Annotated in this window: 38 protein-coding genes and 1 pseudogene (1 of these 39 running past the window's edge); 19 read left to right on the top strand and 20 right to left on the bottom strand. The window is 72.2% G+C overall.

The genetic code is table 11. From position 1 onward, the window contains the following. The first annotated feature begins 171 nt into the window (after positions 1–171). On the top strand, positions 172–1197 hold the full coding sequence (locus IE136_RS15130) for an ATP-binding cassette domain-containing protein (RefSeq protein ID WP_189600577.1): 1026 nt from the start codon (positions 172–174) through the stop codon (positions 1195–1197). After that, a complete protein-coding gene (locus IE136_RS15125; protein WP_158989784.1) occupies positions 1194–2039 on the top strand; it encodes an ABC transporter permease in 846 nt (281 codons plus the stop codon). Before IE136_RS15130 ends, IE136_RS15125 begins: the two co-directional genes overlap by 4 nt. 1 nt (position 2040) lies before the next feature. Here the strand turns inward: IE136_RS15125 and IE136_RS15120 are convergent, their stop codons facing one another. The 4 genes from IE136_RS15120 to IE136_RS15105 form a co-directional block, all read right to left on the bottom strand. Then, positions 2041–4359 carry a serine/threonine-protein kinase gene (locus IE136_RS15120; protein WP_189600576.1) on the bottom strand — a complete coding sequence of 773 codons (2319 nt, stop codon included), beginning with the start codon at positions 4357–4359 and terminating at the stop codon, positions 2041–2043. Between the two features lie 34 nt (positions 4360–4393). Continuing rightward, on the bottom strand, positions 4394–6790 hold the full coding sequence (locus IE136_RS15115; RefSeq protein WP_229818849.1) for a serine/threonine-protein kinase: 2397 nt from the start codon (positions 6788–6790) through the stop codon (positions 4394–4396). A gap of 94 nt (positions 6791–6884) precedes the next feature. Continuing rightward, positions 6885–7382, bottom strand: a complete 498-nt coding sequence (gene greA / locus IE136_RS15110; protein WP_158989788.1) for a transcription elongation factor GreA — start codon at positions 7380–7382, stop codon at positions 6885–6887. A 193-nt stretch (positions 7383–7575) separates the two neighbouring features. Then, positions 7576–7977, bottom strand: coding sequence for a DUF4307 domain-containing protein (locus IE136_RS15105; protein WP_158989790.1), 402 nt, complete (start codon positions 7975–7977; stop codon positions 7576–7578). Positions 7978–8077: 100 nt separating this feature from the next. Between IE136_RS15105 and mca the strand changes: the two genes are divergently transcribed. After that, positions 8078–8959 carry a mycothiol conjugate amidase Mca gene (gene mca / locus IE136_RS15100; RefSeq protein WP_158989792.1) on the top strand — a complete coding sequence of 294 codons (882 nt, stop codon included), beginning with the start codon at positions 8078–8080 and terminating at the stop codon, positions 8957–8959. Next, positions 8952–9188, top strand: coding sequence for a hypothetical protein (locus IE136_RS15095; RefSeq protein WP_189600575.1), 237 nt, complete (start codon positions 8952–8954; stop codon positions 9186–9188). The genes mca and IE136_RS15095 overlap by 8 nt, the downstream gene beginning before the upstream one ends. A 94-nt stretch (positions 9189–9282) precedes the next feature. Here IE136_RS15095 and IE136_RS15090 read toward each other — a convergent pair whose 3' ends face one another. After that, positions 9283–12552: a tetratricopeptide repeat protein gene (locus tag IE136_RS15090; RefSeq protein WP_189600574.1), complete on the bottom strand. Its 3270-nt coding sequence runs from the start codon at positions 12550–12552 to the stop codon at positions 9283–9285. A gap of 276 nt (positions 12553–12828) precedes the next feature. Here IE136_RS15090 and IE136_RS15085 point away from each other — a divergent pair, with 276 nt between their 5' ends. Next, on the top strand, positions 12829–13212 hold the full coding sequence (locus IE136_RS15085) for a rodlin (protein WP_158989798.1): 384 nt from the start codon (positions 12829–12831) through the stop codon (positions 13210–13212). Between the two features lie 83 nt (positions 13213–13295). After that, positions 13296–15329 carry a thioredoxin domain-containing protein gene (locus tag IE136_RS15080; protein WP_189600573.1) on the top strand — a complete coding sequence of 678 codons (2034 nt, stop codon included), beginning with the start codon at positions 13296–13298 and terminating at the stop codon, positions 15327–15329. 22 nt (positions 15330–15351) lie between these two features. Here IE136_RS15080 and IE136_RS15075 read toward each other — a convergent pair whose 3' ends face one another. Then, a complete protein-coding gene (locus IE136_RS15075; RefSeq protein WP_158989802.1) occupies positions 15352–16380 on the bottom strand; it encodes an LCP family protein in 1029 nt (342 codons plus the stop codon). A gap of 186 nt (positions 16381–16566) precedes the next feature. Between IE136_RS15075 and IE136_RS15070 the strand changes: the two genes are divergently transcribed. The 3 genes and pseudogenes from IE136_RS15070 to IE136_RS35600 form a co-directional block, all read left to right on the top strand. Continuing rightward, positions 16567–16740, top strand: a complete 174-nt coding sequence (locus tag IE136_RS15070; RefSeq protein ID WP_229818848.1) for a hypothetical protein — start codon at positions 16567–16569, stop codon at positions 16738–16740. Between the two features lie 66 nt (positions 16741–16806). Then, on the top strand, positions 16807–17007 hold the full coding sequence (locus IE136_RS15065; protein WP_158989804.1) for a chaplin: 201 nt from the start codon (positions 16807–16809) through the stop codon (positions 17005–17007). A gap of 255 nt (positions 17008–17262) precedes the next feature. Next, positions 17263–18492 (top strand): annotated as a pseudogene (locus IE136_RS35600) (glycoside hydrolase family 26 protein); the annotation flags it as partial. A gap of 557 nt (positions 18493–19049) precedes the next feature. On the opposite strand, the gene IE136_RS15055 reads toward IE136_RS35600, so the two are convergent. From IE136_RS15055 to IE136_RS15020, 8 genes are all read right to left on the bottom strand, one after another. After that, positions 19050–20198 (bottom strand): GNAT family N-acetyltransferase, encoded by a 1149-nt coding sequence (locus IE136_RS15055; RefSeq protein ID WP_158989806.1) that lies wholly within the window; start codon positions 20196–20198, stop codon positions 19050–19052. Further along, positions 20195–20887, bottom strand: coding sequence for a YveK family protein (locus IE136_RS15050; RefSeq protein WP_189600571.1), 693 nt, complete (start codon positions 20885–20887; stop codon positions 20195–20197). The genes IE136_RS15055 and IE136_RS15050 overlap by 4 nt, the downstream gene beginning before the upstream one ends. An 8-nt stretch (positions 20888–20895) precedes the next feature. After that, positions 20896–22032, bottom strand: coding sequence for a glycosyltransferase (locus IE136_RS15045; protein ID WP_189600570.1), 1137 nt, complete (start codon positions 22030–22032; stop codon positions 20896–20898). Then, positions 22029–22829 carry a polysaccharide deacetylase family protein gene (locus IE136_RS15040; RefSeq protein WP_158989809.1) on the bottom strand — a complete coding sequence of 267 codons (801 nt, stop codon included), beginning with the start codon at positions 22827–22829 and terminating at the stop codon, positions 22029–22031. Before IE136_RS15040 ends, IE136_RS15045 begins: the two co-directional genes overlap by 4 nt. Next, positions 22738–24582: a lipid II flippase MurJ gene (locus IE136_RS15035; protein ID WP_373309073.1), complete on the bottom strand. Its 1845-nt coding sequence runs from the start codon at positions 24580–24582 to the stop codon at positions 22738–22740. Before IE136_RS15035 ends, IE136_RS15040 begins: the two co-directional genes overlap by 92 nt. 529 nt (positions 24583–25111) lie before the next feature. Continuing rightward, positions 25112–26428 carry an O-antigen ligase family protein gene (locus IE136_RS15030; RefSeq protein ID WP_158989811.1) on the bottom strand — a complete coding sequence of 439 codons (1317 nt, stop codon included), beginning with the start codon at positions 26426–26428 and terminating at the stop codon, positions 25112–25114. Position 26429: 1 nt separating this feature from the next. Continuing rightward, positions 26430–27887: a sugar transferase gene (locus IE136_RS15025; protein WP_158989813.1), complete on the bottom strand. Its 1458-nt coding sequence runs from the start codon at positions 27885–27887 to the stop codon at positions 26430–26432. Then, positions 27884–29029, bottom strand: coding sequence for a glycosyltransferase (locus IE136_RS15020; protein ID WP_189600569.1), 1146 nt, complete (start codon positions 29027–29029; stop codon positions 27884–27886). Before IE136_RS15020 ends, IE136_RS15025 begins: the two co-directional genes overlap by 4 nt. A 488-nt stretch (positions 29030–29517) precedes the next feature. Here IE136_RS15020 and IE136_RS36710 point away from each other — a divergent pair, with 488 nt between their 5' ends. The 6 genes from IE136_RS36710 (at position 29518) to IE136_RS14990 (ending at position 33184) form a co-directional block, all read left to right on the top strand. Further along, entirely contained in the window at positions 29518–29781 is a 264-nt protein-coding gene (locus IE136_RS36710) for a hypothetical protein (protein ID WP_158989817.1), read from the top strand. Between the two features lie 77 nt (positions 29782–29858). Next, positions 29859–30128, top strand: a complete 270-nt coding sequence (locus tag IE136_RS15010) for a hypothetical protein (protein WP_189600568.1) — start codon at positions 29859–29861, stop codon at positions 30126–30128. Positions 30129–30431: 303 nt separating this feature from the next. After that, complete coding sequence (locus IE136_RS15005; RefSeq protein ID WP_158989819.1) at positions 30432–30695, top strand: hypothetical protein; 264 nt, start codon at positions 30432–30434, stop codon at positions 30693–30695. Between the two features lie 427 nt (positions 30696–31122). Further along, complete coding sequence (locus tag IE136_RS15000; RefSeq protein WP_189600567.1) at positions 31123–31944, top strand: hypothetical protein; 822 nt, start codon at positions 31123–31125, stop codon at positions 31942–31944. A 190-nt stretch (positions 31945–32134) separates the two neighbouring features. Further along, positions 32135–32623 carry a hypothetical protein gene (locus IE136_RS14995; RefSeq protein ID WP_229818847.1) on the top strand — a complete coding sequence of 163 codons (489 nt, stop codon included), beginning with the start codon at positions 32135–32137 and terminating at the stop codon, positions 32621–32623. Positions 32624–32914: 291 nt separating this feature from the next. Further along, positions 32915–33184 (top strand): chaplin, encoded by a 270-nt coding sequence (locus IE136_RS14990; protein ID WP_158989825.1) that lies wholly within the window; start codon positions 32915–32917, stop codon positions 33182–33184. Between the two features lie 64 nt (positions 33185–33248). Here the strand turns inward: IE136_RS14990 and IE136_RS14985 are convergent, their stop codons facing one another. Both IE136_RS14985 and IE136_RS14980 read right to left on the bottom strand, forming a co-directional pair. Continuing rightward, positions 33249–34115 (bottom strand): tyrosinase family protein, encoded by an 867-nt coding sequence (locus IE136_RS14985; protein WP_189600566.1) that lies wholly within the window; start codon positions 34113–34115, stop codon positions 33249–33251. Next, entirely contained in the window at positions 34099–34515 is a 417-nt protein-coding gene (locus IE136_RS14980; RefSeq protein ID WP_158989829.1) for a tyrosinase family oxidase copper chaperone, read from the bottom strand. The genes IE136_RS14985 and IE136_RS14980 overlap by 17 nt, the downstream gene beginning before the upstream one ends. 150 nt (positions 34516–34665) lie before the next feature. On the opposite strand from IE136_RS14980, the gene IE136_RS14975 reads away from it, so the two are divergent. The 3 genes from IE136_RS14975 to IE136_RS14965 are packed head-to-tail and all read left to right on the top strand — an operon-like array spanning position 34666 to position 36863. Then, on the top strand, positions 34666–35169 hold the full coding sequence (locus IE136_RS14975; RefSeq protein WP_189600565.1) for a DUF5949 family protein: 504 nt from the start codon (positions 34666–34668) through the stop codon (positions 35167–35169). 22 nt (positions 35170–35191) lie between these two features. After that, a complete protein-coding gene (locus IE136_RS14970) occupies positions 35192–35839 on the top strand; it encodes a vitamin K epoxide reductase family protein (RefSeq protein WP_158989831.1) in 648 nt (215 codons plus the stop codon). A gap of 1 nt (position 35840) precedes the next feature. Further along, positions 35841–36863, top strand: a complete 1023-nt coding sequence (locus IE136_RS14965) for a glycoside hydrolase family 26 protein (protein ID WP_158989833.1) — start codon at positions 35841–35843, stop codon at positions 36861–36863. On the opposite strand, the gene IE136_RS14960 is transcribed toward IE136_RS14965, so the two are convergent. After that, positions 36829–37029, bottom strand: a complete 201-nt coding sequence (locus IE136_RS14960; protein WP_158989835.1) for a hypothetical protein — start codon at positions 37027–37029, stop codon at positions 36829–36831. The genes IE136_RS14965 and IE136_RS14960 overlap by 35 nt on opposite strands. After that, positions 37026–37697, bottom strand: coding sequence for a PAQR family membrane homeostasis protein TrhA (trhA, locus tag IE136_RS14955; RefSeq protein ID WP_158989837.1), 672 nt, complete (start codon positions 37695–37697; stop codon positions 37026–37028). Before trhA ends, IE136_RS14960 begins: the two co-directional genes overlap by 4 nt. 206 nt (positions 37698–37903) lie before the next feature. Between trhA and IE136_RS14950 the strand changes: the two genes are divergently transcribed. Next, a complete protein-coding gene (locus IE136_RS14950; RefSeq protein ID WP_189600564.1) occupies positions 37904–39727 on the top strand; it encodes a phosphoenolpyruvate carboxykinase (GTP) in 1824 nt (607 codons plus the stop codon). Between the two features lie 314 nt (positions 39728–40041). Here IE136_RS14950 and IE136_RS14945 read toward each other — a convergent pair whose 3' ends face one another. Both IE136_RS14945 and IE136_RS14940 read right to left on the bottom strand, forming a co-directional pair. Next, complete coding sequence (locus tag IE136_RS14945; protein WP_158989841.1) at positions 40042–40434, bottom strand: SCO4983 family protein; 393 nt, start codon at positions 40432–40434, stop codon at positions 40042–40044. Between the two features lie 82 nt (positions 40435–40516). Then, positions 40517–40754, bottom strand: the end of a protein-coding gene (locus IE136_RS14940) for a pyridoxal phosphate-dependent aminotransferase (protein ID WP_158989843.1). The gene runs 974 nt beyond the window's last position; 238 of the gene's 1212 nt are visible here — the last part of the coding sequence; its start codon lies beyond the right edge, outside the window; the stop codon is at positions 40517–40519.

Genomic DNA, 40754 nt, shown 5'->3' with positions numbered 1-40754 from the left:
GGCGAGCGCCGGGGACCGACGGTCCCCGGCGCTCGCCGTTTCCGTTCGCGCGTCTTCCGTATCGCGATGTATCGCGTTATGGTGTGTCTTCGGTCACAAAATCAGTGGGCGGGGTGCGTCCTTCGAACCTAAACTCGGGCGGAAACGCCCGAACCTGCTGGGAGAACCCACATGCCAGGCGCCATCTACGCCGAAGGTCTGGTGAAGACCTTCGGCCACGTACGAGCTCTGGACGGCGTGGACCTCGACGTACCCGAGGGCACGGTCCTGGGCCTGCTCGGCCCGAACGGCGCGGGGAAGACGACCGCCGTGCGCGTGCTGACGACGCTGCTCCAGCCGGACAGCGGAAAGGCTTTCGTCGCCGGAATCGACGTGCTCAAGCACCCCGACGAGGTCCGGCGGTCGATCGGTCTCTCCGGGCAGTTCGCGGCCGTCGACGAGTACCTGACCGGCCGCGAGAACCTCCAGATGGTCGGCCGGCTCTACCAGATGAACGCCAAGCGGGCGAAGGCCAGGGCGGGCGAGCTGCTCGATCGGTTCAACCTCGCCGACGCGGCCGACCGGCCCGCCAAGACGTACTCCGGGGGCATGCGCCGCCGCCTCGACCTGGCGGCCGCGCTGGTCGTCTCCCCGCCGGTGATGTTCATGGACGAGCCCACGACCGGCCTCGACCCGCGCAACCGGCAGGCGCTCTGGGAGGTCATACAGGAACTCGTCGCGGGTGGCACGACCCTGCTCCTGACCACGCAGTACCTGGAGGAGGCCGACCACCTGGCCCACGACATCTGCGTCGTCGACCACGGCAAGGTGATCGCCCGGGGCACGTCCGACCAGCTCAAGGCCCAGACGGGCGGCGAGCGTGTCGAAGTCGTCGTCCACGAACCGGAGATGATCCCTCCGGCCCGCGACGTCCTCGCCCGCTACGGCCTGGCGGGCATCGGCCACGGCGAGGTCTCCGTCGAGGACCACACCCGCAAGCTGACCGTGCCGGTCGCCGGCGGCGCCAAGCTCCTCGCCGAGGTCATCCGCGATCTCGACACCGTCGGCGTCGAGATAGACGACATCGGCCTGCGCCGCCCCACCCTCGACGACGTCTTCATCTCGCTGACCGGCCACGCGGCCGAGCTGGCGGACGAGGAGAACGGCGGGCCGGGCGCGGACGCCCGCAGGAAGAGCCGGAAGGAGGCGGCCAAGTGACCGCAGCTACCGACGCCGTCGCGCCCCCGAAGGCGCGCGGCGGTATCGCCCAGTCCGTCAGCGACTCCCTCGTGGTCGCCAAGCGGAACCTGATCAGAATGACCCGGATTCCGGAGATGGTCATCTTCGGACTCATCCAGCCGATCATGTTCGTGGTGTTGTTCAGCTACGTCTTCGGCGGCTCGATGAACATCGGCGGCTCGACCTCCCCGGGCGTCTACCGCGAGTTCCTGATGGCGGGCATCTTCGCCCAGACCGTCACCTTCGCCACGGCCGGCGCGGGCGCGGGCATCGCCGACGACATGCACAAGGGGCTCATCGACCGCTTCCGCTCCCTGCCGATGGCCCGCGGCGCGGTCCTCACCGGCCGCACCCTGGCGGACCTCGTCCAGACCGCCCTCACGGTCGTCGTCCTCGCGATCGTCGCCCTCCTGGTCGGCTGGCGCATCCACGAGGGCGTCCCCAAGGCGCTCGGCGCCTTCGCCCTGCTCCTCCTCCTCGGCTACGCCTTCTCCTGGATCGGCGCGCTCATCGGCCTCTCGGTCCGCACCCCGGAGGCGGCGACCTCCGGCGGCCTGATCTGGCTCTTCCCGGTCACGTTCATCTCGAACGCCTTCGTGGACTCCAGCCAGATGACCCCCTGGCTGCGCCACATCGCCGAGTGGAACCCCTTCAGCGCGACGGTCCAGGCCTGCCGCGTACTGTTCGGCAACCCGGGCGTCTCCCCGTCCGACGCGTGGCCGATGCAGCATCCGGTGTGGGCCTCGATCATCTGGTCGGTGCTGATCATCGCGGTGTTCAGGACGCTGGCGGTACGGAAGTACCGCTCGGCGACGGCGTGAATCAGGGCAGGTAGCCGGAGGCCACCAGGCCGTCGGGGAGGGTGAGGAAGACCGCCCCTCCGGCGGCCAGGGCTTCGGTGGAGGCCTGGGGCATGAAACCGTCCGGAAGAACGGCGGTGAACCTACCGCTGTCCGACCCGTCGGCAGCCGGCCCGGCGACCGGGAAGGACGAGACCTCCTCCTTCGCCACCGTCAGGACGCGGTCGCCCGCGAAATAGACCCGGTCCGGCCGCTGCCCGCGCAGGGACGTGCTCCACCGCTTTCTCCCGGTCTCCAGGTCGAACGTCGTCAGGGTCGAGTCGCCGCCGACCACGGCGACGACCCCGTCCGCGTTCACCGCCGGCCCGGCGGACACCGCCTCGCCGAGCGTCCGCTTCTCCTTCAGGTCCCGGGCGTCGAGCACGGCCACACCGCCCTCCGACGTGCCGGAGCACAGCACGCTCTCCTTGTGGACCACCATGCTTCCGCAGTCGGTCGTCCCGCGCGCCGTCTCCTTGCCCGTCTGGGCGTCGAGCGCCACCGGCGTGTTGCCGAGGGGCACGAAGACCCGGCCCCCGGCCGCGACCGGCTGCTCGGGCAGCGCGTCGAGCGGCGACCTCCACAGCTCCTTGCCGGCGAGCCCCTCGCCCGCGCCGCCCAGCCTCACCGCCGTGGCGAGACCGGTCCGCTCGTCCTGGACGTTGATGAAGGTCGAGTAGAGGACCCCGTCGACCAGATCGGTCCCCTTGACCGCCCACTCGGCCCCAGGCTTCGCCGGCCCGCCCCGCTTCTCGCCGTCCTTCAGCCCGTACGCGAGGACACCGTCCGGCCCCGTGACGTAGACCGCGTCACCGACGACCGCCGGGTACTGCGGGGAGGAGCGCAGCCCCTCGCCCCGGCCCGGTACCGACCACAGCTTCCTCCCGTCCGCCGCGCTCAGTCCCACGACCGCGCCACCGGAGCCCGTGCACACCAGGACCTCGGGGGAGAGCGCGCAGGAGTCCGCACCCTCCTCGATCTCCGTCGACCACGGGGACCAGCCGGCCGGGCGGGACCGGCGGTCCGTGCCCACCGTGCCGAAGTCGTTCGCGTGCCCCTCGCCTCCGTACGGCAGGACGGCCTGGCTGAGCGTGGTGGGCGTGGTTCCGGTGCTCGGCGACACGCCACCGGTCCCGCCGGACGACGCGGCCCCGCCCGCCGAACCCCCTTGCCCGCCCTCCTCCCGGTCGAGCAGGACCGCGCCCACCGTCGCCAGTACGGCCACGGCCACCGCCCCCGCCACGGCCCGCCCCCACGACCGCCGCCTCGGCTCGGGCGCGGTCGACCCCACCGTCCCGGGCGGCCCCACGGGGCGGTAGCCCGCCGCCGTGGGGGAGTACGGCACCTGCGGCGCGACCGTCGGCAGATCGGCGACCCCCGCCCCGGACGCCGCCGCCTCGCCGATCGCCCGCGCGGAGTCCCCGTACTCGGCGAGCAGCGAGAGCACCCCTCCCGGCCAGGGAAACGCCGTCGGCACCTCCGCGCCGAGGAGCTCCACCAGCTCCGCCGCCGACGGCCGCTCGGCCGGATCGAGCCGCAGGCAACGCTCCACCACCGGCCGCAACTCCTCCGGCACACCGGACAGTTCGGCCTCGGCGCGGCTGATCCGGTAGATGACGGCCGCCATCTCCTCGTCGTGGAACGGACCGCGCCCGCTCGCCGCGAACGCCAGCACCGCACCCAGACAGAACACGTCCGAGGCCGGCACCACCGCCCGGCTCCCGACCAGATGCTCCGGCGACATGAACCCGGGCGAGCCCACGACGAGGCCCGTCGAGGTCAGCGCCGTCGCCTCGAAGGCCTGCGCGATGCCGAAGTCGATGAGCTTGGGCCCGGCGGCCCCCAGCAGCACGTTCGCCGGCTTCAGGTCCCGGTGCAGCACCTGCGCCGCGTGCACGGAGCCCAGCGCCCGCGCGAGCGCCGTGCCGAGGGCCCGTACCGCCGCGACGGGCAGCGCCCCGGACCGTACGACGGCCTCCGCGAGCGAGGGCCCCGGCACGTACTCGGTCGCCAGCCACGGCGCCGGAGCGTCCGCGTCCGCGTCGACGAGTACGGCGGCGTAGGGGCTGCTGACCGACCGCGCCGCCGTGATCTCCCGCCGGAACCGGGTGCGGAAGTCCCCGTCGACCTCCAGGTCCTCCCGGACGGTCTTCACGGCGACCATGCGGTGCGGATCGGCCGTCGGCTCGTCCGCCCGGCAGGCGAGATGGACCTCTCCCATGCCTCCGGCGCCGAGCCGGGCGAGCAGCCGGTAGGGGCCGACGAGCCGATTGGGCCGCCCGGCGGGCAGTGCTTCCAGCACGGATCGCGTCCTTTCGAGATGCGAGGTGAGGGCGCTACTTGGGCAGCTCGACGGAGGCGACGGCCCCCTGGTCGTAGACGACGTACGCGATCCCGCCGATCGGCAGGACCTCGGGAGCTCTGATCATGTCCGCGAACGGCTGCCCGTTCATCGGGTCGGCCACCCCCTTCTCGGCCCGGGGTCCCGGCGCGCCCGGCACCGGTGTGACCTTCGGTCCTGCGGGCTTGCCGTCCGCGCCGAGGCGGACGGTCCAGAGCGAGGTGTAGTCGGCGTGGACCACCTGGTCCCCGACGAGCAGCGGTGCGGACCAGGCGTGCGCGAGCCCGTCGGGTGCGGCCTTCACCGGGAACGACCCCAGCTCCTCGCCGCTCCTCGAGTCGAGGATCTTCAGGCCGCCGTCGAAGCCGACGACCGCGTTCGCGCCGACGACATCGGGGCGGAGCTTCTCGACGGGAGCGGGCAGGCCGCCCTTGGAGGCGAGCGTGCCCGACTCCAGGACGTGCAGCCGCTGCTCCGCGTCGCCGGTGTGCGGGGTGCTGACGCAGTACGCGGAGGCGCCGAACACCTTCAGTGTCTCGCAGGCCCGGGCCTCTCTGCCGACCTCTCCCCGGACGTCGCCGGTCCTCCCGTCGTACGCGACGAGACCGGCGTCACTGAGGGCGTACACCGTGCCCTTCGCGTAGGCCACGGGCTCGAACTCCTTCATCTCCGAGCGCGCGATGTCGTCGTTGGTGAGCGCCTTGGTCCACAGCCGCCTGCCGTCCGTGAGGGAGAACGCGGTCATCCCGACCTGCTCCAGGCTGAGCTCCGGCGTCGACTTCGTCGCCGCGAAGACGATCCCGTCGGCGACGATCGGACGGCTGGCCGTGCCCTGCGAACCCATGGCCTCCTTCTCCCAGCGCACCGCGCCGGTCCGCGCGTCCCGCACCTGGAGCCTGTCACCGGAGGCGAGGACGGCCACCTCGTCGTGCACGACGGGACGAGCCGTGTCCCCGGCGACGAACACGGCGCCCGTCGGCCCGACGTAGCTGTCGTCGTCCCGCTCGTCCTCCACCAGGTCCGCGCTCCACAGCTCCCGCCCGCTCGCCGTGTCCAGCGCCTCGTACCGCCCGTCCACCGTCCGGCACACCACCACCGCCTCCCCGGCCGAGCAGCCGAACGCCGGCGCGCTCAGCTTCGCCCGCCACGGCTTCCAGCCGGCAGGCCGCTGCGCAGCGTTCTGCGGTATGACCCCGGAGGCGTCGGCGAGCCCCCGGTCGTCGACGCCGGGCACCCGCGGCCCGCCCGGCGGCGCCGCCTGGCCGGGTGGGGTCCGCTTCGTCCCGTCCTCCGGCCACAGCGGGTACGTCCCCAGGCCGCCGGCCACCACCGCGAGCCCCACGGCCGCCGCGAGCAACCCTCGGTGACGCTTCCGCGGCGGCGCAGAAGGCGGCACCGGCGGCATCGTCGGCAGCTGGTCGAGACCGGGAGCCACGACCGGTGCCGCCGGGATGCCCCGCAGCGGGCCACCGGAGGCCACCAGCTGGGCCAGCTCCCTTCCGTACTCCCCGATGTGCTCCCGCACACCCTCCGGCCACGCGGGCGCCGCCCGCCCACCGTCGTCGCCGCCACCGAGCAGCTCCACGAGGCCGGCCGGTGACGGCCGCTGCGCCGGGTCGCGGCTCAGGCACGCCCCGATCACGGCCCGCAGCTCCTCGGGGACGCGGTCCAGGTCCGCCTCGGCCTGCGAGACGCGATAGAGGACGGCCGCCACGGGCCCGTCCCCGAACGGGTCCTCGCCGGTCGCCGCGTAGCAGAGCAGCGAACCGAGGCAGAAGACGTCCGAGGCGCCGGTCACATGGCGCGCCCCCGCCACGTGCTCGGGCGACATGAAGGAGGGGGTGCCGACCATCAGTCCGGTCGCGGTCATCGTCGTGGCGCCGTTGTCGCGCGCGATGCCGAAGTCGATCAGGCGCGGTCCGTCGACGGACAGCATGACGTTGCCCGGTTTCAGGTCGCGGTGCAGGACCCCGGCGCCGTGCAGGTCGGCGAGGGCGCGGGCGATCCCGGCGCCCACCTCCCGTACCGTCGCCACCGGCAGCGGGCCGCCCCGCCGGACGGCCTGGGAGAGGCTGGGCCCTGGGACGTACGCCGTCGCGAGCCAGGGCACCTCGGCGTCGGCGTCCCCGCCGACCGGGGCCGCCGCGTACGCGCTCCGCACCCTCGACGCGACCCTGATCTCGCGCCGGAAGCGGTCCCGGAAGACGCTGTCCCCGGCCACGTCCCGGCGCACGGTCTTCACGGCCACGAACGAGCCGTCGCCGGGCAGCCGTCCCAGGAACACCTCGCCCATGCCCCCGGCGCCGAGCCGCGCCCACACCTCGTACGGGCCGATCTGCCGTGGCGCGCCCTCGCGCAGCGGTCCCAGCACCTGCCATCCCCCCTGTGACACGACGTGACAGAACGTCAGGGCGGCATCATCGCATGTGCTTGAAAGGCGAAGGGCCGGACCCCGAGGGGTCCGGCCCTGGTCACGAAAGCAGACGTCAGCCGGTGTACGGCGTGGCGCTGAGGATCTTCACCGTGGCCTTCTTGCCGTTCGGCAGTTCGTACTCGGCGTCCTCGCCGGCTTTCTTGCCGTTGACGCCCACGCCGAGCGGGGACTGCGGCGAGTACGTCTCGATGTCGCTGCTCGCGTACTCGCGCGAGGCGAGCAGGAAGGTCATCGTGTCGTCCTCGTCGCCGTCGAAGGCGATCGTGACGACCATGCCGGGCGCGACGACGCCCTCGTCGGCCGGAGCCTCGCCCACCTTGGCGTGCTCGAGCAGCTGGGTCAGCTGGCGCACCCGGAGCTCCTGCTTGCCCTGCTCCTCCTTGGCCGCGTGGTACCCGCCGTTCTCGCGCAGGTCGCCCTCCTCGCGCGCCGCGGCGATCTTCGCGGCGATCTCGGTTCGCGCGGGACCAGACAGGTACTCCAGCTCGGCCTTGAGCTGGTTGTACGCCTCCTGGGTGAGCCAGGTGACGTTGTCGCTGGTCTGGGTCACAGGTGCTCCTCGTAGGTACTGGGAATACAAAGCATCGCCCTACTCAGAAGGATTGTCCTCCCTGGGTGGGCGAAACCACGAGCCTAACAATTAGTGGCGAAAAGGGGGAGGACATAAACCACCGGGATGGCGTCGCTCCTGGTCAGAGGGCGAATCAGGGCTCGACGCGCCAACCGCTCACCCCTACCCACGGCTACTGCGCCGTACACCCCACGAGCTCGGCGCTGGTCGCCTTCGCGGTGGTACGGATCGCGTACACGCGGTCGACGCGGCCGGCGGCGGCCTCGAGGCGGACGTCCTTGCGGCCGACCTCGGCACCGTCCTCGGAGCGCGAGCGCAGGGTGCAGACGCCCGTGACGCCGGTGTCCTTGCGGACCTCCAGGTGCACCTGCACCTCGCTGTCGCTCACCACGTCGAACTTGATCATTTCGGCGCTGATCTTGTTGTCGACGACGTAGTACCAGCCGAACCAGCCCATCAGGCCGAGGAACAGCACACCGAGCGCGGCGCCGACGATCTTGAGCTTGCGGTCGGCGCGCTCGTCCGCGGAGCGGCCGTAGCGCCCGTCGGGCAGCTGCTCTCGCACGGCGCTCATGATCGTTCCTCTCAAGCCTCGGGGGGACCCGGAATTTTCCGCCCCCCGGTTCCGTCACTATAGAGACCTCCCTCCGCGACGAATCACCGAGGACCGAGTCTTGACTGAGCAGCTGCGACTGATGGCCGTTCACGCCCACCCCGACGACGAGTCGAGCAAGGGCGCGGCCACCATGGCCAAGTACGTGTCCGAGGGGGTGGATGTCCTTGTGGTCACGTGCACGGGCGGCGAGCGCGGCTCCATCCTCAACCCGAAGCTCCAGGGCGACGCCTACATCGAGGCGAACATCCACGAGGTGCGCCGCAAGGAGATGGACGAGGCCCGCGAGATCCTCGGCGTGAAGCAGGAGTGGCTCGGCTTCGTCGACTCCGGCCTGCCGGAGGGTGACCCGCTGCCGCCGCTGCCCGAGGGCTGCTTCGCCCTGGAGGACATCGACAAGGCGGCCGGCGCCCTGGTCCGCAAGATCCGTTCCTTCCGTCCGCAGGTCATCACGACCTACGACGAGAACGGCGGTTACCCGCACCCCGACCACATCATGACCCACAAGATCACGATGGTGGCCTTCGACGGCGCGGCGGACACCGTGAAGTACCCCGAGGCGGAGTTCGGCCCCGCCTTCCAGCCGCAGAAGCTCTACTACAACCAGGGCTTCAACCGTCCCAGGACGGTCGCCCTGCACCAGGCGCTGCTCGACCGGGGCCTTGAGTCGCCGTACGGCGAGTGGCTGGAGCGCTGGAAGGAGTTCCAGCGCGCCGAGCGCACGCTGACGACGTACGTGCCGTGCGCGGAGTTCTTCGAGACCCGCGACAAGGCCCTCATCGCGCACCGCACCCAGATCGATCCGGACGGTGGCTGGTTCCGCGTGCCGATGGAGATCCAGAAGGAGGTCTGGCCGACGGAGGAGTACGAGCTCAGCAAGTCGCTGGTCGATACCTCCCTCCCCGAGAGCGACCTCTTCGCGGGCATCCGCGACAATGCCTGACATGAGCGCACACCTGGCACTGACCCAGCTTGTCCCCTTGGCCGCCGAGCTGGACAAGAACAAGGTGACCCCCGGCGTCCTCGGTTTCGTCGTCTTCGCCGTGATGGCCGTGGCCGTCTGGATGCTGATGAAGTCGATGAACCGCCACATGGGCAAGGTCGCCTTCGAGGAAGCCCCGGACGCGGCGACGGCGACCGGGAAGCCGGCCGAGACGGCAACGCGGGAGTAGCTCGGACAGCCACCGGCGCGGGTCCCGCCCCGGGAGGGGCGGGACCCGCGCCCCGGCGTTCCCGTACGTCCGGGAGCCCTCGGCCCGGCAGCCCTCAGCCCGGCAGCCTCCCCGGACCCGGGTCACGGTCCCGGGCCGCGACCTGCGCCGGGACCGGTACCCCCATCACCTCCCGGGCGTGCCGGTTCGGCACCATGCCCAGGTCCCAGGCCTGCCAGCCCGCCTCCAGCTGGACCCCTCGCTCCAGGACCAGCGCGTACGCCTCCGCGCAGTCCTCCAGCTTTCCGTCCCTGGCCGCGTGGCGGTCCTCGACCAGCTGTCGCAGCTCCTCCTGGGCGACCGCCGTCCCCACCTCCACCCCGCCCGGCGAGGCGTACGGCAGCAGGGTGCAGCGCAGGAAGAGGGCCCAGTCTGCGCCCCGGCGGTCCTGGTACGACAGGAACAGCCGGGCCGCCTCCTCGCACAGCTCCAGAGCCTGCCCGGTCTTCCCGTTCCCCCCGTCCACGATCGCCAGCTCCAGGCAGGTCCATGCCTCGCCGTGGGCCACGCCGATGCGGTGGAAGTCCGCCCGGGCGTCGACCAGGAGCTGCCGGGCGAAGCCGGAGTTGCGCAGGTTGCCGGTCTGGGCGGCCCGCTGGTCGCGGGTGACCCGGCCGGAGTGGTGCCGGGCGCAGGCGAGGCCGTACACGTCCCGCATCCGCGAGAACATCGTCCGCGCCCGCTCCAGCTCCCGTACCGCCTCGTCCAGGTCGCCGCGCTCCTCCAGCGCGTGCCCCAGGTAGTACAGCGTCCAGGCCTCGCCCCGGGCGTCCTCCAGGTCCCGGTGGCGGGCCAGCGCCCCGCGCAGCCCGTCGACCGCGGGCGCGATGTCGCCCTCGACCAGCCGGGCGCGGGCCAGCTGCGTCAGCGCCCAGGCCTCGCCGCGCCCGTCGTGGGTGCGGCCGTACAGGTCGAGGGCCAGGCGCAGCTCGGCGTCGGCCCGCCCCGCGTCGCCCATCCGCAGGCACACCTGCCCCCGCTGGAAGTGCGCCCAGGCCTCGCCGTGCAGGGATTCGTTCTCCCGGTGCAGTTCCAGGGCCGCGTCCAGCAGGGTCAGGGCCTCCGCGAGCCGCGCCCGGTCCCGCTCGACCGCCGCGAGGGCGTGCAGCGTCCAGCCCCGGTCGGCGGCGAGCGACTCCGGCTCCTGCAGGGCGAGGGCCTCCCGGAGCTTCGCCGAGGCCTCCGTCAGATTGCCCTGGTGGTGCAGCGTGATCCCGAGTGAACAGAGCGCGAGGGCGGCCCCCGCGTCCTGATGCGCCTCCTGGTAGAGGGAGACCACCGAGGTCAGCGTCGTGCGCGCCTTGTCCAGCTCGCCGAGCTGGCGGGCCGCGATACCGGTCCGCCACTGCACCGAACGGGACAGCAGCCCCTGCCCGACGGCGTCGGTCAGCTCGTTGATCTCGCCGAGCCGGTAGAGGTCGCCGCGCAGCAGGCAGTAGTCGCAGAGCGCGCCGAGGAGGTTCAGTACGGTCTGCTGGTCCACGCCCTCGGCGTGCCGCAGCGCCGCCGTGATGAAGCTCGACTCGTCGTCCAGCCAGCGCAGGGCCGCGTCCAGCGAGCCGAAGCCGTGTCCGCCGAAGCGGTCGGCGCGCGTGGACATCTTCCCGTCGACCATCCGGATCACCGCGTCCGCGAGCTCCGCGTAGTTCTGGATCAGCCGCTCCTGGGCGGCCGCGATCTCCGCCGCGTCCTCCTCGTCCCGGAGCCGGGCCGCCGCGAAGCCGCGCACGGAGTCGTGCAGCCGGTAGCGCTCGCCGCCCGCACCCCCGCGGACGTGGTCCAGGAGCCCGGCCCGGGCGAGCTCCCGCAGCAGCCGGGCCCCGTCCTGCCCGCCCCCGCCCAGCAGCGCCCCGGCCGCCGCCGCGCCGAGCGAGGCCCGCCCGGCGAGCGCGAGGCGCCGGAGCAGCCGCCGTCCGTCCTCGTCCAGATCCGTGAAGTACCTTACGGACAGGGCTCTTTCGAGCGCCTCGAAGCCCTGGCCCGCGCGCTCGAGGAGCTGTGCCAGCTCGCTCATGGAGCGGCGGCCCAGCGAGGAGCCGGCGACCCGGAGCGCCAGCGGGAGCCCGCCGCACAGCTCCCGGACCCGGTCGAAGGCCGCGGCGTCGTACGGGCCCGGGTCGGGGGCCTCGGCCGCCTCCCGCAGCAGCTCCTCCGCGCCCGCCGCGTCCAATGCCTCCACCGGCAGCAGGTGCACGGAGGCCGGTACGTCAGGTCCGAGGTCCAGCGGCTTCCGGCAGGTCACCAGGACCAGGCTGTCCGAACGTTCCGGCAGCAGGGTGCGGACCTGCTCGGCGTCCACGGCGTCGTCCAGGACCACCGTCACCGGCAGCCCCGTCAGGTGCTGGTGGTACAGCTCCGCCAGCCTGCGGACCTGCTGCTCCGCGGAGGACCGCTCCCGGAAGAGGAGCTGCTCGCGCGGCGCTCCCAGCCGGTTCAGCAGGTGCAGCAGCGCCTCCCGGGTCGACAGCGGCTTCTCGCCCCGCGTGCCGCCACCTCGCAGGTCCACCACACACGCGCCGCGGAACTGGTCCTTCAGTGCGTGCGCCGCCCGCACGGCGAGCGTGGTGCGCCCCGCGCCGGGGTCGCCGTGCAGCATCACCACCGTCGGCCGGCTCGTCGTCGACGCCCGCCCGGCCTGCACCCACTGGGTGATCTGGGCCAGCTCCGGGCGCCGCCCCGCGAACGGCCCTGCGGGGTCGGGAAGATGGCCGAACGACTGCTCCAGGACGGTTCGCCTGCGCGCCGCCGCGCTGCGGTCCGCGCCGCGCAGCTGGGCGACGACCTTCTGCGGCGGCTTCTGGGCGGCGAGCAGGACCCGCTGCTGGTCGAGGAAGGGCCGCACGCCCCGCACCTCAAGGGCCGTGAGCCACTGCAGCCGCAGCTGCTCCGGTCCGCCCGGCCGGCCGAGCGCGCCCGCCCTGCGGTGCGCGGCCGGCCAGTGCGCCGCGGTCACCTTCAGGACGGTCGCCGCCGCGCCCGCCACCGCCACCACCGCCCCGGCGCCGAGCGCCGTCCCGGCGGCCGTGCCCAGGGCCAGGTCCGCCCCGAAGGCCGCGACCGCCGACACCGCGGTGACCAGCGCGGGGGTTCCCACCGCGTCCCTGCTGAACCGGTCCGCCAGTGACCGCTGCCCCGCCTCCGCCTCCTCGAGCGCGCGCAGGTACTCCGCGTACTCCTCGCCCGCACCCACCGCCATGGTGTCCAGCGCGGCCCGGCCGCGTGCCAGCAGCGCCGTGGAGTCGATACGGCCCCCGGAGCGCCGCACCTCCTCCTCCACGGCGCGCGCCAACAGCCGTTCGGCTTCGGCCCGGTGGCTGTCCCGCATGTGCGTCCCCCTCCGAGATCTTCCGCTTCCGCGAACAAGTGTCCTGCGTGTCACGCCCCGGCGCGAGGGAGCGGAGCGGCCGACCGGTGTCCCGCCCGGCCCCGCAGGGGCTCGGGCCCTACCGAACGCGTGCCCTTCGAGATCGCATCCGATGGCGTTCATCTGCCGAATAGCGCATCCGGGTGATCAGCCGGAACCAATCCATTTTCCGGCAGTTGATCAGCGTGCTTCGGTAACGGAGCATTCCAGGGCCCTCCAGCTCAAGAAGGAAATCTCGTGATCAAGAAGGTTCTCGCCACTGCGGCAGTTGCGGCCTCCGTCGTCGGCATGTCCGCTGCTACGGCGTCCGCGGCGGCTGACGACGGCAACAGCACCAACGTCATCGGCAACAAGTCGAAGCAGGCCATCGGCAACACGTCCACCGGCGGCTACATGAGCCCCAACTTCGGCCTCATCAACGGTGGCGTCCTGCACTGCTTCGATGTCCAGGACATCACGGCGCAGATCCCGGTCGGTGTCGCCGCGATCGCCGTCGACGACGTTCTGAGCCCGAAGCAGAACCAGACGTGCACCCAGAACTCGGTGCAGCAGCAGCAGAACAGCGTGCTGTCGGACCTGGTCGACCTCCTGGCCGACAACGGGAACACCGACGTCAGCTGACGTCAGCCGTACCGGCGCCCCGTTCGTACGCCACCCTCGGTGGCGTACGGGCGGGGCCCCGGCGTGTGCGCGAGGATGGGAGTATGCCGAACAGACTGGCCCATGAGACGTCCCCGTACCTCCTCCAGCACGCCGACAACCCGGTCGACTGGTGGCCGTGGTCGCCCGAGGCGTTCGAGGAGGCGCGCCGCCGTGACGTGCCCCTGCTGCTCAGCGTCGGCTACAGCAGCTGTCACTGGTGCCATGTGATGGCCCACGAGTCCTTCGAGGACGAGGCCACCGCCGCGTACGTCAACGAGCACTTCGTCGCCGTCAAGGTCGACCGCGAGGAGCGCCCCGACGTCGACGCCGTCTACATGGAGGCCGTGCAGGCGGCGACCGGCCAGGGCGGCTGGCCCATGACCGTCTTCCTCACCGCGGACGCCGAGCCGTTCTACTTCGGCACCTACTTCCCGCCGGAGTCCCGGCACGGCATGCCCTCCTTCCGCGACGTCCTCGAAGGCGTCTCCCGCGCCTGGACCGCGCGGCGCGCCGAGGTCGGCGAGGTCGCCGGCAAGATCGTCAAGGACCTGTCGGCCCGCTCCCTCGCCTTCGGCGGCGACGGCGTCCCCGGAGAGGAGGAGCTGGCGCAGGCGCTCCTCGGCCTCACCAGGGAGTACGACGCGACCCGTGGCGGTTTCGGGGGCGCGCCCAAGTTCCCGCCGTCGATGGTGGTGGAGTTCCTGCTGCGCCACCACGCCCGTACGGGAGCCGAGGGCGCGCTGCAGATGGCCGCCGACACCTGCGAGGCGATGGCCCGCGGCGGCATCTACGACCAGCTCGGCGGCGGCTTCGCCCGCTATTCGGTGGACCGCGACTGGGTCGTGCCCCACTTCGAGAAGATGCTGTACGACAACGCCCTGCTGTGCCGGACGTACGCGCATCTGTGGCGGGTCACCGGCAGCGACCTGGCCCGCCGGGTCGCGCTGGAGACCGCCGACTTCATGGTCCGCGAACTGCGCACCGCGGAGGGCGGCTTCGCCTCCGCGCTGGACGCCGACTCGGACGACGGCACCGGCAGGCACGTCGAGGGCGCGTACTACGTCTGGACGCCGCAGCAGCTCACCGAGGCGCTCGGCGAGGAGGACGCCCGCTTCGCCGCCCAGTACTTCGGGGTGACCGAGGAGGGCACCTTCGAGGAGGGTGCCTCCGTGCTGCGGCTGCCTCAGGACGCCGGGGTGGTGGAGGCCGACCGGATCGCCTCCGTCAAGGAGCGGCTGCTCGCGGCCCGCGACCGGCGTGAGCGCCCTGGCCGCGACGACAAGATCGTCGCAGCGTGGAACGGTCTGACGATCGCCGCCCTCGCCGAGACCGGTGCCTACTTCGACCGCCCCGACCTGGTCGAGCGGGCGACGGAGGCCGCCGACCTGCTCGTACGGGTCCACTTCGACACGGCCGCGGGCGCCCGTCTGGCCCGTACCTCCAAGGACGGCAGGGTCGGGGCCAACGCCGGCGTCCTGGAGGACTACGCCGACGTCGCCGAGGGGTTCCTGGCGCTCGCCGGGGTCACCGGGGAGGGCGTCTGGCTGGAGTTCGCCGGGTTCCTCCTCGACATCGTCCTGGACCAGTTCGTTGCCGAGGGCGGTGCGCTGTACGACACGGCGCACGACGCGGAGACACTGATCCGCCGCCCCCAGGACCCCACCGACAACGCGACGCCCTCCGGCTGGACGGCGGCCGCCGGCGCCCTGCTCTCGTACGCCGCCCACACCGGCTCCGACGCCCACCGCGCCGCCGCCGAGGGCGCGCTCGGCGTGGTGAAGGCGCTCGGCCCGCGCGCCCCCCGGTTCATCGGCTGGGGACTTGCCACCGCCGAGGCGCTGCTCGACGGGCCCCGGGAGATCGCGGTCGTCGGCGCGCCCGGTGACGAACGCGCGGCGGAACTGCGCCGGTCCGCCCTGCTGGGCACCGCGCCCGGCGCGGTCCTCGCCTTCGGCATCCCGGACAGCGACGAGTTTCCGCTGCTGAGGGACCGGCCCCTGGTCGACGGCCGGCCCGCCGCGTACGTCTGCCGCCACTTCACCTGCGACGCGCCGACGACCGACCCGGCCGAGCTGGCGCGGGCGCTGTCCCGCTGACGGGCGCGCCGCGCCCGTACGGCTACTCGCAGAGGAGCGAGGAACCGCCGGCCGGACGGTACACGGCCTGCGGGATCTCGCTCGCCGGGGTGGCATCGGGCGGCGGCAGGGGCTTGTCCGCGCGCAGCCGCTCGAACACCTCGTCGGCCTTGTCCGTGTCCCAGCGGACCGAGGAGCCGGCACCCGTGACGGTCGCGAAGTCGCGTACGGGCACGGTCGCGAACTCGGTACGGTCGGGGGTGAGGTTCCGCAGGCGCGTGGCCAGGGTCAGCAGCTCGGTGGTCGACAGGCCGCGCGCCACCGTCGTCCTCCCGCGCAGCGTCGAGGCGAACGCCGTCAGCTCCACCGGGTCATGGAGCAGGTCCGAGCGCACCTTCTGGAGGGTGTTGGCGACGAACTTCTGCTGCTTGCGGATCCGTCCGAAGTCCATCTGCCCGTCGGCGCGCCGCGAGCGGACGTACTGGAGCGCCTCGCCTCCGTCGACGTGCGTCGTCCCCGGGGCGAGGTCGATTCCGGTGAACGGGTCGTTGAGCGGCTCCTTCGTACAGATCGGCACGCCGCCGTCCAAGAGGTTCACGCTGTCCATGAACCGGCGGAAGTCGACCTCGAGGTAGCGGTGCACGGTGGTCTTCGTCATCGCCTCCACCCTCTCGATCGTGAAGGACGGCCCACCCTCCGTCCAGGCGCCGTTGATCTTCGCCGCGTGCGTGTCGTGCACGGCGTCCGTGCGCCGGTCCCGGTGGCCGGCGGGGAACTCGGTGAGCGAGTCACGGGGCAGAGCCACCACACTGACCCGGTCGTTGCCGGCCGAGACGTGGACCAGCATCACCACGTCGGTGCAGTCGCACTCCTTGCCACCGAGCCGGTACGCCTTCTTCTCCTCGTCGGTCACGCCCCTGCGGGTGTCGAGACCGACCACGAGGATGTTGAGGCCGCCCTTGGGTGAGGGCAGGGAGGAGGGCGCGGCGGCGAGCGCCCCCGGGCCGAGGGCGACGAGCGCCGCGGCGAGGAGAACGAGTCGTCGCGGACGGGGGAGTTTCCTGACGGACACGGGCAGATACCACCGATCAATCGGGAGCGGGGGAATGACCGACCGTAGATCGACGTATGTCGCACACAGGTACGCGACGCGGCGGCGAGCGGTCCAATCACTCTCCTGCGGACGCTGTGTAATGATGCGGTAACCGCAGCGGATGGGAGGGAAGAGATGGCGCCCGATCCCGGAAAATGGGAGCGGATGGCCTTCATTCCGAAGAGCCGTAATGTGGCGGACCCGCCACCTGTCGACCGGGGACCGTTCCCCCTCTATTCCTCGCTGGTGCAGCAATGGGCCCTGGCGGGCCGCACCGTCCCAGGAGCCCCCGACCGGGAGTGGGAACGGCTGACGACCATGGAGATCTGGCCCCGTTGATCAGCGGATCCACGGCGTCCGGCGGCATTCGGTGAGCGCGGCGGAGGCCGGGTACGTCACTCGAATGTGCCCGCGTTTCGCGAATCGGTGATATTCCGTCCGCCGCGAAATGGGCTCAGTCGAATTGACGTGCAAGAAGGCTGCGTTGTCGTCGCCGGCAACGTCGTCCAGGTGCCGATCGACGCGCCGATCAACGCGTGCGGCAACAGCATCGACATCATCCGTCTGCTCGATTCGGTCGGCGGCGACGCCTGCGGAAATTTCTGACGCGGCCGCGCGCCGCGCGGGGCGCACACTGACGGGCCGGTCCCGCGAGACGTCCAAGGCTTCTTCCGGGACCGGCCTTTCTCGTGCCCGGAACTCGACGACGGCGTCCCCGTGCACCAACCGGGCGATCAAATCCACCAATGGACTAGGGATCAGATCGTGGCCGAGCCCACGGTCGGCTCATTAGGAATACTTTCGGAGTATCAGACTGACGGATCGTCAAGTGCGGCGCGGAAACGCGAAGGAGTGGTGGCCATGGCCGACCGAAGGCGGAAAACATCGAGAGCGTGGCTGGGGGTGTTCACCGCAGGTCTCCTCGCCTCAGGCTCGGTCGTGCTGTCCTCGCCGGCTCACGCCACCGAATCCGCGACGACCCGGGACCCCCGACCGGCTCTCTCCACCGCACTGGGCGCGTTCCTCGAATCGGGGCCCGTCGGCGTCAGCCGGATCGGGCAGCTGGAGCGGTGGCTCGGCGGCCGCGAGCTCCGGGTCGGCCACACCTACCTCCCCGGCGACCTGTGGTCGAACATCGAAGGCCCCCCGGGCTTCCTGGACGCCTGGGCGGACTGGCGCAACGAGCGGGACGACCGGCTGTTCGTCCTGAACGTGCCGATGCTGGAGCGGAACGAGGCCGGGGTCTCCGACCACCAGGTCCGCCGACTGCTGCAGCTCGGTGCGGCGGGGTACTACGACCATCACTTCCGCACACTTGCCGAACGCCTGGTCGACCTCGACGCGACCGACACCGTCATCGTCCTCGGCTGGGAGATGAACGGCACGACGTACACCCACCGGTGCGCGCCGGACCCCACGGCGTGGAAGAAGTACTGGAACCGGATCGTCACGACGATGCGGTCCGTCCCGGGGCAGAGGTTCCGTTTCGACTTCAATCCGAGCCGGGGGACGGACGCCGTTCCGTGGACGGAATGCTATCCGGGTGACGACGTGGTCGACATCATCGGAATGGATTCCTACGACCAGCCGCCGGGGTCCAGTTTCGACCAGCACGTCAAGGAGCCGTACGGGCTGCAGAAGCAGGTGGATTTCGCCGCCGAGCACGGCAAGGAGATCTCGTACCCGGAATGGGGGCTCTTCCGGAACGGAGACAACGCCGAGTACATGCGGCGGATGCTCGCCTGGATGGACGAGCACAAGCCGCTGTACCACACGATCACCGACTACTGCCCGCACGGCGTCTGGCAGTGCGACGAGAACCCGCGCTCGTCGGAGGTGTTCCGGCAGACGCTGTACGGAGTCGAGTCGGAGGCCCCGGAGGTGCCGACGGAGCCTGAGGTTCCGGAGCTGCCCGAGGCGCCTGAGGTGCCCGAGGTCCCGACGAAGCCCGAGCCGAAGCCGGTGCCGAAGCCTGAGCCCCAGCCCGAAAAGCCGGAGCCGAAGCCCGAGGTTCCGACGAAGCCCGAGCCGAAGCCTGAGCCCCAGCCCGAAAAGCCGGAGCCGAAGCCTGAGGTTCCGACGAAGCCCGAGCCGAAGCCGGTGCCGAAGCCTGAGCCCCAGCCCGAAAAGCCGGAGCCGAAGCCCGAGGTTCCGACGAAGCCCGAGCCGAAGCCGGTGCCGAAGCCTGAGCCCCAGCCCGAAAAGCCGGAGCCGAAGCCCGAGGTTCCGACGAAGCCCGAGCCGAAGCCCGAGCCGAAGCCTGAGCCCCAGCCCGAAAAGCCGGAGCCGAAGCCTGAGGTTCCGACGAAGCCCGAGCCGAAGCCTGAGCCCAAGCCCGAAAAGCCGGAGCCGAAGCCTGAGGTTCCGTCAAAGCCGGAGCCGAAGCCGAAGCCGAAGCCGAAGCCGGTGCCGAAGCCTGAGCCCAAGCCCGAGCCGACCTGTTGGACCGTGCCGCTCTCGTCTTGGGTGGAGAGCTTGATCGGCGGGCCCGTCTGCGTTCCCACGAACGGCTGGAAGGACGGCTGGATGAACGAGGACGAGGAGGACGGGGTCGAGGTCAACGAGCCCTGGGAGGACGTCATGGACAGCGAGACCTGGCCCTTCTGATCACCGGAAGGACCCGGCCTGCACGGTGGCGGCGGAGGAGCTCATCCGCCGCCACCGTTCGTCCGTCCCCGGGCCCGCCCCAGCGCCCGCCCCACCCACGCACGTTCACGCGCCTGCCGGGCCGCCCACCGCCGCCCGTACGCCGCACCCGCCCGCAACCACAGCAGCGCCGCCGCACCCCGCCCCGCCAGCAGCAGCCGCTGGTTGTGGACCGTCTCCGGCCGCCAGTGCTGCTTGTACGGCTCGGCGCCCCGCAGCATGCTCAGCGTGGCCCGCCCGCTCGCACTCGTCTGGCGTGCCCCGTGCCGCAGCAACATCGTCGCCACGTCGACCTTCCGCGCCCGCAGCACCGGATCGGCGCCGTACAGATAGCCGCCCGCGAGCCGTGGCGACATCAGGGTGAGGTCGGCCGCGACCACGTCCCCGGCGAGCCGGAACTCGGTCACCATCGCGTCCCCGCGCTCGACCATCGGCCGCACCGCCCGGGCGAGATGCTGCGCGAACCGGTCGCTGGTGTGTTCGGCCGTCACGCCGCGTCCCTGCCACTGAAGTCGGTGCAGCTGCAACAGCCGCTCGACCGCGGCCGGTACCTCTTCGCCGGTCACGATGTGCTCGTCGATCCCGAGCGCGTCCAGCTTGCGCAGCTTGGCGCGGACCCGCTGGGCCTTCCCCGAGGGAATCCGTTCGAGCAGGGCGTCCATCGGCACCGCGGGCAGCTCCAGGCAGAGCGAGTCCGTCAGCCGCCGGCGCGAGCCGCGCCAGCAGGCGTGGACCCGCTCCGCCGCCGCGCCCGGCCGGACCTCCCGCAGATCGACCACCGCGCCCCGCGCCGCCCGGGCGAGCGCCCGGGCCAGCGCGGGCGCCGCCTCGGGGCACGCGTCGTCGAGCAGGACGTCGGTGAAGTCGGTGATCGCGCCGCCGAGCGGGACGAGGACCGGCAGCGGCCCGCGGGCGCGCATCAGCGGCGCCGCCCCGGCCAGTTCGCCGTCCTCCCGCCGTACGAGCACGACCCGCAGCGCGCCCGGCCTGCCGTACGACACCCACCAGGAGTGCAGCCAGGAGTGGGACTGGAACGGAGTGGCCGTGGAGCAGCGCGCGTACAGCGACGCCCACCGCTCACAGAGCCGGCCGAACTCGTCGCCGTCCCGGCAGATCTCGGTCCGCAGCCCGTGCCCGTCGCCCGCGGTCACACCGTCTCCGGTTCCGGCTGGTGCTGTGCCGCCGCCGGTCCGGGCACGCCGGCCGAGGACTGCCGGGAGTGCCGCGCCTCGGCACGGCCGGGCCTCCCCGGTCGTACGAGCAGCGCCAGGGCGCCGAGCAGACCGCCCCCGCAGCCGCCGACCAGCGCGGAGAGCGGGGCGGAGGGCGAGACCGGCTCGACGGGCTTGGTCGCCCGGGAGAACTGGACCACCTTCACACCCGTGTTCCCCGAGACGTGCGCACTGTTGAGGACCAGCGCGCGGGCCACACCGTCGGCCATCGAGACCGCCTTGGCCGGCTTCGTCGCCCGTGCGGTGATCGAGATCATCGGCGCGTCGGGGGAGGTCGCCGCCTGCACGCTCGTCCGCAGGGTCTCGGCGGACACCCCCGCCCACACCTGAGCGTCGCCGGTCACCGCGATGTCGGTGGCGACCCTCCCGTACGCCTGCGCGTAACCGACCGCGGCGGCCGGGTGGGACTTCTCGCCCGGCACAACGATGACGTAACTGGTCGCCGCGTACTGCGGGGTCTTCACCACACCGTAGCCACCGCCCAGCGTGACGCCCAGGAGGACCGACGCGGGGACCACCCACCAGCGGCGTGGGGTGCGCAGGGCGGTCAGGAAGGGCGAGCGCTGCTTGGGCAGCGCGCTTCGGTTCAAGGGGCTGCTGGAGGACATGGGGTGTCTCACTTCAGGAGGGGAGGAGGGGTGCCGTGGACGGCCTGTTCGTAGAGGGACATCAACTGCCGGGCGCTGTGGGCGATGTCGTATCGGCCCGCCGCGGCCGGCTGCGGCAGCCGGCCCAGCCGGGCGTCCCGGATGCCGCGCAGCGCCGAGATCAGTTCGGGGACGGACTCGCCGATCCGGCGTGCCCCGGGGGCCGCGTCGGGCGGCAGGTCGTCGATCGCCGGGCACGCGACGTACAGCACCGGCAGGCCGGCGGCCAGCGCCTCGACGACCGCGAGACCGAAGGACTCGTCGGGGGAGGTGGAGACGAAGACGTCCATCGCCGCGAGCAGCGAGGGCAGATCGGGCCCGTCGGCCTCCGGCGGAGGCGGGTCCTCGCAGGCGCCCACCAGGAGCACCCGCTCGCCGGCCCCGCACGACCGGGCCGCCTCCAGGAGCCGTCCGCGCTCCTCGCCCTCACCGACCAGGAGCAGCCACGCCTCGGGAAGCGACGCCACCGCCCGTACGAGACGGTCGAAGCGTTTCCCCGGCGCGAGCCGCCCCACCCCGCCGACGACGAACGCGTCCTGCGGCAGGCCGAGTCGCTTCCTCGTCAGTCGGCGGGCGTCCTCGTCGTGACCGAAGCGGTGCCGCTCGATGCCGTTGGGGACGACGTGGATGCGCGAGGGCGCCACGCCCCATCGCTCCAGACGCCGGGCGACGCTGGGCGAGACGGCGACCGTGGACGCGCCCAGGCGTTCGGTGGCCAGATAGAGGGCGCGGGTGCCGGCGGAGAGGGGGCGGCCTTCGATCTGCGTGTCGCCGAGGGAGTGCTCGGTGGCGACGACCGTACGGACCCCGCCCAGGCGGGCGGCGATCCTGCCGTACACGCAGGCGCGGTACAGATGCGTGTGGACGAGGTCGTACCGGCCGCGCCGGACGAGCCGCGTGAGCCGTGGCAGCGCGCCGAGATCCCGGTTTCCGGTCATGCCGAGGTCGGTGACCGGGACGCCGTCGGCCTCGATGCCGCGGGCGACCGCGCCCGGGTTGGTGAGCGTGACGACCTCGCTGCGGACGGGCAGATGGCGCAGCAGCAGGCGCAGTTGCTGCTCGGCGCCGCCGATGCCGAGGCCGGTGATGATGTGGAGGACCTTCATGAGACGCCCGCTCCCGCCGGCCGGACCCGCGCCGGGACGGGTTCGGCCGGCCAGCTGCGGCGCAGCGGGTGCAGGATCCGCTTCGCGGTGAGCCGCCAAGAGGTGTCCTGCTCGCCGATGTGGACGCGCGGCAGGGCGTGTGCGCAGGTCAGCGTGCCGGGGGCGATGGCACAGCCGTATCCGTAGCCCGCGTCCCGCACGGCCTGGATCGCCCGGGCGTCGACGTCGCCGTAGGGGTAGCAGAAGCCGTCCACCGGAGCGCCGGTGATCTCCTCCAGGAGGACGCGGCTGCGGCCGGTCTCCTCGGCGAGGGTCCGGTCGTCGACGGAGGGGAGCGAGACGTGCCGCAGGCCGTGCGAACCGATCTCCATGCCGGCGTCGAGGACGCGCAGGATGCCGTCCTCGGTCAGCAGGGACTTGCGCGGCCCGTTGCCGTCCCAGGCGTTCTCACCGCCGATCCGGCCCGGTAGCACGTAGACCGTGGCGGTGAACCCGTGGCGGCGCAGCAGCGGCAGCGCCGAGTCGAGGAAGTCGGCGTAGCCGTCGTCGAAGGTGAGGCCGACCAGACCCTTGGCGCGCCCGGCGGCGGTGGCGGCGAGCAGCTCGCGCACCGACACACCGCGCAGCCCCCGGTCGGTCAGCCAGTGCAGTTGCCGGGCGAAGCGGACGGGGGAGACCGTCACCCGGTACGGATCGACCGCTGCGTCAGCGATCGAGTGGTACATCACCACCCACGGGGGCGGCTTCGACAGCAGACGACGAATCGTGGCGGTGCGGGGCGCCGTGGCAGCGGGCATGGGCGAGCCTTCGTGATGCGGTGGGGGTGAGGGGCGGGATGTCCGGCGCCCGAGCGGCGCAGGCGAGGAAGAGCAGGAAGACCGACACGGCGACCAGACCCGCGACGGCGAGGGAGAGCAGCGCGGGCCGGATCAGGAGCGAGCACAGCCAGCCGGCGGCGGTCGCCCAGGCGGCGGCGGTCGCCAGCCGGAGCAGCCCCTCGCCGAGGGGGCGGACCCGGACCGGGATGGACTGGCGGTGGGCGCCGAGCAGCAGCATGACGGCGGTCAGCGTGATCCCGAGGGCGTTGGCCGCGGCGATGCCGACGGCTCCCCAGAGCGGGGCGGCGAGGACTCCGGCGACGGCGGTCGCCGCGAGACCCGCGGCCATGGCGGCGGCCGGGTACCAGAGCGGCCGGGCGGCGGAGAAGTAGCAGCGGACCAGGGCGCCGACCGTCGTCTGACCGAGCAGACCGAGGGCGTAGACCCGCATCACGGCGGCGGTGGCTTCGGTGTCGGCGCGGTCGAAGGCACCGCGCTGGAAGAGGAGTTCGACGATCTGCGGGGCGGCGGCGATCACGATGGAGGTGCCGGTGAGGACGACGACGGCGGCGAGCAGCAGATCCCGTTCGACGCGGAACCGCGCCCCCTCGGTGTCCCCCGCGGCCATGGCGCGGGCCACGACGGGGAAGCTGACCGTGCACAGCATCAAGGAGAGGATCATCGGCATCTGGGCGACCTTCTGCGCGTAGTTCAAATGCGAGATGGCGCCGGCGGGCAGCGGGGAGGCGAGGAAGCGCTCGACGAGGATCTGGGACTGGCGGGAGAGCGCGAAGGCGATGACGGGGGCGATCAGTCCGAGGACCAGGAGCCGCCCGTCGCCCGTCGGCGTGGTGACCGGCTCCTTCTCGGGTGCCGGCCGACGGCGCAACTGCCGTACGAGGAAGGGCGCCTGGACCAGCACCATCAGCACTCCGCCGACGGCGACACCGGCCGCCGCCGACCGTACGCCGAGCGGCTCGCGCAGCACCACGATCGTGCCGATGATCCCGATGTTGTACGCGACGTAGATCGCGGCCGGCGGAAGGAAGGAGCCGTGGGCGCGCAGGGCCGCCGAGCAGTAACCGGTGAGCGCGAACGTCAGCAGGCAGGTCGCGGTCAGCCGGGTGCAGTCCACGGCGAGCTGCGGGTCGGGCAGGCCGGGCGCGAGCGTGGCGACGATGAGCGGCGCGGCGAGGACGAGCAGCCCGGCGAGGGCGCTCGTGGCGAGCGCGAGCCGGGGCAGTGTGGAGCGTACGAGGGTACGGACCGGGTCCCCGCGCCGGCCCTCACTGCGGCGGGCCAGGGCCCGGCTGAACGCGGGCACGAGGATCAGCGCCATCGCGTCCTCGATGAGCAGCGTCGAGGCGAACTCGGGCACCGTCCAGGCCACGAGGAACGCGTCGGTCTCGGCCCCGGCCCCGAAGAAGTGCGCCAGGATCTGATCCCGCACGAGCCCGAGCACCGCCCCGACCGCGGTGAGCCCCGCCGTCACGCCCGCAGCCCACGCAAGAACCCGCCCGGACGGCGACCCCGCCCGCCCGCGTCTGCCGGCCGGTGCGTCCGCCGAGGAGCCTCCGCCTCCCTGGCGCGCCGGTCGGCCGCCGGCCGGACCGGGGGGCTCGGCCGCCGCCTCGGCGCCGGCCGGCACTCCGCCCGGACCACCGCCGGCCTGTGGCCGGCGGACGCGACCGGGGTACGCCCCGTCGGCCGGGGGCCGGCCCGCACCGGGCATGCCGTACGGCGGGGTACGGCTCGCACCCGGCAGACGGCGTTCGCCCTCCGCCTCAGGCCCGCGTCCCGCCGTGGCGGCCCCGCCGCCGGGGCCGTGCGACGCCTGCGTGCGGTCGCTCGCCGTCGACGCGATCCCGTCGAGCCGGCCGTGCGGCACCTGCGGCCGGTCCTCGCCGTGGCGGTCGCTCCCCGCCGGGGTGGGGCCGTCGGCCGGGCCGTACGGCGGTGTGCCGTCCGTCGCGGCGGAGTCCTCAGCCCGGCGACGATACGGCGCCTGCGGCCGGTCGTCTCCGTACCGCCCGTTCTCCGCCGGGGTGGGCCCGTCCGCGGGGGCGGACCTTTCCGCCTGGCGGCCGTACGGCGCCCGCGTGCCGCCCTCACCCTTCCGGGCGTTCACCGGGTCCGCGGCCGGAGCGTTCGTGCCCGCCCAGTGCCAACCGCCGTCGGAGCCGGACCAGGGGTCCCGGGGCGGCGGCGGCCGCATGGCGGGTGCGGGGCCGTCCGTGGGTTCCGGCTCCCCGCCCCAGGGGTCACGCACGCTTCACCCCTGACAGGGACCACCAGGCCGCGAGGCCGAGCACGACCGACATCAGCACCGTCGAAGGCCCGCCGATGTCCGCGTAGAAGAAGTCGATGAGCTGCCACGACAGCAGGCCGATCGCGACGAGCGCGCAGTCCGCGCCCCGGCCTCGTCGCCGCACCGCGCCGACCAGCAGCGCCGCCCAGCTGCCCGCCAGGGCGAGCAGCCCCACCAGGCCCTGCTCGCTCAGCACCAGCAGGTACATGTTGTGCGGCGACAGCAGCGGCTGGCGCTGGAAGGCGGCGCCCGCCCCCGCCGTGTCGCTGCCGGAGGACAGCGCCAGCGAGGCGTGGGAGTCGCGGTACTGCGGGAACCCCTTCAGGCCCACCCCCGTCAGCGGCTCCGCACGCCACATCCGCTCCGCCGCCGCCCACATCGTGTACCGGTCCGTCACCGACTGGTCCGGCGCGGCCGCCACCTGCGTGATGCTGCCGGCGCGCTCCTCGACCATCGCCGAGCCGACACCGAACCCGCCCACCAGCACCACTGCGAGCGCCCCCACCACCAGCACCACCCGTCCGGCCCGCCGCAGCCCCGACAGCAGCAGCTGGATCGCGCAGGCCAGCACCGTCGCGATCCACGCGCCCCGGCTGAACGAGAGGACCAACGGCAGGAAGAGCAGCCCCGCGCAGACCAGCGCGGCCGTACGGACGCGTCCTCGCCCGCTGCCCAGCGCGATGCCCGTCACGACGACGAGCCCGTACGAGACGACCGTCGCCATCCCCATCACATCGGTCGGGCCGAACGTCCCCACCGCCCGGACGTCCTCACCCATGTACGAGGCGCCCGTGCCGGTCAGGTACTGCACGACCCCCACCGCGCCCTGCAGCAGACCGAGACCCACCAGCGCCCACGCGACCACGGCGAAGTCCCGCCGGTCACGGATCACCAGGAGCACGGCCCCCGGAACGAGTACGAAGACCTGTAGGTAGCGCGCGACGCCCGGCAGGCTCGCGCCCGGGTCGTTCGAGGTGATCGCCGCCAGGCAGACGCCCAGCACCGGCAGACCGAGCACGACGGCCGCCCCCCGGGTCAGCGGCCGCGCCCGGCTCCGCATCACCCGGACCAGACAGATCACCACCAGCAGCCCCGAGGCCGCGTCCGCGAGAGTCCCCGTCCCGCCCGTGCCGCCCTCCACGCCGCCGGCCGCCGGGACGAGCAGCAGCGCGATCACCGCGAGGACCGGGGACAACGCCCCGGCCCGCCGTGCCCACTCCCGTACCTCCGGATACCGGTACGCCGCCGGCACCGTCACGGCGACCGCCATCTCAGCTCCCCGCCGGTCGGACCAGACCCGCCGCGGTCCGCAGGAGGATGCGGACGTCCTGCCAGAGCGACCAGTGGTCGATGTAGTGGTTGTCGAAGCGGCAGCGGTCCTCGATCGAGGTGTCGCCGCGCAGCCCGTACACCTGGGCCAGACCGGTCAGGCCCACCGGCATCCGGTGACGGTCCGCGTAACCGGCGTGGATGCGGCTGAACTGGGCGACGAAGTACGGGCGTTCCGGTCGCGGCCCGACCAGGCTCATGTCCCCGCGCAGCACGTTCCACAGCTGCGGCAGCTCGTCCAGCGAGGTGCGCCGCAGGAAGTTGCCGACGGCGCTCATCCGCCGGTCGTTGGCCACGCTCCACCGCGTCGCCGACTCGGCCTCGTCGGCCGGGCGCAGCGTACGGAACTTCAGCAGCGTGAACAGCCGCCCGTGCTGCCCCACCCGTTCCTGGTGGAAGAGGACACCGGGCCCGTCGGAGAGCCGGACCGCCAGCGCGCACAGCAGCAGCACGGGCAGGGCCATGGCCAGCGCGGGAGCGGCCACGGCCACGTCGAGCAGGCGCTTCGCGGTCAGGCCGCGCCGCTCACCGAGCGGGACCAGCCGCCGGCAGCCGTACCCCCACAGGTGGTCGCCCATCGGACCGTCGTGCCGCTCGCCGCCCACCCGCCAGGTGGTGCAGCCGTAGTGCTGGAAGAGCGTCACCAGACCGGGGTCGTCCGTCAGGAAGACGGCGTCCCGCACGGTGTTCTGGATGACCGCCCGATGGATCTCCTCGGTCGTGGTGAGGACCGGAAGGCCCGGCTCACCGGCCGGCTGCGGCGCTCCGCCGGCCGGACGCGCGCCGACGATCCCGACCGGCCTGATGCCGTACTCCGGGTGCTGACCGACCGCGGCCGCGAACCGGCGTGCCGCGGCGGGGCCGCCGACCACCAGCGCGGACCGGGGATGCGCCCGGGCCGTCCGCCGCCGGCGGGCGTGGACCACGCCCCGGAGCAGACACACGGCACCGAGATGCGTGGCGTACGCGGTCAGCAGCGCGGCCGGCCCGATCGCCAGGGCCGGGGTGTACGCGGCGACGGCGGCGGCCGCGACACACCAGGCGACCCCGGCGCGGGCGGCGAGCGACGGCAGTTCGTCGAGTACGGCGGGGAAGGCGCCGGGCCGGTGGAGCCCCGCGTACCCGTTGAGGAGCAGCACGCAGCCGGCGACGAGCAGGAGCAGCCTGATCTCGCGGTGCGGCTCGGACATCAGCCCGGCGGCGAGCAGCACGGCCAGGCCGTCGGCCGCCACCAGTGGCACGGTGGTGAACCGCAGCGGCGCGGGCCGGCGCGGCGGCAGGGCCAGCCGGTTTGCCGCGCCGCGCTGCGGTGCGAGGGAGGTGAGCCCGGGGGCATGACCCTGGCCCGCAGAGGGCCAGGGGCCCGGCGAGGGAGGGACGCTGGTGCTTTCCGTAGTCACGGCGAAATCGGCTCTCTGTGTTCGGTGCACCGCACTCCGGCCAGCTCGCGGTACACGTCCGCCACGGCCGCGCCGGTGCGCCGCACATCGAAGTTGCTGAGTACGTGCTCATGGGCCTGGCGGCCCAGGGACCGCCGCAGCTCGGGCCGGCCCAGAAGGCGGCCGACGGCTGCGGCGAGTGCGGCCGGGTCCTCCGAGGGAACCAGGCACAGGGGTTCGTGGCCGGGCGGCAGGCTTTCGCGTGCGCCGTCCACATCACTGACCACCACCGGCCGGCCGCTCGCCATGGCCTCCAGCGGCGCGAGCGCCATGCCCTCCCAACGGGACGGCAGTACGACCAGGTCGGCCGCCCGGTACCAGGGGGCGGTGTCCTCGACGGCGCCGGTGAATCGCACCGACGGGGGAGCGGCGGCGCGCAGCCGGTCACCGTCCGGACCGTCACCGACAAGCACCAGACGGGCCGTCGGCACCTGGGCGAGGACCGCGGGCCAGGCGGCCAGCAGGACGTCCTGTCCCTTCTGCCGGCAGAGCCGCCCCACGCAGACGACGACGGGTCCCTCGCCGGCGTCGGCCAGGTCCCCGGAGGCGTCCGCGAACCTGGCCGCGTCCACGCCGTTGTGGACGACCGACCAGGACGCCCGGACGCCCGCCTCCTCGCCGGTACGGCGCTCGGCCTCGCTGACGCAGACGATCCGTCGCGTCCAGCGCGCCGCCACCCGTTCCCAGCGCCGGGCGAGCGCGGCGACCGCCCCGTCGACCGCTTCGAAGGACCAGGCGTGCGGCTGATACACCGTCGGAACCCGGTCCCGCAGGGCGAGTCGGGCGCACAGACCCGCCTTGGCGCTGTGCGCGTGGACCAGATCCGGGCCGACGGTACGGATGACCCGGGCGAGGTCCAGGGTCTCCCGGACCAGCCGCGGGCCGGGGTCACGCCCCGCCCGCCACTCGTGGAGCGCGGCGCCCCCGGCACGGACGGCGTCCGCGAGCGGGGTCCGGGGCGGGCAGGCGACCGCGACGCGCATTCCGGCGTCGAGCTGGGCGCGCACCAGATCGACGACGACCCGGGCGACCCCGCCGTCACCGGGCTGGACCGCGTGCAGAACGGTGAAGGACGAGGATTCCGATTCTCGTGAAGGCAGCACGTCAGCGCCGGACGTCCGCCTGGAGGAACTCGCACCCCAGGGTGTTCGCGGAATTGGCGAAGTCGGAGAGAGCGGCCGGCAGCGCGGCCGACGGGGCGCAAGAAAGACCACTGCACACAGTACGAACCGCTGAATTCCGCATACAGGTTCTCCGCTTTGATGAGAGAAGCAAGGAAACACCCGTGAAGACCGGGGTAGAGGGAGGTGTCGACCGTGCGAAAGGGGTGTCCGCGCGGCTGGGCCGGAAGCAACCTTCGGGAACGTTATAACCCCAACGCCGGGCGATAGTAAGCATTAGATGCTCACAAACGCTAACTTCCGTATCCGTGCGGCAGGTTCGTCGTTGAGCGTGTTGCGCCATTCTCGGGCCAGTCGCTCGAATGACCCTCTTATGGCCCAAAGATCGGTTGAACGTCACCCGTTCGGGAGAGCAACCGACGAAATGGGCCGGCGTTGTTGAAGGAGCCGGGTGAAACCGTCCGGTCCACGTGCCGGGCGACTTCCGCGGCACTGCCGAGAGTGTCATCGGCGCCCTGAATCCCACCCGGGGCAACACCTGCGCCAACCCCTGGTCGCCCACACCGGATCACGTCCTTTCGAGGCCGGCGAGCCCATCCCTTCCAGGTGGGGCGCGTCGGCCTTCCGCTCGTTCGGACGCACCCTCGTACGCCGCCCGGTGCAACGGCGTACGCCCCTCGGAGGGGCAGGTCAGAGACGCGGATTCACTCGAATGGAGGCATGTCGCTGCGTAGCCTCCCCGTTGCGGAGCGCCATCACCGCAGGTGCGGTGACGGGGAAGTCATCCGACGCATAAGGAAAAGGAACACATATGCGTCCCCTGGCATCGAGCCGCATCACCGCCCTGGCGATATGCGCCGCCCTCACCCTCGGCACGGCGGGACCCGCCTCGCCGACGAACTCCATCCGTCCCACGCGGCCACCGCCGCCGAACGAGCCCCCCCTTGCCGACGCCGCGGCGCTCCTCGCCCACGCCGAAGCCCTCGGGGAGACGGGATACCCGCCCGCCGCGGAGGCCCCGGCCACTCCGGCCGCCCCGGTCGCACCCGCCACTTCGGTGACGGCCCCCCCGTGTCCGTGAAAAACCGCCGGTCACCGCGCCCGAGCTGCCCGCGAAGCCAGCGCTGTCTGTCGGGTAGCCGTTCCACCGCGGAACCCGCCGTGCCTCCCGGCCCCCACCGGGAGGCACGGCGTCCGCGCATCCGATCGACCAATAGGACCGCACCCCTTCCTTCGGGTGCAGTGTCGAGAAATCCTTCCTCCCGGAGTTTCCGGGGAGCGCACCTCTCGTTACAGAGGGCGGAACGACGTACAGGAATCTTTCAAGAGACCTGTGCGGCAAGCGACTTGCTTGTGAAGACGCCATAGAGGAAGGACTCACTCCATGAAGCCCACCAAGGTTGCCGCGGTCGTCGCCGGTTCTGTGATGGCCCTGGGTGCCGCCGCGCCCGCGATGGCCGCCGAGCCGGCCGCCCTCCCCACCAGTCTGAACGGCGGTCTCGCGACGGTCGCCAGTGAAGGGCTGAGGACGGAAGCGCTGAGCAGCACGACCGACGGATCCGTGGTCAAGACCGTGGGGGACGCCGCCGACCAGCTGAACAAGACGGGCAAGAACGCGTCGCTGCTCGGTGGTCTGCCGCTCAACTGACGCACACTCAGCAGCGACCCCGTACCGCGCCCTTCTTCCCCGCGCGGAGGACCGTCCCGCGGTCTTGACCCTTCTGTGTTCACCCCTCGCTCCGCCCGACCTGACGGACGCTCCCACCGGCGCATGCCGCTACCCGCAGTGATCGGCTGATCGAATGATTTTCCGATCGACTGCCGTGTGGTCCCGGCTGCCGCGGCGTGCCGCTCCTTACGCTCTCGCCAACCCCACGGAAGGTTGGCCCATGGAGAGACCGAGGACGGCGTCGCTCGATGTCGCGCCGAGGCCCGCGGCGCACTCGCCCGGTGCCCTTGAGCCTTACCTTCCGTAACCAGTCCGTCAGCGACTGACGCACTGAGTGCGCGGACAGGCCGGTCGGAGCGAGGGGGGATCCCCGCCGGTCTCTCCCTTTCTCCAGAGGAAGAGCGGTATGCGATCCATCATCAGCCGGAAAATGCTCACGGCCGCGGCGGTGACGGGCATCCTGTCGCTGACCGGCGGCTTTGCCCTGGCGGCGAACGCCGCCGCCGGTACAGGTGACGCCCCCGAGACCGGCGCGGGCTGGCACGTCCAGATGCCCCCCACGCACGTATGGGACGACCCCGGCGGTTACGGGGGTGACGACCCCGGCGGTTACGGGGGTGACGGCCCCGGCGGTTACGGGGATGACGGCCCCGGCGGTTACGGGGATGACGGCCCCGGCGGCGAGACTCCCACGCCCCCCACCAAGCCGCCGACGACGGCTCCGCCCACCACCTACCCGCCGACGAAGCCACCGACGACGCATCCTCCGACGACGAAGCCGCCGACCACGCATCCGCCCACCACTCGGCCGCCGACGACGCATCCTCCGACGACGAAGCCGCCGACCACGCATCCGCCCACCACTCGGCCGCCGACGACGCATCCTCCGACGACGAAGCCGCCGACCACGCATCCGCCGACGACGCATCCGCCCACCACTCGGCCGCCGACGACGCATCCTCCGACGACGAAGCCGCCGACCACGCATCCGCCGACGACGCATCCGCCGACGACGCATCCGCCCACCACAGCTCCGCCGACCACGCATCCGCCCACCACCCAGCCGCCCACGTCTCCTCCCGGTAAGCCGGAACTGCCCGACACGGGTGGTGATCCCGCGCTCATGGGCGCGGCCGCCGTGAGCGCGGCCCTGATCATCGGTGGAACGGTCGTCTACCTCCGCGCCGGACGCGTCGTGCGCGCCGGACGCTCCGAGCGCCGACACTGACGCTCGGCGCTGACGCCTCGTCAACGAAGGCCCCCACCGTCACCGGTGGGGGTCTTCTCCGTTGCTGCACACAGGGGAATTTCGCGACGTGTCTCCGGCGCGCTCGTTCACAGGGCACAGCAAGACAGCACCGTCGTCACACGCGCTCCGAAGGGCATACGCAGTCATGAACCTGCGATCTCAAGCCGGCATGGGAATCCTCATGACCGCTCTCGCCTCCGCGGCCATGGCCGCCCCCGCGTCCGCCGCCGAGGCGCCGGTGGTCGTTCCGCTCCAGGGCCTGGAGCCGGCCATCCCGATGGACGCCCCCACCGTGGCCTCCGGCGTGCCACTGCCCGCCCCGGGCGGACACACCGGTTTCCACCCGGGACACTCCGGCGCCCTGTCGGACGTCAACGTGCCGCACGTCCCGCTCTCCAGCACGCTTCCGGGGACCGTCGTGGACGCTCCGCTGCCCGAGGTCATCGAGGGGAGCGAGCCCGGCAAGGCCCTGTTCACCTCCCCGCGTTCGCCCTTGAAGGCGGCCACGCCCGGTGCCACGGTCGGTAACCCGGTCGGCATGCCGAGCGGCGACCGGTTCGGGATGCCGGAGGTCTCCGCGCCGAACGTGGGCGTCCTCGCCCCCGCGTTGAACGGGGTGCTTGAACCGCAGCTGGGTCTGGCGGCTCCGACGGTCTGACGGCGTTCCTTTGTGTGACGAACGACCGGGCGGGTGAAGACACGATTCTTCCCCGCCACCCGAGGGGTCGCTGGTCGTTACAACAAAAGGCTTGTCGCATGGCTGCGGCCCGCAGATCCAGATGCTCGCTCCGCCGTATCCGACGGCGCACGGGCACCCGGTCTGCGGGCCTTCTCCTCCGTTTTCATCCTGCCCGGCGTAAAGGCCGTGACTCCGTACGCCATTTCGGCGTTGAAGGGGAATGTCGGCCGTGATTCTCGCGGTCGCCTTTCCACGTCCAAGGAGTTCTTGATGTCTCGCATCGCGAAGGCTGCCGCTGTCCTCGCCGGCACGGGCGCCGTGGCCCTCAGCGGAGCCGGCCTGGCCGTCGCCGAATCGGGCGCGCAGGGCGTCGCCGCCAACTCACCCGGTGCCGTCTCCGGCAACGCCGCGCAGGTCCCGGTCCACGTTCCGGTGAACATCTGCGGCAACACCGTCTCTGTCGTCGGCCTGATCAACCCGGCGTTCGGCAACACCTGCGCGAACATCGACGGTCACGGCGACGGCGGCTACGGCGGCTGATCCCCCGCACCACCGAGCGGCCCCCCGGCGAGCTGTCGGGGGGCCGCTTCCGTTCCCGCCGCCGCTACACGTACCGGTAGATCGCGCTGTGGTCGAGCATCTGGGCCGGCGTGACACCCCAGGGCTCCATCTGCTCGTCGCGGGCCGCGATCCGGCCGTACTGCGAGTCGCCGAGCGGCGGCGGCTGCGCCGGCAGATAGCCGGCACGGGGGTTGCGCTGCTGCCAGCGCGACCAGAGCAGGTCGACGAAGGAGTGGTGGAGCCAGAAGACGGGGTCGTTGACCGAGGCCCCGCCCAGCATCAGACCGCCGACCCAGCGGTGCACACGGTTGTGGATGCGGAAGCGGTCGTTGCCCCGGCCCGGCGCCCAGCCCTCCAGGCGGTTGCGGAACCCCGAGGCGCTCGTGGAGTTCCAGGGCGCCACGTCGTACACCGTCTCCCGCATCACCTCGTCCAGCTGCGCCTTGGTGGGCAGCGTGATCGGGGCACGGGGGCGACCGAAGTCCCTGGTCAGGAACCGGCCTTCGGTCATGTTGTGCTTCACGGTCCATCGTCCGCCCGCGTAGGCGAACGGGCCGGTCATCACCTGGAGGTCGCCGCGGCGGCCGTTGCCGCCCATGAAGTCGTCGCTCCAGAGCGAGGCCGCCGGGGTGTTGTCGCGCGTCCAGTCCCAGTACGGCACGCTCACCGTGGGGTCGATCCGGCGCAGCGCCCGCTCGAACTCCAGCAGGAACTTGCGGTGCCAGGGCAGGAAGCTGGGCGCCATGTGGGCCAACCGCTGCTCGCCGTCGCCGTCGGAGACGTAGTAGTCGATGTGCGTGCGGACGAACTCGTCGTACACCCCGCTGCGCTTGAGCTCCAGGACGGCGGAGACGAACTTCCTCCGCTCGGCGCTGGTCAGATCGCGCTGGTTCTTACGTGTGTAGACCACGCGGGCTCCCTCCCGGGCCGGCGCCGTGGGCCGCCGCGAAGCGGGACAGTGGCGCGGACCCCAACTCGTCCACGGCCGCGCGGGTGGCCGCCAGTGGTGTCGGACAGGTCTGGTAGTGATCGATGGGGGTGAGGTAGCCGCCGTCCGCGCAGCGCATCAGATGCAGCGGCCTGCCGTCGACGCGGACCTCCGGCACACCGGCCGGGGTGGTACGAGCCTGGATGCGGCGCCCTCCGTACATCTCGTCGAAGAGATCGGCCGGGAAATCTCCGGAACGGTCGACTCGGGGGTCGGGCCGTGCGGGAGGCGTGGTGGCGATTCGGGCCAGCGCACCGCCCGTGAAGGCGGCGACGGCCACGGTGAAGAGGGACCGCAGTGCGACGCGGCGCGGGACGATCATGAGTGATCTCCTGGTGGTCGACGAATGCCCTCTGGGCACAACGAGGAAAACGCGGCTTTGTTGCGGGTGAAATGCCAGCCGGGTGAACATGGGCCGATCGAGTGAATTCGGCGCGGAACGGCCGGCATGCGGCCACTAGCATCCGGACCCATGACTTCTTCCAATGTCGTTTCCGAGGCGCGCAGCGCCTCTCCGCTGGGGACTCTCTCGGCGGTCTTCTGGACCATCGGTCCCACCGACGACAAGCCCGCGGCTCCGTATCTGATGGTGTATTCGCTCGGCGACGGCAGCGATGGTCCCGAGGCTGGTGAAGAAGCGATGCGGGCCGCCGTGGAGGGCATGGGCCTGACCGTCGGCGGGCCGGTGATCGACGCGTCCCAGGATTCCCGGGTCGACGCCCACCTCCTCGTCGAGGCTCAGCAGGCGGTCCTCACCCTGCCGTTCCTGAAGGTGCAGTGTTCGGTGCCGGCGGGGTGGGAGGCGGCTGCCAAGGAGCTCGGACACGCCTACATGATGTGCTCCGTCCGCCCTTGGCCCGAGGTCCCGCCCGGCGGGGCGGTTTCGGGGGAGCAGCTGCGGTCCTTCTTTGCCGGCGAGGATCCCCTGGCGGCAGGTGGGCACGCGGTGCTGCCGGTGCGGCGGCTGCAGGGCTGAGCGGGCAGGGGGCGGCGGCGACATGGCGACGGTGGATGTCCAGGGCGGAGTACCGGGGCAACGGCAGCTCGCGCAGGACGACGGGAAGCAGGGGCCGGCCGGGGCGAGCCGGGCCCTGGCCTGGCTGCTCGTGGTCACCGGTGCGGCCGGTGTGCTGGCCGCCTGGGTCATCACGATCGACAAGTTCAAGCTCCTGGAGGATCCGAACTTCCAGCCGGGCTGCAGCCTGAACCCGATCGTCTCGTGCGGCAACATCATGAAGAGCGAGCAGGCGGCGGTGTTCGGCTTCCCGAACCCGCTGCTGGGTCTCGTGACCTTCGGCGCGGTCGTCGCCGTCGGTGCCGCCCTCCTGGCCGGTGCGCGCTACCGCGGCTGGTTCTGGCTCGGTCTGAACGCCGGGATGCTGTTCGGCGTCGGCTTCTGCACGTGGCTGATGTACCAGTCGCTGTACGAGATCAACTCGCTCTGCCTGTGGTGCTGTCTGACCTGGACCGCGACCCTGGTGATGTTCTGGTACGTGACCTCGCACAACGTCCGTACGGGCGTGCTGCCCGCCCCCGCCGCGCTGAAGGGGTTCCTGGACGAGTTCACCTTCGCGCTGCCCGTCCTGCACATCGGGATCATCGGGATGCTGATCCTGACCCGCTGGTGGGACTTCTGGACCAGTTGACGTGACCTCCCTCCGCCGGCCGCGGGCCGCACTGATCGCGCTGCTCGCGGTCGTTCTCGCGCTGGTCCTGCCGTACGACCGGCTCGCCCCGGGGGCCCGGTACACCGCGGGTGAGCCGGTCGTGCCGTCCGTGCCGCCTCCGGAGCCGGTGACCGTGCCGTCCGGGTTCTTCACGGGCTCGGACGAGGCCGGGGTGCGACGGATCGCCGAGGTCCAGCGCTGGCTCGGGGGCGCCTCGCTGACGGTGGGGCACACGTATCTGCCGGGTGACCGATGGTCCAACATCGAGGGGCATCCGGCTCTCTTCGAGCCGTGGGCGCGGTGGAAGGCCGAGCGGCCGGGGCGGCTCTTCGTGCTGAACGTGCCGCTGCTCGACCGCAGCGAGGAGGGGCTGCCGGACGAGGAGGTCCGGGCCGGGCTGCGGCGCGGCGCGACCGGCTCCTACGACGTGCACTTCCGCACGCTGGGCGAGCGGCTGGTCGCCCACCGGCTGTCCGACGCGGTGCTGGTCCTGGGCTGGGAGATGAACGGCACCACCTACAGCCATCGCTGCGGGCCGGACCCGGAGACGTGGAAGGCCTACTGGCGGCGGGTGGTGACCGTGCTGCGCGCGGTGCCCGGCCAGCGCTTCCGCTTCGACTTCACGGCCAGCCGGGGGCGGGACGCGGTGGAGTGGCCGCGCTGTTACCCGGGCGACTCCTACGTCGACATCATCGGGATGGACGCCTACGACCAGCCGGAGGGGCTGGGCTTCGAGGAGCAGGTGACGGAGGAGTTCGGGCTCGCGGACCATGTGCGGTTCGCGGCGGCGCACGGCAAGCCCGTCTCGTACCCGGAGTGGGGGCTGTTCCGCAACGGCGACAACCCGGCGTACGTGCGGGGGATGCTCGACTGGTTCGCCCGGCACCGGCCGGTCTACCAGACCTTCACGGACTACTGCCCGCACGGTGTGTGGGCGTGCGCGGACAATCCGGAGTCGGGTCGGGTGGTCAGGGGCGCGCTCGGAGCGACAGGCCGCCCTTGAGGGTGTCGAAGGTCCGGTCGAGGAGGCCGAGCAGGTCGTCGGCGCGGCCGGTGCTCCCCTGGAGCTTCGCCCGGGTGGGGGCGCCCCCGGCGCGGCCAGGGGGAGTACCCCCAGTGGCGCTCGCGCAGGCCGAGCGGAGGGGCGCGGGAGGGGAGGGCTCGCTCACGCTTGGTAGGCCACCAGCGAGATGCCGACGTAGTGGACGATGAAGGCCGCCAGGGTCAGCGAGTGGAAGACCTCGTGGAAGCCGAACCAGCGCGGGGACGGGTTCGGGCGCTTGATGCCGTAGACGATGCCGCCCGCGCTGTAGAGCAGGCCGCCGACGACGACGAGGACGAGGACGGCGATGCCGCCGGCCCGCATGAAGTCGGGCAGGAAGAAGACGGCGGCCCAGCCCATCGCGATGTAGCAGGGCGTGTACAGCCAGCGAGGGGCGCCGACCCAGAAGACCCGGAAGGCTATGCCGGCGGCGGCCGCGACCCAGACCGCCCACATGAGCGGCCGCCCGGTGGACTCGGGGAGGAGCAGCAGCGTCAGCGGGGTATAGGTGCCCGCGATGATCAGAAAGATGTTGGCGTGGTCGAGGCGCCGCAGGACGGCCTCGCCGCGGGGACCCCAGTTCCCGCGGTGGTACAGCGCGCTGATGCCGAAGAGCAGGCAGGCGGTGAGGACGTAGACGCCACAGGCGATCCGGGCCCGGGGCGAGTCCGCGAGGGCGACCAGGACCACACCCGCGACGATCACGGCGGGAAACATCCCGGCGTGCAGCCAGCCTCTCAGCCGAGGCTTCACGAACTGCTCTATCTCGGTCACCGACGGCATGGCTGAAGTCATGCCTCGCATGCTACCTACGCCCCCGTAAGCCCCGAAGAGGAGTGGCGATGCTCACGTGGGCGGCCCTCTGGACATATGGGCACTTGCGTCGGATGATCAAATGAGTGCGGTCGGCACCGGATGAGCGCGAGCGTCTCCACAGAGAAGCATCCGGGTCGCAGCCCCCAAGGGGCCTACATCTAAAAACCCCTCATCAAGGAGCAATCGTGGCGCGCGACAACGCGGCTCCCACCACCGTCCCCACCAAGCACCAGGAGCTCGTCTCCTGGGTGAACGAGATCGCAGCGATCACGCAGCCGGACAGCATCGTCTGGTGCGACGGATCCGAGGCCGAGTACGAGCGCCTGTGCGAGGAGCTCGTCGCCAAGGGCACGTTCAAGAAGCTGGACGAGATCAAGCGCCCGAACTCGTACTACGCCGCCTCCGACCCCTCCGACGTCGCGCGCGTCGAGGACCGGACCTTCATCTGCTCCGAGAAGGAGGAGGACGCGGGCCCGACCAACCACTGGAAGGCCCCCGCGGAGATGAAGAAGATCTTCGCCGGTGAGGACGGCATCTTCCGCGGCTCGATGAAGGGCCGCACCATGTACGTCGTGCCCTTCTGCATGGGCCCCGTCGGCTCGCCGCTCTCCGCCATCGGCGTCGAGATCACCGACTCCGCGTACGTCGCCGTCTCCATGCGCACCATGACCCGCATGGGACAGGCCGTCCTCGACGAGCTCGGCGAGGACGGATTCTTCGTCAAGGCCGTCCACACCCTCGGAGCGCCGCTCGCCGAGGGCGAAGCCGACGTGCCGTGGCCCTGCAACACCACCAAGTACATCTCGCACTTCCCCGAGACCCGCGAGATCTGGTCGTACGGCTCCGGTTACGGCGGCAACGCCTTGCTCGGCAAGAAGTGCTACGCCCTGCGCATCGCGTCGGTCATGGCGCGCGACGAGGGCTGGCTCGCCGAGCACATGCTGATCCTCAAGCTCACCCCGCCGCAGGGCGAGTCGAAGTACGTCGCCGCCGCGTTCCCGTCCGCCTGTGGCAAGACCAACCTCGCCATGCTGGAGCCCACGATCTCCGGCTGGACGGTCGAGACCATCGGTGACGACATCGCCTGGATGCGCTTCGGCGAGGACGGCCGCCTCTACGCGATCAACCCCGAGGCCGGTTTCTTCGGCGTCGCGCCCGGCACCGGCGAGCACACCAACGCCAACGCCATGAAGACCCTGTGGGGCAACGCCGTCTTCACCAACGTCGCGCTGACCGACGACGGCGACGTGTGGTGGGAGGGCATGACCGAGGAGGCGCCCAAGCACCTCACGGACTGGAAGGGCAACGACTGGACCCCGGACTCCGAGACCCCGGCGGCCCACCCCAACGCCCGCTTCACCGTCCCCGCCTCGCAGTGCCCGATCATCGCGCCCGAGTGGGAGGACCCGAAGGGCGTGCCGATCTCGGCGATCCTCTTCGGCGGCCGCCGCGCCTCCGCCGTGCCGCTGGTGACCGAGTCCTTCGACTGGAACCACGGCGTCTTCCTCGGCGCGAACGTCGCCTCCGAGAAGACCGCCGCCGCCGAGGGCAAGGTCGGCGAGCTGCGCCGCGACCCGTTCGCCATGCTGCCGTTCTGCGGCTACAACATGGGCGACTACATGGCGCACTGGGTCAAGGTCGGCGCCGGCGCCGACCAGGCCAAGCTGCCGAAGATCTACTACGTGAACTGGTTCCGCAAGAACGACGCGGGCAAGTTCGTCTGGCCCGGCTTCGGCGAGAACAGCCGCGTCCTGAAGTGGATCGTGGAGCGCCTGGAGGGCAAGGCCGAGGGCGTCGAGACCCCGATCGGCATCCTGCCGACCGTCGAGTCCCTCGACACCGAGGGCCTGGACCTGCCGGCCGAGGACCTGGAGTTCCTGCTCAAGGTCGACCGCGAGGTCTGGCGCGAGGAGGCGGCCCTGGTCCCCGAGCACCTCAACACCTTCGGTGACCACACGCCGAAGGAGCTGTGGGACCAGTACCGCGCCCTGGTCGAGCGCCTGGGCTGATCCCGCGCCCCCGAAGACTCGTGGCGGGTCGCCCCGAACACCGCCCTGACCAGTGGGGTCACGAACGGCCCGCCACGACGCACACCGGCCCCCGAGCCCCCTCACGGCCTCGGGGGCCGGTGTCTCTCTTCTGGCCGCGCCGGCGCCGCTCTCGCGGACGTGGCCGGGCGCCGTCGTGGTGCCTCGACCGAGGGTCGCGGCAGTGGCGCATGGCGGTCGCGCCGACGGTGTCGGATGGTGTGCCGGGCGCAGGGCGCGCGGACGGGTGAGTGGCGCCCGGTCCGCGGGCCTCCGCGGCGCGCGGACCGGGGCCGTCAGGGGGCGCTGACCAGATCCGGGGAGGTCAGGGCGGCGGCGTGCGCGTCCATGCGCTCGGCGGCGAGGATCGCGGCGGCGGTGTCGGCACGGGAGGCGGCGACGACCAGGGCGCGGCCCGCGAGGGCGTGCGCGCGGCGGTGCAGGGACGGGGCGGGCGAGCCGCTCAGTCCGGCGTGGCGGGCCGGCGGCGCGCCACGCAGCCGTGCCACCTGCTCGGCGATGAGGTCGCCGGCGGTCGCGTCGCCCAGCTCGTCCGTGACGGCGAGCAGGGCGGCGAGGTGTCCGGCGAGCTGGATGTCCAGCTCCTCCTCGCGGGAGCGGTGCGGGTACGCGTCCGGAGCGTCGTCGGCCATCCGGTGGACCGACTTGGTGCGGATCGGTTCGTACATGGGGATGGCCTCCTGCAGTAGCTCTGCGACCATCCTAGCTTAGATTTCGTCTAAAGTTGAGTGGCGTCCGAGAGGCTCGTCGTCACGGCTGGCTGTAGCCGTCCAGGAACCGTCCGATCCGGGTCACCGCGTCCGTCAGGTCCTGGGAGTTCGGCAGCGTGACGATCCGGAAGTGGTCCGGCTCGTGCCAGTTGAAGCCCGTGCCGTGCACCACCATGATCTTCTCGGCCCGCAGCAGGTCGAGGACCATCTGGCGGTCGTCCTTGATCTTGTAGACGTTCGGGTCGAGGCGCGGGAAGAGGTACAGGGCACCCTTCGGC

The organism is Streptomyces lateritius, assembly GCF_014649715.1.
Classification (GTDB): Bacteria; Actinomycetota; Actinomycetes; order Streptomycetales; family Streptomycetaceae; genus Streptomyces; species Streptomyces lateritius.
Note: the sequence above shows the minus strand (reverse complement) of the source record. Positions and strands in the feature narration are given on the sequence as shown.

Bases quoted from the DNA above. Each gene is read 5' to 3' on its own strand.
- trhA (WP_158989837.1), bottom strand. From the start codon at position 37,697: ATGACTTCAGCCATGCCGTCGGTGACCGAGATAGAGCAGTTCGTGAAG.
- IE136_RS15045 (WP_189600570.1), bottom strand. From the start codon at position 22,032: ATGAAGGTCCTCCACATCATCACCGGCCTCGGCATCGGCGGCGCCGAG.
- IE136_RS15080 (WP_189600573.1), top strand. From the start codon at position 13,296: ATGCCGAACAGACTGGCCCATGAGACGTCCCCGTACCTCCTCCAGCAC.
- IE136_RS15090 (WP_189600574.1), bottom strand. From the start codon at position 12,552: ATGCGGGACAGCCACCGGGCCGAAGCCGAACGGCTGTTGGCGCGCGCC.
- IE136_RS15105 (WP_158989790.1), bottom strand. From the start codon at position 7,977: ATGAGCGCCGTGCGAGAGCAGCTGCCCGACGGGCGCTACGGCCGCTCC.
- IE136_RS14970 (WP_158989831.1), top strand. From the start codon at position 35,192: ATGGCGACGGTGGATGTCCAGGGCGGAGTACCGGGGCAACGGCAGCTC.
- IE136_RS15035 (WP_373309073.1), bottom strand. From the start codon at position 24,582: ATGCCCGGTGCGGGCCGGCCCCCGGCCGACGGGGCGTACCCCGGTCGC.
- IE136_RS15130 (WP_189600577.1), top strand. From the start codon at position 172: ATGCCAGGCGCCATCTACGCCGAAGGTCTGGTGAAGACCTTCGGCCAC.
- IE136_RS14990 (WP_158989825.1), top strand. From the start codon at position 32,915: ATGTCTCGCATCGCGAAGGCTGCCGCTGTCCTCGCCGGCACGGGCGCC.
- IE136_RS15040 (WP_158989809.1), bottom strand. From the start codon at position 22,829: ATGCCCGCTGCCACGGCGCCCCGCACCGCCACGATTCGTCGTCTGCTG.
- IE136_RS15010 (WP_189600568.1), top strand. From the start codon at position 29,859: ATGCGTCCCCTGGCATCGAGCCGCATCACCGCCCTGGCGATATGCGCC.
- IE136_RS14980 (WP_158989829.1), bottom strand. From the start codon at position 34,515: ATGATCGTCCCGCGCCGCGTCGCACTGCGGTCCCTCTTCACCGTGGCC.
- IE136_RS15005 (WP_158989819.1), top strand. From the start codon at position 30,432: ATGAAGCCCACCAAGGTTGCCGCGGTCGTCGCCGGTTCTGTGATGGCC.
- IE136_RS14945 (WP_158989841.1), bottom strand. From the start codon at position 40,434: ATGTACGAACCGATCCGCACCAAGTCGGTCCACCGGATGGCCGACGAC.
- IE136_RS15070 (WP_229818848.1), top strand. From the start codon at position 16,567: ATGGCCTTCATTCCGAAGAGCCGTAATGTGGCGGACCCGCCACCTGTC.
- IE136_RS15050 (WP_189600571.1), bottom strand. From the start codon at position 20,887: ATGTCCTCCAGCAGCCCCTTGAACCGAAGCGCGCTGCCCAAGCAGCGC.
- IE136_RS15000 (WP_189600567.1), top strand. From the start codon at position 31,123: ATGCGATCCATCATCAGCCGGAAAATGCTCACGGCCGCGGCGGTGACG.
- IE136_RS15030 (WP_158989811.1), bottom strand. From the start codon at position 26,428: ATGGCGGTCGCCGTGACGGTGCCGGCGGCGTACCGGTATCCGGAGGTA.
- IE136_RS14995 (WP_229818847.1), top strand. From the start codon at position 32,135: ATGGGAATCCTCATGACCGCTCTCGCCTCCGCGGCCATGGCCGCCCCC.
- IE136_RS15095 (WP_189600575.1), top strand. From the start codon at position 8,952: ATGCCTGACATGAGCGCACACCTGGCACTGACCCAGCTTGTCCCCTTG.
- IE136_RS14975 (WP_189600565.1), top strand. From the start codon at position 34,666: ATGACTTCTTCCAATGTCGTTTCCGAGGCGCGCAGCGCCTCTCCGCTG.